The organism is Proteus sp. MB838, from assembly GCF_054767435.1.
On the sequence record NZ_BAABMO010000018.1, the window covers coordinates 1 to 57,671 of the forward strand.

A 57,671-nucleotide genomic window follows, 5' to 3' on the forward strand; every position below is an offset into this window, starting at 1 on the left:
GGGCTAGTGGGATTAATACGGTTGCAGAAGCAAAAATGTTCTTCCAGTCAATGCCTCAGCTTGATTATTCCAGCCCTGAAGCATTACAGAATTCGGTGAAAATAATTGACCAATACACGAAGGCATTTAATTCAAGGAATAACGCCAATCTAGGTGCACCATCAAGCCAGAAATCAAGACAACAAGCCCCTCAAGCAGCGATTCAAGCATTAAAGCAAGATCCATCATTAGCACCTCAATTCAAAGCTAAATACGGATATCTACCATAAGGATAATTGCATGGCTAATTTCTTTGATCAATTTGATGAGCAAAAATTACCTAATGGTATGATTGAGAAAGGTAATATTGATATTCATAATCGGCCAGTGGTGAAAAATGAAGACGGTAGCATAAGTACCGTTAGGAGTTTGTCGGCAAACATTGATGGAATGGAGGTGTTAATACCCACAGTTAGTGATGATGGCAGGATCATGTCTGACGACGAAGCTATTGATAACTACCTAAGAACAGGTAAGCACTTAGGTATGTTTTCAACACCAGAAGACGCTACAGCTTATGCCGAAAGCTTACATAATCAACAAGCAGAAGAATACCTACCGCAAGAAAGGAATTTTTTTGATCAGTTCGACGCATCGGCACAACAAGAACAAGGCCCTCAACCAGCACAGCCAGAAAATAGTTATATCGCCGGCATGAAGCAAATCAACCAGAATCTTTCTCAAGGGTTACAGCAATCGTCTGATGACGCCAAAAGTTTCCGTGAAAACGTAATAGATGCCTTCACTGGTGAAAGCAAGATGACTCCTGAAGTTCAAGGGCTAGAGGGGATCATGTCTTCGCCAGAAATGAATGCATTTAATACTGACGCAATGAAAGCGGCTTGGGTGCAAATGTTCGGCAACGACAACGACTTTGTAAAAGTGATCGGGAATATGGGAGGCAAGGTATCTCAAGATGAAAAGGGGAACCTGTTAGTTGACTTACCATCTGGACGATATGCATTAAATAAGCCTGGTCTATCAGCTGAAGATATCATGCCGTTTATCGCGAACGCGGCCGCATTCACTCCAGCTGGGAGAGCATCAACTGTATTAGGCGCTACCGCAAAATCAGCAGGAACAGACTTGGCATTACAATCATCAGTAAACATGGCTGGCGGTGGTGATATTAACCCACTACAAACAGCATTATCAGCAGGACTTGGAGGTGGATTTAAAGCGGCAGAGAAGCTTGTTAATAGTGGTTATCGGGTAGCAACCGGTAAGCCAACTCAAGAGGCATCTGAGCTGTCGGAATTCGCTAAGCAGAATAATGTTCCTTTATACACAACTGACGTTGTACCTCCGCAATCAAAAACTGGAAGGTTAGCTCAAGGGGCTGCTGAAAACATACCTTTTGCTGGTACGGCAGGTTTGCGTTCAAACCAACAAGAGGCGAGGAGTAAACTTGTTCGTGATTTCGCAGACAGGTTTGGAGAGTACGATCCTAGCCAAGTTGTTGAGAGTTTAAAGCGAAAAACATCAACAATAAAACAGGCGGCTGGTGAAAGGTTAGAGTCAATCCAGAATGAGTTATCTGGTGTGCCTATCACACCTAACCGAGCAATAAATCAGATTGATAGCGAAATAGCTAAATTATCTAAACTTGGGGAGGTTGCTGATACACAGACCATCTCAAAATTGCAGTCTTACAGGAATGAGCTTGCATCTGGTAACGTTGATATTTCTCAATTAAGAGACTTAAGGACTCAATTTAGACAAGGCGTTAAGGGTGAAAGAATGGCTATGCCTAATCGCTCTGACGCTGCGATAAATAGAGTTTATAAAGCCATGTCTGATGACGCTAGTGATGCAATATCATCAAACTTAGGAGCTGATGCTTTACGCAAATATAACCAAGCCAATGCTATCTATGCAGATGAAGCAAATAAAATATTAAATACTCGATTGAAGAACATCTTAACCAAAGGTGATTTAACTCCAGAGGTGGTTAACAATATTTTATTTAGTAAAAACAAATCTGAAATTAGGAGTTTATATAACTCAGTTGACACTCGTGGTCGCGCTCAAATGAGGAATGCCATTATTGGTAAAGCAATTGAGAAAGCGGGAGACTCTCCAGATCAGTTCTTGAGGCAACTAAATATTATGTCAAACCAAACAGGGATAGCATTTAGAGGTCAAGATGCTATTTATATAAATGGCTTGAAAAAGTATTTAGAAGCAACAAAACAAGCCGCAAAAGCCGGTGTCACAACGCCAACTGGTCAGCAAGCAATCCCATTCATACTTGGCCTAGGCGCGGCCATAAAACCATCAACCGCAATTGGTGCTGGAACTTATGGCGTACTAGCTCGCATTTATGAAAGCAAACCAGTTAGAGAGGCGGTGATGAGATTAGCAGGAACTCCGGCAGGAACAAGTAAGTTTGAAAAAGCCGTCTCTACAATATCACAAAGTTTAAGTTCTGGAACGCAGGCTGAAAGCAGGAATTAATCAATTGGGCTATGGACAGCCAACAAAATAACAACACCGCTTAATTGCGGTTTTTTTACGTCCAAAATACGCCAGATTAAAACTGGTGCGATTGCTCACACTTGGAGAAAGCAATGTCTGATATTATCCCTAATGTCGTCGTATCAATGCCATCACAATTATTCACTCTTGCAAAGAAATTCCAAGCGGCGAGTAATGGTAAGATTTTTATTGGCAAGATTGATACAGATCCAACATTACCAGAAAACCAAATTCAGGTTTATTTAGAAAATGAAGATGGTTCTCATATTCCTGTGTCTCAGCCTTTAATTATCAATCAGGCTGGATTCCCCGTTTACAATGGTCAGATATCAAAATTCGTGACAGTTGAAGGTCACAGTATGGCTGTTTATGACAGCCATGGTGCTCAACAACATTATTATCCAAATATTTTGAAGTATGACCCTGACCAACTACGAGGTGACCTACTCAGTGAACATGGTGGCGATAATGTTTTTGTAGGTAACACCTCAATATCATCAATAATTACAAAGACAAAATATACTCGCATTGGTAACTTTATTGATGGATGTACTGTAAATTCTGATTTGGAGTGTGTTAAGTTTGGTGATTTCTATTATGCGGTTAGGAATAGAGATTCATTACCTATTTTTGTTAGCCCCAACTCATCACCAGATGAATCATGGATCTGTGTTGGTGATGCTAATTTTGGTTATGAATCACATAGTATATTTAATTTTGGCGGTGTTGATGATAATGGAATAACTGATAATCGTGAGGCAATACAATTAGCTATTGAATATATGGAGTTTAGTGGATCGTTGCTGTTTACAAACTCTAGCCATGATGACAGATATTTTGGAATTAACTCATTTAATCCAGATGCTGATGGGAAACATTGTTTAATAATACGCAAGTTAAGGAATGTAAATATATTCGGTGGAAGAGATAGAAATTCTAGTATTAGATATACAGGAGGTATTGAGGGAGAATCATTAATAAAAATTGAATGTGGTAGATCTGACTGGGGGGCAAGGATTGAATCTTTAGGGGTTAGTGGTGGTAACAAATTAAACTATGTTTTATTCAGTAATGATTTTTGGTATGCAAATAGTTTATTTATCGGTGGCTGTTTTGAGGATGCTATTTTAGATGGTATACACGTATCAATGTATATGACATCATTTATTAGGGTATTATCTAATAATAATGGTAGAGATGGTTTTTCTTTTGGTGGACCAAATTCTGAAGGTGGGTGGATAAAAGGAACTTCAACTTCATTAAATATGCTAAACTGTTGGGCTAGGGCATGTAAACGATTTGGATATAAAGTATCTAACGAGTTATGGTATTCAAATTGGTCTAGTAATGGTTGTGATGGTGTTGGAGAAAGAACTGAAATTGCGTATTTTTTTGATATTGTTAAAGGGGTTTCTCTAGCATCCAATGGAGCAGAATTTGTTGAGCAATATTTGAAAGTGAATACTTTCAGAGGGTTGAATGTAAGTGGGATTCAAGTAGCAAACCTTAAGTCATCTAAAGCTGTAGATAGGTATTTAATTGAACTATCTTCTGGATTTAACGCGTCTTTTTCTGGATATGCTCCATATAATCAATTTGATGACCAATATGATTATATTGTATATGTTACAAACCCATCAGGAAATGAGTTTGTTTTATTCTTGGATGATAGTATACCATCATATGCTATCGGTCATGCTGTACTAGATTCAGGTAAATATTATAGATATCCTAAGATAATACATTACGCCGTATCTGATACAAGGGATCGTGGATTTGACAGATTTGGTTCATCTCTTTCAGTGCCAAAAGATGTTAATATGGTAAATAGTAGCACTTCTATACCAGATGGATTTATAACGAGAAAAATCAATGTTAGAAATATAAGTATAGAAAAAAATATACTATCAATCTCAGGGGCTAACTGTGAAGTTTTAATTAAAATAATAAGTACTGATTATAATTCAAAACAATCTTCTTCAGAGTATATTCTCACTAAAGTTAATGGGACATCAATTTTTAAAAAGGTAAATTCTTCAGGAAATGATGATTACTTCGTTTTGTCGTACTCGCAAAATAACATTTATTTATCAAGTAGTAGCTCACGTAATTTTTTCATAATAGAGTTTTTATTTTCTAGTCCTGACAATACTGCTTGTATTTTTAATATTTAATATAAAGTGGGGTTAATAACCCCACTTTATTAGCATTTACCAAATTTTATAGCTACGATTTTATCATTATAGTATATAGAGTATTCATTGTTGCATGATATTGGTTTTACGCCATCATTTTTAATTTTGTTAATAAATTCATTATATATTTTATCCTTACCATATGCTGGCTCAACTCGCATAACACCTTTTTGAGTAAGCATAAATGATGCTTGAAAACCAAATGCAGGTGTGACAAACATATCCACAATTTTATGATTATTTATAATCAATGATGTCGCTCTGCTGTAGCTAGGTTTTCCTGTTATTATCACTTTATCATAGTCACTTCCAATTTTATTCAAAATATCATAGTTAATCATATCAAAGAATGAAGATTCATAATCTCTTTGAGATGATACTGCATTAGATATGTAGTAACTCATTGATAATAGTGGAATAATAATAATGAAAATAGAGTATTTAAGATTATTTGTTGATAATATAGGTATTGATATCAACATTAAAAGCACGGGAAATGTAACAATAGTCCTTGCCATTATTGGAGGGTTTTTCAAAAAAATAGCAGGCCCAAGTAACGAAATAAAAAATATTACTATAGAGATAAATATTAGAAATAATAAACCAATGCGATTTTTATATTTATATAAAATAAAAGAATAACAAATAAAAGATAAAGAGAATAATATAATAAAAAATATTTTACTTCCATCATCAATAAAAATTAAGAAAATTAAATCTAGAACATCATTAAAAGTTTTACTTAATATAATTATTGAATCCAGATCGAATTCTATTAAATCACCTCTACTGTTTGATATTAAGAATATATACTTAATTATTATTAAGTATAAAAGGTAGGATACAATGAATATTAAAGATTTTTTGTAAATATTTATAAATGTTTCTTTGGTGCTTTTTTTTGATAAAGCCATGCATAGGATATCAATGGACATCATAGCTAAAAATATATTATAGCAAGGTTGGTAAAGAGAAAGAGACAACACGCCAAATATTATTGAAAATAAAACATATAATGGTAAGCTTTTATTTTTGTATGTATATGAACAAATGGATAACAATATTGCAAATGACATTTGTATAGAATCAAATCTATACATCATATTTTGAATGAAGAATGGATTTAATATAAATATCAAAGATATTATTGATGAGTTTTTTATTTCATATTTATCTAGTATATTTGTTTTTATTAAAAGACATGATATTGATAAAAAAACACATGAGTAAATTATATTTAACGGAAATATATCAATTAAAAAATCTCCACTGGATGTAATTATTCTTGAAAAATAATTAGCTAGTGGTCGCCCTAACACATCCCATCCGTAATAACCTGTCAAGTTTCTATGTAAATCATCTCTATAATAAATACCATTATTTATGATGGGGAAATAAAAAATTAATGATGCCATTATAAACATAAAAAAAATGTTTTTATTTTTACTTATCATTTTTTATTGTCCTTTAACAAGTATTTAGGTCTTTTCTTGCTTTCAACATATATCCTCCCGATATATTCACCAAGAACACCAATACCAATAAGCTGAATACCACCAAGAAATAAAATAGAAACCAGAAGAGACGGGTATCCCGGCACAGGGTTTCCCCAAATCAGCTTATCTATAATCATCCAGCCACCATAAACAAATGAAATGGCGCCAACAAATAAACCAATATAAGTCCACATACGGAGTGGAAAGGTTGAAAAACTGGTGATCCCTTCTAATGCAAGGTTCCAAAGTTTCCAGCCATTAAACTTGGATTCACCAGCGGAACGTTCAGCACGAGAATATTCGACGATATCTACTTTCCCTCCCACCCAAGATAGAACACCTTTCATAAATAAGTTGCGTTCAGGAAGCAATTTAATATTCTCAACTGTTTCACGAGACATTAAACGGAAATCACCCACGTTTTCTTCAATCTTTGGTGTGCTGATTTTATTATGCAGTTTATAAAACCATTCTGCTGTTTTGCGTTTCAACCAACCATCAGTAGATCGGTCAGTTCTTTTTGCTAAAACAACATCAGCACCTTGTTTCCACTTTTCTATTAATTGGGGGATAACTTCTATTGGGTCTTGAAGGTCAACATCAATAGGGATTATTGCTTCACCAGTGGCATGATCTAATCCTGCAAAAAGTGCAGGTTCTTTACCAAAGTTTCTAGTAAAACTTAATGCTACTACTTGCTCATCAGCTAACGACAACGCATTGATGATATTTTCAGTTGAATCTTTACTGCCATCATTAATAAAAATAATTTCAACGTCATATTTTTTTTAGTTCTTCATTTTCATGAACCGTTTTATAAAAAATAGGTATTGCTTCTTCTTCATTGAAAACTGGAACAACTAAAGAAATCTTCATTACTCTATTCCTTTAAAGACAAATAATTTTGAGTAGAAAAATCCAAGAACAAGACTAATTGCTGAGAATGCAACTAAGGTAATTATTGGCATTGCATTGAGTTTATCGGCTATAAATCCAGTCAGATAACTTAACACACCCATGAATACTGTGAATGCAATGTATCTCCTACCAGTTGCTTTCTTCTTAAATGTAAACTTAGCGTTAGCAAAAAAGGAGAAGGTAACAGCAACGATGAATGCGATCAGGTTCGCAGTAGCCTGTGTTGTGGTAACTAAGTAAACAAAAATACCAAACACTACCCAATGCAAGAGAGTGTTAATAATGCCAACAGAGAAGTATCGTGCAAATAACTGGAGCATATTAAATTATCTATAATAAAAATTGATGGGTGAGTTTAGCACTAATGTAAATTTAGGTCAGTAGTGGATATGCATACAACCATTTAGTTTTTGGAGAGTATAGCAGGGTGGGAGAATTTTGGAGTGTGTCATTTTTGTGTCGTACACAACGACACATCAATGACATTGTGAGGTGATTAACGACACGTAACGACACAAAACTAAATGCGAACAAGGATAAATCTAGTTATTTCATGGTGTTAAATGATGCTCTACGTTCTTCTAAGCCGTAGGTCACAGGTTCGAATCCTGTAGGGCGTACCATTTAAAATCAACACCTTATGCGATTTTTAAAAAAATCTGCGAGATATGCGGGTCAAGTAACGGGTCAAATTAGCATTACCATTTTTCACTTCTAACCCACTCTTCATAGACATGCTCTGGCTAATCTAAAAATGTGCCGGCTTTCGTTTTTTGTGGTTTTGGAAACTCCTTTCTCTTTGCATACATTCTCCATGACGTAGTTTTACTTTTCTCTGTCAATTAAATTGGGCTGTGTTGATAACAGTATTGAAACGCCACTCGACGTTAATAAACAGTCACTTATTTGGAACGACTCTGCAGTTATAGAGGACGGTTCTATTCTCGTGAAAATGCGTGAGATAGAAGAAGCACAGAAAGCGGAAAAAATGCAGACGGAAAGAAGAGGAAGAAAGCTAGGATAGCATAAATAACATTCATTCATATTAATATAAAAAGATAATCACAATATAATAAATCTTTATATTGTGATTATCAATTATTCTAAAAATTAGACACCAAAGTTAAAAGTGAGAACAGCCTCCCCGATAAAATCTAAACCATTAGATAAATCTATTCCTTTTTTACTTAATTCATCTTTAGATAAAATAAAGGTGCCATTTGAATTACCATGCCTGAAATTTGATTGGAAAACTTCACCTGGAATTAGAGCCAGGGCGTTTTTATCAACGCCTGATTGTTGTTCTGATGTCCAACCATTAGTTGGCCCTTTGTATAGGACGTTGTTGTAGCTTTTTCCTGTAATTGCAACATCGTTTGCCCGTGAAATAAATGCTGGTTTACCATCGACCGTAGCATCACTCCATATGAAATCAGCCGCTCCAACTGTATTTTCAGGATTTGCTTTATCAACTAAATGAAACCATTCTGACGTATTATTAACACTTAATTCCGTGTCACCATAAGTATCAGACGCAACAAATGTTAAATATGTTTTTGCATCGCATTCAACCGTAACGACATTATGAGCTACAATGCCAGAGTAAGAGTAAATTTTCGATTGAGGGATAAGTGATGGGCTTATTCTTCCATAATCAAAAAGGACATCACTTTGTGTCGCCCCATTAATAGTACAAGTTGGCGGCTTAATATCACCGTTGATTTTTAAGTTAGCTACAGGGGATTTAGCCAACACTGGCGTAGATATTATCGCCAGCATAGTAAGGCTAAGTAATACTTTTTTCATAAAATTATTCCTTTTTAGAGGATAAATAACAAAGCAATATTATATAATACACATTCTGTTTATTTATTTAATGTTAAAAGAATATGTATTTTTAATATGTCTAATTAAGACTTTCTTAAATTGAGTTTATTTTACTATCCGATATTATTTAAAAGAAAGAATTAAAAATAGAGTGTTAACTTAGATGTGGTAAGTGTGGGTTTTATATTGATTAAATAAGACGTGTAATTAGATACTCTTATTTTGATGGTTTTATATTGCCATATAAATATAATTAAATTAACAAAATTTAGAACACTTATCTTTAATAAAATCCTCTTCTTTATTTTTGCTTGCTATAAGCCCTTGTGATGGTTAAATAGAATTGTAAATTTTTGTTTAATTATCATAAGGGCTTTTTGATGAAAAAAATATTTATGGTTGCCGTTATATCTTCCTTATTAGTTGGCTGTAAGGTTGATTTAGAAACGAAAATAAATACAGATAACTTATTGTCTAGTGAGCAAAATATTGTTAAAGGAGATATTAATTTCGAAGTCTCTTCATGTAATGATTTTGAAGACTCAAGGAAAGAGTCTAAGTCATTGATAGAATTAAAAAATAAAGTTCCTGAGATTTTCAGAGATGCGGAATATGTTGAATGTTATAAGCAAAAACTTAATTCATTCGCCCATTTCTCAATACCTGTTGGTGTTGGCAAGGTTGAAGACGGCCAAAATACTGTTGATACGGATCTAATGGTCTTCTCTTACAAAGAGATATTGGCGGGGGTTTATGCTTCAGAAGGGGTAATTAAAAGGATCAAGCAAGCAGAAAAAAATTCACATCAAAAGATGGATTTTAGTATCAGCATTATTCTTATGCCCGGTAACGTGAAAATGGATAAGGTAGTTGCGTTAGGCGTGACATTTACAGGAGATACATCTAAAAATGATCCAGTATTAATAAGCAGAATTAAATTTGGCAATAAACCACTGACTTTTAAATTATCAGATGTGTCAGTAAACCAATTAATGCAATACGGTATGGTTCCATTCTTAGTAACTCCTGAATATTTCACACTATATAAGTAACAGATATATCATCATATTAAAGCCCTTTAACGATGAGTTGGGGCTTAATTATGATGAGTAAATAGTTAGTCATTGACAAGTTGGCATTGGAATTAAAATAGTTTTTGGACACCTTAAAAAACCCATAAAGACGGTCTAAAAAATTGATATACAGAACATCAATAACGCACTGTGCACTGATAACGGGTTATTAGTCGCCAATCAATGAGGTAAAAATCTTCTGATAAATTGCATGTACAAGGCTCTGTTTTTTCAGGTTATAATCTTGAGTCGTCTTTACATTATGCTTAGCAAGCTGTTTAATCGCCGCATAATTGGCTAAATCATCAGGATGTGTTGTTAACCATTGCTTGAATAATAGGTGGCGCCAATGTTCGGGACAATTTTTTCCAAATACATGTAAGTTAACCATCGGATTACTCAGTTTAAGCATACGGTGCTGATACCATGAAGGCTCACGAATAATGAGTTCATAGCCCAATGCCTCTAATTGAGGAATATAAGATGATTCATCTTTAGGATTTTCTATAATTAAATCGATATCGATTATTGGCTTAGCAGCCAATCCTGCAACCGCAGTAGATCCTATGTGCTCAATTGATAATGCTATATCTGACAATGCATTCTGAATTAACGATTTTTGTTCATTAAATTGTATAAGCCAATTAGGATTATGGGGGACAATTTCAATGTGTATTTGGGCAGGTTTCCCTTTAACCCAAGGGTTTTCCGTCGGATCACCTTCTTCAAAAGTACAAATATCCATTTTTTGTTGTGGTGTAAATTGATCTTTAAACATGACAATATCTAATCCCATAAAATATCAAAATTAACATGTTAGGTAATGATGTTACTATTATCACTTTTACCTAAGAGCTGTAAATCGATAGTTTATTAATATTGACATAAAAAGATAATCACAATACAAAAATTAATTTCATTATATTGTGATTATCAATTATTTTTTAGGTTTAGACACCAAAGTTAAAAGTGAGAACAGCCTCGCCGATAAAATCTAATCCGTTAGAAATATCTATGCCTTTTTTATTTAATGAATCTTTAGATAAAATAAATGCAGAAGATGCTTTCCCTGCTGAAATGCTGGTAGAAAAAATCTGACCTGGCATTAAATCTAAACTATTTTTATCTACATTTTCTTGTTGTTTTGTCGTCCAACCATTAGTGACTTCTTTAACTATAACAGTTTTATTATCTGAAAAACCTACCGTTGCATCATTTGCCCGGCTAATAAATGCGGGTTTTCCATCTACAGTCACATTGTACCAAACGAATAGTATTCCCCCCACGGAAGTGTCTACCTGGTCTTTATTAACCAGGTGAAATATCCCACTAGCTTTAGTTTTACTGGTTTGATCAAGATCAAGCTGACTGTTTACATAAGTATCAGTGGCTTTAAATGTAAGATAAGTGTTTGCATCGCATTCAATAGTGACGTTAGTCGAGGTTGTATTATGAGGATATATATAATTTGATGATTTAGGGATCAGCGATGGACTAATTTTACCTAAATCAAAAATAACATCACTTTGTGTTGCGCCATTAATAGTACAAGTTGGTGGTTTGATATCACCATTGATTTTCAAATTAGCGATAGGCGTTTTAGCCAATACTGGCGTTGATATTACAGTCAGCATAACAAGACTGAGTAATGTTTTTTTCATATAATTATTCCTTTTTATAAAGTAGACAACAAACTAATATACATATGATACACCTTTTATTTATTTAATTAATAATGAGTAAGTATATATTTCTAATTTCTCTAATTAAGACTTTCTTAATTTGATGTTATTTTAATAGTAGGTTTTATTTAAATAATTCAAGTTTAACTTTTTATTTTTAATAGGTTGGATGTGGCAGTGAAATTATGATAAATAACGTATCTTATTTTGATTTTTTTATTTGAACTCTATAATCTTCCTATCAATATTTAATTAAATTAATAATTCATTTAAATAGAACTCGATAATAAGTATTTATTATAGGCATAATAGATAGCGAGATTATGCCACAATAATGTATAACTCATATATGATTTGACGTATGTGTTTGATGGGGGTATTTTTAAGCTAAAGATCGTAAAGGGGGATACATGAAACCATTACAACTGTTTAAAATTTTAGGTGATCAAACCAGACTAGATATCGTATTGCTTTTAAAAGCATCTGGTGAGCTATGTGTTTGTGATATCTATACTGCCTTAAATTTATCGCAACCCAAGACATCTCGACACTTAGCTATGCTGAGAGAGTCGGGTCTTTTGCTCGATTCGAAGCAAGGCAAATGGGTTCATTATCGATTATCTCCTGTATTACTACCGTGGGTGAAAAGTATCATTGATATAACTTATACCACAGAGAAAAATAGAGTTGCAGATTTACTCAAGATCCTAGAGAAAAAAGAGTCTGGTCATCGTTGTTCTGTGTAAAAAATTTAACTAAATATATTCGAAAAAACATATATGATTAGGTGTGTGTGAATGCACCTTTTAAACGAGGTTGTTATGTTTGTTGCTGCATTAATTTTTGTTTTAACGATCACCTTGGTTATCTGGCAGCCGAAAGGGTTGGGTATTGGTTGGAGTGCAACGGCCGGCGCTATATTGGCACTCCTTTTTGGTGTGATCAGTTTTCAAGATATTCCGACTGTTTGGAACATTGTGTGGAATGCCACAGCGACATTTGTTGCAGTAATTATTATTAGCCTACTTTTAGATGAAAGTGGCTTTTTTGAATGGGCGGCATTACATGTTGCCAAGTGGGGGGGTGGGAAAGGAAGATTACTATTCAGTTATATCGTGCTACTTGGTGCAATGGTTGCTGCTTTATTTGCTAATGATGGTGCAGCATTGATACTAACACCTATTGTGATTGCGATGTTACTTGCACTTGGTTTCAACAAAGGTACGACATTAGCCTTTGTTATGGCAGCTGGGTTTATCGCAGACACAGCGAGCTTGCCGCTGATTGTTTCGAACCTCGTGAATATCGTTTCTGCGGACTTCTTTAATATTGGATTTACTGAATATGCATCAATTATGGTGCCAGTCGATATTGCGGGAATTGTTGCAACGCTTGTGATGCTACATTGGTTTTTCCGTAAAGATATTCCTAACCAATATGATGTTAAAAAGCTGAGTGAGCCAGCTTTAGCTATTAAGGATATGACTACGTTTAAAGCAGGCTGGCTTGTATTGTTGTTATTGCTCATTGGTTTTTTTATTTTAGAGCCATTAGGCATTCCTGTTAGTGCAATAGCGGCAATTGGCGCTTTAATTCTTTGGGTAATTGCAGCCAAAGGCCGTACGATTAACACTAAAAAAGTGTTGCGTGGCGCACCGTGGCAAATCGTCATTTTCTCTTTAGGTATGTACTTGGTTGTTTATGGTTTAAGAAATGCAGGATTAACTAATTATCTTTCTGAAATACTTAATTACCTTGCTGATAAAGGGTTATGGATAGCAACAATTGGTACGGGATTTATTACCGCCTTTTTATCATCAATAATGAATAATATGCCAACGGTATTAATTGGTGCTCTATCCATAGAAGGAAGTGACGCGACAGGGGTAATTCAACAAGCGATGATTTATGCCAATGTGATTGGTGCTGATTTGGGGCCAAAAATTACACCAATAGGTAGCTTGGCAACATTATTGTGGCTACATGTTTTATCACAAAAAAATATGACGATCACATGGGGATATTATTTCAAAACAGGGATCATCATGACTATCCCTGTGCTCATTGTTACACTCGTTGCTTTAGTGCTTCGGCTTTCACTGTTTAATTAAGAGCAACACAGTGATTATCACCTGTTAAATTGTGACGTTTTGCTCTATCAACTTGTTTTGATTCGTAATTGTGGCGTTGCCAAATGATAAATAATCATCGGTTCAACGCCACTTATTAAATATAGTATTTTTAGATCTCAATTATTTTTGTACCAATCAATGTCGCTTTTCCACCAACTTGAACGCGAGTGACGTTTTTTGCTGTCGAATCAATAAATACGTCAATTAAAGAAGAGCATTGCATTGCTCTACCTTGTTCGAACAAAAATTGCCTTTTGTTTGGCAAAAGGTGATGAACAAGATAACACCCTAAAGCACCGCTCGAGCTACCTGTGGCTGATTCTTCGTTAATGCCATAGCGTGGTGCAAAGTTTCGGCAGTGGGCAGTAATATTTTGATCATGACTAAGTTCAAAGACATGAAAGCCGATAGTATCAAATTTATGGCTTAAAGCAGCGATAGCTTGATAGTCAGGCTGTAAGGCATCTAAATAGCCAAATTGTACGGGAACAAAAATATCGTTTAATCCTGTTGAGACAATCTCTATTGGTAAATCTGTCTTTTCTATCACTTCAGGTAGAATGCCCAGCGCCTTTGCGACATCGTTAACACAAGGCCCCTTACGGGTAATAGGAAGCGTTTGTTCCATCACAATATTATCGTGATTAATGGTAACGGTTAAAATTCCTGCCTTGGTTTTTTGGCTATAATCGCCAGGTTTGAGTAACTTAAGCGATGACAGAGTGAAAAAAACCGCTAATGTTGCATGCCCACAAAAATCAACTTCTCCTTCAGCAGTAAAAAAATCTACTTTAAAATCAGTGTCATCACCCGAATAGACAAATGCCGTTTCAGAAAATCCAACTTGTTGAGCAATGGCGATTTTTTGTTCTGTCGTTAGCTTGGGAGGATTGAGAACGACTCCGGCAGGGTTGCCACCGCAATGATCACGAGTAAATGAGTTTACCAAGTATACCTTGATACTGTTTTTCATTGATTGTGCGACTTGATTTTGCATTTACTCACCGTGTTTGAGGCTAACCGATTGATTTATAGTTGTTAAATAATGGGATAGCAGTACTTAATAGATAATTAATTTTGATGATGGGTAGGGCGTTATTTTTTAAGCAATTTGAATTATATAAATATCTAGTCTGAAAGAACAACACACTATTGAAATAAGCATCAATACGCATCTCTAAAATAGAGGAAAAGATTAACATTATTCCAACGTTATTTATCTGCCTGAATATTCTTTGATCAAAAAGTGCGTTAATAGATGAAATTATATTAACACCGCTATGATAAAAAACGCCATGATAATAGCTTTTTTAGTGAAAAATTTTGTATCAATGGTTATTTTTCTATCAGTTATTATGAACTTGATTTATATAAACCTAATGAAAATATTAAATTTTTTATTAAAAAAATTATTTTAATCCAATAATGCCTTAAATATTAACATCTTGAATCAATTGCTTACATTTTGAATATATTAGCTCATCCATATACTATTCACCAAAAAAATAATCACAACTGGTTTACTATTACGTTACAAATAGAATAAAATGCCGTGATTATATAATGATAATTATTCACTGCATGAAAGGAATTGTTTCGAAATGGCAATAAGTAGAAGAAAATTTATTCTTGGTGGCACAGTGGTTGCTGTTGCTGCAGGCGCTGGGATTTTAACACCTATGTTAACGCGAGAAGGGCGTTTTGTTCCTGGTACGCCGAGACATGGTTTTGTTGAGGGAACTGGCGGTCCATTACCGAAACAAGATGATGTTGTTGTAATTGGTGCGGGTATTTTAGGTATCATGACCGCGATTAACCTTGCTGAGCGTGGCTTATCTGTCACAATCGTTGAAAAAGGAAATATTGCCGGCGAACAATCATCTCGATTCTATGGTCAAGCTATTAGCTATAAAATGCCAGATGAAACCTTCTTATTACATCACCTCGGGAAGCACCGCTGGCGTGAAATGAACGCTAAAGTTGGTATTGATACCACTTATCGTACACAAGGTCGTGTAGAAGTTCCTTTAGATGAAGAAGATTTAGAAAACGTAAGAAAATGGATTGATGCTAAAAGCAAAGATGTTGGCTCAGACATTCCATTTAGAACAAAAATGATTGAAGGCGCTGAGTTAAAACAGCGTTTACGTGGCGCTACCACTGATTGGAAAATTGCTGGTTTCGAAGAAGACTCAGGAAGCTTCGATCCTGAAGTTGCGACTTTTGTGATGGCAGAATATGCCAAAAAAATGGGTATCAAAATTTTCACAAACTGTGCAGCCCGTGGTTTAGAAACGCAAGCTGGTGTTATTTCTGATGTTGTAACAGAAAAAGGACCAATTAAAACCTCTCGTGTTGTTGTCGCCGGTGGTGTTTGGTCACGTTTATTTATGCAGAACCTAAATGTTGATGTACCAACATTACCTGCTTATCAATCACAGCAATTAATTAGCGCAGCACCAAATGCGCCAGGTGGAAACGTTGCTTTACCCGGCGGAATTTTCTTCCGTGAGCAAGCGGATGGAACGTATGCAACTTCTCCTCGTGTCATTGTTGCTCCGGTAGTAAAAGAATCATTTACTTACGGCTATAAATATTTACCTCTGCTGGCTTTACCTGATTTCCCAGTACATATTTCGTTAAATGAGCAGTTGATTAATTCCTTTATGCAATCAACACATTGGGATCTTAATGAAGAGTCGCCATTTGAAAAATATCGTGATATGACCGCTCTGCCTGATCTGCCAGAATTAAATGCCTCACTGGAAAAACTGAAAAAAGAGTTCCCAGCATTTAAAGAATCAACGTTAATTGATCAGTGGAGTGGTGCGATGGCGATTGCACCAGATGAAAACCCAATTATCTCTGATGTTAAAGAGTATCCAGGTCTAGTTATTAATACTGCAACAGGTTGGGGAATGACCGAAAGCCCTGTATCAGCAGAAATTACAGCAGATTTATTATTAGGCAAAAAACCTGTATTAGATGCCAAACCATTTAGTCTGTATCGTTTCTAACTCTTTTTTTTGATAAGAAATGAAAGCCCTCTAATAAACCGCTTTGTTATTAACGGCGGTTTAAAAAGAGGGCTTAGTTATTTAATATTTAGTCAAGGTAAGACAACGGCCAATGTTTAAAGTAAATGTGATTAGCTTGCCAATCTACTTTTTCTACATTGTCACTGAGCAAATATTTAGCTACCGTAAAGGCAAATTCAAAGCTAACACCTAATCCTTTGGCACTGATAAATTTCCCATCAACAACAACATCTTGGTCAAGATAATGACCATCATCATATTTATCAGCAAGTTTATCACCAGTGCTGTAATAACGACCTTCAAGAAGATGATGTGCTGCTAATACTTTTGCACCGGAAGAGCATAGAGCACAAATGTATTTGTCTTGTGCAATATGGCGTTTAATAAAATCAATCACGAGTGAATTTGCACATAGACGATCTGTACCTTTAGGACCACCCGGCATCATTACTGCGTCATAACTGTGTGTGAATTTTTCGGTTAATAGGTAATCAGCACTGATCTTAGTGTTAAAATAGGTGTTTAATACCAGTGTATCCATGCAAGAAAGTACATCTACATGAATATCAAGGCGACGCATGATATCAATAAAAACAACCGCTTCACCTTCTTCAAAACCATCAGCCAATAAAACGGCAACCTGTTTCATTTTGTTTATCCTTTATTCTTAAGTAATGAATGGATATTTTGAATATTGCGAGCAATAGTCTGTTTGTCTTGATTATCAATTGCCTCAGTAGTAGCAATCCAACTGCCACCACATGCGATAACTTGCCCGATAGCGAGGTAATCACTAACATTGTTTAGACTAATTCCTCCAGTAGGCATAAATTGAACTTGAGAGTAAGGTGCCGCCATTGCTTTTAGCATTTTTACTCCACCAGAAGCTTCTGCTGGGAAAAATTTTAGCAAGGTTAAACCCCGCTCAAGAGCAACTTCAATTTGGCTTGGGTTATTTATTCCAGGCACAATATCAATGCCATTATGAAGGCAATAATCGACGGTTTTTGGATTATAACCGGGAGAAATAACAAAGCTTGCACCCGCTTCTTTTGCTATATCAGCTTGTTGCGCTGTTAATACGGTACCCGCACAAAGAATAAGCTCAGGAAAGTGTTCTCTCATCAGCTTTATTGCTTTGGCGGCTGCTGGAGTACGAAAGGTAATTTCAGCAATAGGTAATTGATTTTGGGTTAGTATTTCACCCAGCCAAATTGCATCTTCGGTGCGATTAATTTGGATCACGGGGATCACTTTCAGTACTGAAAGTGTATCAACAATTGACTGTCTCATGGTTATCCTTGATGAGTGAATAGAATGAATCAGTGATGTTATGGGGAATAATGGCGCCATGATGTTGGATAACTAATCCTGCTAATGTATTTCCCCATAAACAACATGTAGGCAAAGGGTAGTTTTGTAGCCATGCAGCAATAAAACCAGCATTAAAAGAATCCCCGGCTGCTGTAGTGTCTATGACATGCTGTATCGGTTTGGGGCAGATATAACCGGTATTTTCACCATCAGACCAGAAAGCCCCTTTTGCTCCTAGTTTAACAATGACGTTTTTATTGCCCCATTGATGAAGGCGTTCGACAATTTTTTGCTCAGTAAGGTTGGGTTGTTGCCAGAGAGCTTGTTCATCATCTCCGGTGACTAAAGCGATATCACTGAGTCGATATAGTTTTTCGAACCACTCTTGCGCATGAGGTATTAGATCCCATAAACGAGGCCGATAGTTTGAATCGACAATTAAGGTGATCCCTCGCTGTTTAAGGCGGATTAATTGCGTGATTAACGCTTCTTTTCCTTTCGGCGTTAAAATGGCCAGTGAAATACCACTAAGATAGATAACACTATCGTCGGGCAAGGTATCTAGATGTGTTGCAAAACGGTTGTCCGTTGCAATATAACGTGCAGCGGCATCACTACGCCAATAATGGAAGCTACGCTCACCATAAGTATCAATTTCAATGGCATATAAACCGGGAAGTTTTTCGGGAATGGTGATCACTGACTGGCAGTTGATCCCCTCTTTTTCCCATGCTTTTTGCATTAAGGCACTGTAATTATCAGTGCCTAAACCTGTTATATATTGCGGATGTAATGTAGGAATGAGGCGCGCTAAATACAGTGCTGTATTTAATGTATCGCCCCCAAAACGCTGTTGTTGTGGCAAAAAAAGGTTGGCCACTTAGCTCTATCATACATTCGCCAATAATGGCGACAGTTCTATTTATTTTCACAGTTTCCCATCACTTTTACAGACGCGAATTTTATCTGCAACCACCGCTTTCATCGCCGCTTTACCTGGCACTAGATAATGGCGAGGATCACTGGCATCAGGATTATCTAAAAAGTACTGCTTAATTGCGTTAGAGAAAGCAATTTTAAGTTCGGTTGCTACGTTAACTTTGCAAATACCTAAGTCGATACAATGACGTACATCAGTATCAGGAATACCTGACGCGCCATGTAGTACTAAAGGGATCTCTGTTTTTTGGCGGATGGCATGTAGACGATCAAAATCAAGATGTGGTTCATGTTTATACATACCATGTGCTGTACCAATCGCCACCGCTAATGAGTCAATTCCCGTGGCTTTGATAAATTGTACTGCTGAATCAGGATCGGTAAATAGCGCATCTTTCGCATCAACGATTAAATCGTCTTCTTGCCCACCAAGACGACCTAATTCAGCTTCTACGGTGCAATCCCAATAATGACAGAAATTGACGACCTCTTTAACCAGGCGAATGTTTTCTTCAAAAGGAAAATGAGAAGCATCGATCATGGCTGATCGCACCCCCGAAATCACTTTATTGCAAATATCAGGAATATTTTCATGATGATCTAAATGTAGTGCTACTGGGATGCGATATTGTTCAGCCGCTTGCTGGCAAATCGAAATTAAATAATCACTACCAGCATAAGCAAACGTGCTAGGTGTGCCTGCTAAGATCACAGGTGATGCCATTTCAGCCGCAGTTTCCATTACCACTTGGATAGTTTCCAAGTTATGAATGTTAAAAGCGGGCACAGCATAGTTTTCATGCTGTGCTTTATTGAGCATATTACGAGTAGAAACCAGATACATGTTTGCCTCTCATCTTTCGTTTAATTACGATTAATAATAAACGAAAGAAATAGAAAGGTAAAAGATCTAAATCACATTTTTATTCCCTTCGCACCGAAAGCAAATGAAAGTAAGTCAGAAGAAATGTGTCATTTTAGAACTGTAACTGGTGACTCCTTTGCGTAATAGGTTGTTTTTAGGGCGTCTTGATTGTCCAATTACAGTTTCTGTGATTTTTTGTACTCGCGTTTGTTTTTCTAAACGGCGAGTTAAAGGTGATTGTTGTTGTGTATAATCCTCTCGAAAAATAACACTGACTTCTTGTGTTGCTTTCACCCCGATAATTGATGCTTGGATAGCGGGTATTTCGAAACGAAAGTCATTTTTTTCGATAGGTAAAGGAAGTGATGGTGCTTGCCATAAATTAATACGATCAGCACAATAAAGAGCGATAATGACAGCCCGTAATGACCAAAAAGAGCTTGCTGGACCACTGTAATTATCAACTAAACGAGCATCATGATTAAATAGCCCTTGAGTGGGAGCGCCATTTTTGAGTGCACCTTGAGAAATAAAATAACGTAAGCTACTTTCAAAAGCCCGTTTAGCCTCTCCAACTTTGACAAAAGGGCATTGTAAATCAACGCCTGCGAGTAATGGCGCAGAAACAGCAAGACGATAACAAGCACTACGACCAAAAAAAGGAATACCTTTTGGGGTGATAAAATAAAGGTAGTGTTGATTAAAATTATTCAGGGATTGAGTAATAAAATCATGATCAAATTGTGGATCAATTTGCGCTAGCCAATAAAGAGAATAATAAAACCCCCACGCATTGTAGTAATCATAATTACCTTTTGCCCCATCACGAAACCATCCATCACCGACATAAAATTCTTTTAATCTTTCATAACGCCAATGGGCAATGGTATCTTTACCTGTCAGTGCTTTAATAACAAATTGGACGGTTAGTGGAAAAAAATGCCAGTTATTATCAACAATTTCGCAGTGATTAACTTGTTCAAACCAGTTAATTATTTGCTGTTTGATCTCCGAAGATAACGTATCCCAAACCCATTCACGGCTGATCCAAAGAGTAAGAGCGAGATCAGATGCCTCACAAATTCGTTGATCGTAATTTTCAAGTTTTCCCCAATAGCCTTTATGAAGAGGATCTGTTCCATGAATAAAGCTTTGTTTTATCATTGAAGGTAAATGGTAAATTTGCTGGTTTAAACCTAGTAATGTGCTTTTTTTGCTATTTACTGTCCATGCGGCAAGTAAAGGAAGTACTCGACTGACCCCTTCTAGCGCATCGGTTCTGACGGTTTGTTGACCAGGACTACCGGGGTAATAGGCATGGGAATAACCCCAAACCTGATAGTGATGAAAAGCTTCTGTAATATACTGAGTAAGTCTTTCACAGAGCGAAAAAAGAGAGTGTGTCTCATCCTTAAAAAAATCAGCAATAGCATTATCATGACGGTGATAAGCCGATTTTCTGACTAATCGCCGGATTATGTTTTCTTTAAATAAGCGTTGATAAATTTTTACATCAGGGTGCTCATAAGGCAGTTTAGGCCGTGGTTTAGATGCAATTTCAATAACCATTTTCGTATCTCAGAAAAAAGACGCATCCTTGCGAAACAAAACGGAAGTTGAGTTTAAGGTTTGGCTGAATCTACTAGTATTTGATAGTGATCTTGCCCCCAAATAACAGGTTTAGGTTTATCTTTGATCCACTGGTAATACGCATTTTTTAGTTCAGCCACTTTTTGTGGATTTTGTTTTGCCAAATCGATTGATTCGCCAGGATCGGTGTTATCGTTAAAAAGCTGTGGTTGATTTTTACCATCATCATAAAAATAGAGCGCCCATTCACCATCACGCACTGCCCAAGCACCTTTAGACAGTTTCTCTAAGTTAGGGTTTACTGGAGGCGTTTGACGTTGATAGGTGATCCATTGATGATAACCATGCCAAAACTCTTGGTTTTCTTCACTATAATGCTTAGTGCCGGGGCCTGCCCAATACAGATAAGCATGAGGCGAACGCGTTGTTTCACCTTTAAGCAATGGCATAATGTTTTTACCTTCTACTTGCAGGCTATCAGGAATTTGAATATCAGCGACTTGTAACGCGGTTGGCAAAATATCAAGTGCGGAGATCATCGCATCGCTTTTTGTTCCCGCGGGAATAGTTCCGGGTTGATAAGCAATAAAAGGTACTCTAACTCCACCATTAAACATCTGGCCCTTAAAGCCTCTATCCATGGCATTCATGGGCATGGGGGATTCATTAACTGCACCATTATCAGATAAGAAAAAAATTAATGTATTTTCTAGCTCACCATTTTCTTTTAATTTCGCAATGATTTGTCCAATACCTTCATCTGCTGCATTTAAGGCGGCAAAATATTTATCTGCCTCCACATTCCCTGTATCAAATTTATCCATATACTTAGCAGGAGATGCTTGCTCTAACGGTATGTGTGGAACGCTATAAGAAAGATTGATAAAAAAAGGTTTATCTTTATGTTCATCAATAAATTTTAGTGTTTCATCCGTTAATAGATGGGTGGTGTAACCCGGAGCAGGAACATTGACACCATTACGCCAAAATGCAGGCGAATTCCATAAGGCAACACCTGATGCATAATAACTAAAGGCGTAATCAAAGCCCCGCTCATGAGGCGCATAACCCGCTTCAGGGGTTGAGATCATATTGTCGTGATAATCACGGGTTTGTTTATTTTCATTTATTTTCGGTTTACGGATAACTTTTGCATTATGCCATTTACCAATGCTAGCAGTGGCATAGCCATTTTCTTGGAAAAGTGAGGGTAACAATTTGATATCTTGGGGTATACCTAAAATGGCATCATCATTGCTGTAAGTACCAAAACTGGCGGGCGAGCGTCCTGTAAAGATACCTGCACGAGAAGGGCCACAAACGGGATGAGCTACAAATGCATTAGTCATTTTTGCACCGTTTTCTGCCATATCACTGACATTAGGCATCGCAATACGTGCGGCTTCTATCATTTTATTGATATCACCTTTATAACGAGGAGGTGTTGGTCGCTGAGCTAACACATCTACATCTAAGGTATCCAGTACAAAATCAAGTTGTCCTGTGCCTAAATCATCCATTACGATTAACAGTACATTCGGTTTTTCAGGTGTGCCACCAGCATGGGCTGATATTGGAAGGCTTAAACATGACGTGGCAATGATCCCCGCGAGTATGCTTTTTTTAATAAAAGGTAAGGTCACAGATTGTCTCCAAAATAAATAAAATGAAATAAAATAAGAGTCACTTGAGATAGTTTTTTTGCATCGCCCCAAGTGCATCACTGGCAAGGCCTCCGCGAGCTATCGCTTGACGCATTAATTGCATGCCGATTGCCGTGTGATGAAATATTTTTTTATAAGAGTGACATAGATAATTGTGGCGATATTTTTCGCCTTCTATCGCAATAATGCGATGTTTAGGACAACCGCCATAACATAAGCTTTGCACTTCACACTGTTTGCAAAGGTTGGTTTGTTTATCGTATTTATTTTGACCAAAGCGTTGCTGTGTTTTTGATGTTGCGAGCTGTGCAAGACTTGTTAGTTGTATGTTGCCTAAATTATTAGCGGGATAAACATAGTGATCACAAGAGTAAACATCACCATTGGCTTCAATAATTAATGCTTGACCACAAGTTTTAGATTGAATACATGTTGATGCAGGATATCCCATCCATGTCCCTAATAAGCTATCAAATAAGCGAATGTATATTTTTCCTACATCACCTTGGCGTATCCATTCATTGAATATATCGGTCATAAATTTTCCGTAACCTTCAGCGGGAACAGAGAAAGCCGCTAATTGTGCGTTAGGACCGGGAGCATAATGTCCGCCATGAGTGTGTGGGAAACGTCTATCCACTTCGACTATGGGAATAAATTGAAAAAAAGTTGAACCTAAATTTTTTAAAGCTTGATAAGTCTCTTTTCCTTTATTCCAGTTTTGATCATTTACAACGGTTAATGTATTAAATTCAACACCATACTCATTTAGTAAATTGATGGCGCGTTTTACGCGTTCAAATGTTGGGCTACCATTGACTGAAATACGATATTTATCGTGAATGGCTTCAATGCCATCAATTGAAACGCCTAATAGAAAGTGGTTATCAGCAAAGAATTGTGCCCATTGGCGATTAATGGCAATCGCATTGGTTTGTACACTATTGGTAATTGTCTTGCCGTTAGCAAATTGCTTTTGGTATTTGACCACTTTTTCAAAGAAGGCTAATCCTGCAAGCGTTGGTTCACCACCTTGCCAAGCAAAATCAACCTGATCGCCACTGTGTGACTGAATATAGTCTTTAATATAACGACGAAGTACACCATCAGGCATCACTGTATGGCCTGTTTCTTTTGTCTCATCTTGAAAAATATTTTCTTTTTCCAGATAAAAGCAATATTCACATTTAATATTACAGTGGTAGCTTGTCGGCTTTGCCATCATATGAAATAAAGCAGGTTGATTTGATGCCATTATTTATTTCCTGAGTTTATTTTTTATCCTGTTACATTACGTAAATTTTTACAAAACAAAAGAGATTAAAATCACAAATATAGAATATCGAAAGTAAATGAAAGTTTATTGATAAGTATATAACACAATAATTTTCAATTTAACGATGTTCTCATGGCGATAATTTCGTGTTCTTTTGATTATTTGAGCGATATGACTCTTTTATTTTTCGAAAATAAATAATTATTTTGAATTTTTAATCTGATTTTTGTGAAATATTTCGCTATTAACTCTATTTCATGGCATTTTATATAGCTATATATGGTGTAATCATAAGAGTGACATTACCTTATATCATTTTATTTATTGGAAACTGATGCCCTCAAGGCTATCATTGACATGACACGAAAATAATCGTAAGCAATCGACAGTGAAATCGAAACTTTGTGAAAGAGATCAAAAGTTTTGTTTTTTTGCGTTGTCGGTTAAATTTGGCGTAGTAAACTACATTCGAAATCAATCGAAAGCAAATCTTTTGGTTTCGTAAGGAGACGAAAGTGAAAGCGGCAGTTGAGAGGCGTATGGAAATCCTCGATATGGTTAACCAACAGGGCAAAACCAGAGTCGAAGATCTCGCTGAATTATTTAAAGTCTCAAGTGTCACTATCCGCAGCGATCTAAGTTTTCTTGAGAAAAATGGCTATATCGTTCGCTCTCATGGCGCAGCAATTCCTAATACAGGCTTTATTGCTGAACTGAGTATCCATGAAAAACGTGGACAAAATGCGGGCATTAAAACATTAATCGGGAAAGCTGCCGCAACGCTGATAAAGGATGGAGACACCGTCATTCTTGACTCGGGGACAACTACACGCGAAATCGCGACACATTTAAAGTCGCGCGAAAATGTAGTCGTCATGACTAACGGTCTGGATGTCGCAATGGAGTTAGCAAATACCACAGGTGTTGAGGTTTTAATGACAGGTGGTGTATTGCGAAAAAGTGCATTGTCTTTTTCTGGCTCACAAGCTGAAAATAGTCTAAGAAATTACCGTTTCGATAAGGTTTTTCTTGGTGTTGACGGATTTGATTTACGTGTTGGTATCACTACTCACAATGAACAGGAAGCCAGTCTTAACCGTTTAATGTGTGATATCTCAGAAACGATTATTGCGGTTGCAGATTCTACGAAATTCGGTAAACGCAGCTGTCATATGATCAGAGAGTTTGGTGATATTGATGTGTTAGTGACGGATTCAGGTATTCCTGATGAGTATGTTCAGGAACTGAAAGATCATAAAATCGACGTTATCATCGTGGACGATAAGACAGCGTAATTTGCTAACTCCATTAGCAACACCGCCGGTGTTGATTATGGAGTTAGTATTTACATGCATCCTTTAGAAAAGATTGTTCAGCAACATAAATCAGGCAAACAGAATGGTATTTATTCTGTTTGTTCTGCCCACCCTTTAGTAATAGAAGCTGCTTTATTACAAGCGCTGGACGATGATTCCTTTCTGCTGATTGAAGCCACCTCTAATCAGGTTGATCAGTTTGGTGGTTATACAGGTATGACTCCCGCTGATTTCTACCAATATGTTATTGAGAAAGCGGAAAATGTCGGTTTTCCTGTCGAAAAGCTTATCCTTGGTGGTGACCATTTAGGGCCTAATCGCTGGCAGCATCTTAATGCTGAAGAAGCGATGGCAAATGCGGATGTACTTATTGCACATTATGTTGCCGCGGGATTTAAAAAAATCCATCTTGATTGCAGTATGTCTTGTGCAGATGATCCTATTCCTTTAACAGATGAAATCGTGGCATCGCGTGCAGCTCGTCTTGCTGTTATTGCAGAAAATACCGCCAAAAAGACATTTGGTTTTAGTGATATTGTTTATGTTGTTGGCACAGAAGTCCCCGTTCCTGGTGGTGCTGCTGAAGAGCTTGATACCGTTGAGGTGACTTCACCTGATGCTGCCCGTAAAACATTAGCGTGCCATCGCCAAGCATTTTATGACGCTGGTGTGGGAGAGTGTTGGACTCGTGTTATAGGTTTAGTTGTACAGCCTGGGGTTGAATTTGATCATACCGGTATTATTGATTATCAATCTGAAAAAGCACAAGCGTTAAGCCAAGTAGTAAATGACTATTCTCATCTGGTTTTTGAAGCTCACTCTACAGATTATCAAACCAATCAAGCTTATCAGCAACTCGTCCATGATCACTTTGCTATTTTAAAAGTTGGGCCGGCGCTAACATTTGCTATGCGTGAAGGTTTATATGCTCTTTGCGCCATTGAAGAAACATTATTTCCTCTTGAAAAGTGCTCTCGATTACGTGAAAAAATGGAACAATTGATGTGCCGTGAGCCTAATTTTTGGCAAAAATATTATCACGGTGATGAACGTCAACTCGCCTTTGCTCGTGTTTATAGTTTTAGTGATCGTATTCGTTATTATTGGCCTGATGCCGAGATTAATACTGCTATTGACACATTAATGGATAATTTATCTGTTAAGCCTATTCCACTTCCCTTACTTAGCCAATATTTGCCTTATCAATTTACCCAGTTTAGAGAGGGGAAAATTGCGGGTACGCCTGAGTCATTTGTTATTGCGAAAATTCGTGATGTGTTGTCGGTTTATGCCGATGCGTGCAATGTCCATTAATTGAGGGAAACCATGGAATATTTAAGCTATCAAACCGCTGAACTTGAGCAGTTAAACGCATTTTGGACAGTGAAAGAAATTGACCAGCAACCAGAGTGCTGGAAAAAAACATGGCTATCAATTCGAGAAAAACGTGCTGATATTGAGTCTTTTTTAGAAAAAGCATTGGAGGCATCAAATAGCAGAATAATTCTTACGGGAGCTGGAACATCCGCGTTTGCCGGTAGAGCGTTAGCACCTATTTTGACGGGAGCTATAAAACGTCGTGTTGATGCTATTGCCACAACGGATTTAGTCGCTGATCCTCAAGAATATTTAGCCGAAGATATCCCTACATTACTGATTTATTTTGCTCGTTCAGGGAATAGCCCCGAAAGTGTGGCTGCGTTAGATATTGCAAAGAAGTGCTTATCGCAATGTTACCACTTAGTTTTAACCTGTAACCCTCAGGGCCAGTTTTATCAATATTGCCAAAATAGTCATAAGGCACTGGCGTTATTAATGCCGGAAGAGTCAAACGATCGCTCATTAGCAATGACATCAAGTTTTTCTTCAATGATGATGGCGGCGGTCACTATCTTTTTAGGCGATAGTGTATTTACTGATGCTATTGCGCCGTTTTTTAGTGATTACAAAGCGCAATTTGACAAAGCAAATAAAATTATCCGCCATCAATACGCAGGAAAATTCAAACGCGTTATTTATCTTGGTAGCGGAGGATTACAAGGGCTAGCACAAGAAGCCGCATTAAAAATGTTAGAGCTGACGGCGGGTAAAGTCGTAGCCAATTTTGATACCCCATTAGGCTTTCGACACGGGCCTAAATCCATCGTAAATAAAGAAACCCTTGTGGTGATGTTTTTCTCTAATGATCCTTATACACGTCAATACGAGACAGATTTATTACGAGAGGTTATTCACGATAATGCATCAGGCAAGGTGATCGCGATCACCGCACGAAATGATAAAACTTTTTCACCAGAGAGTTTTGTTTATATTCCAGCGTTAGAGAACTGTTCAGATGTGGCGCTATTGTTCCCTTATTTGATGTTGGCGCAATCATTTGCATTTCACAGTTCTATTGCACTAGGGAATACGCCTGATAATCCATCTCCAACCGGAGAAATCAATCGAGTTGTACAAGGCGTCACAATTTATCCGTTCTCACTTAAAACAGAAGACACACAGTCTGCTTTAAATTAATAAAATATAATAAGAGAGCTAGTTATGAACACACCTAATATTGTCTGGACCCGCATTGATGAACGTTTACTTCATGGACAAATCCGCATTACATGGGGTAAACATACGGAAGCAAACCTAATTTTAGTCGCTAATGATGATGCTGCTGAAGGTCCCAATGCTGCATTTATGCAGGCGGGAATGAAAGCATCTGCTGGCGGCGAATATGCGGTTCGCTTTTTCTCTATTCAAAAAACTATTGATGTTATTAGCAAAGCATCTCCTCGTCAGAAAATTTTTGTTCTGTGTAATAACCCAACTGATGTAGCCCGTTTAGTTGAAGGTGGCGTGCCTATTACTCATTGTAATGTTGGCAATATGCATTTTCATGAAGGTAAACGTCAAATTGCGAAAACAGTCTCTATCGATGAAAAAGATCTTAGTGCTTTTAAGCGTCTTATCGAAAAAGGGGTTACTTGCACAGTCCAAAACACACCAGATCAAACTCCTGTTGATGTACTAACACTCGCATCAGCCTGATTATTTCCTGATCAAGAAAACCTGCTATAGGCAGGTTTGAGGATAATTTATGATTTTTGAAGCTTCTTTAGTGGCTTTATGGGCCTTCTTTTGCGGTATCGATAAGTACGACGTGGCATTAAATATCCATCGACCATTAATTACAGGGCCCGTTGTCGGTCTGATTATGGGAGATATGCAAGTAGGATTAATTGCAGGTGCTACCTTAGAACTTGCATGGTTAGGGCTTGTACCTAATGCCGGAGCTCAGCCACCAGATGTGACTTTAGGCACCATTGCAGCAGTTGCTTTTGCAGTAATGACAAAACAATCACCGGAAGTTGCAATGGGAATAGGTATGCCTATTGCTGTTTTAATGCAGATGTTGGTGATTGGTTTCTTTGCTATGACTGCATTTACCATGGGTAAAGCGGATCGATATGCAGAAAAGGCTGACGGGGCGGGGATCTCTCGCTTGCTGATTATTACACTTATTGTCCGTTCACTCCTTTATGCTTTAGTCGCTTTTGTTACTGTTTATTTTGGTGAACATGCTGCTCAATGGATTGATGAGAACACGCCAAAAGTCTTATTAGAAGGATTAGGTATTGGGGCGAAAATGGTACCCGCAATTGGTTTTGCAATGCTTCTAAAAATTATGTGGTCAAAAGAAGTGGCCGGTGTGTTCTTTATTGGTTTCGTGATGACAACCTATCTCAAACTCCCAATTATGGCCGTCGCTATTTTAGGCGCATCAGCCGCCGCACTCTACTTCTTCTTTAGTGGTAACAATAAAAATTCAAGTCAGCAGAATGAGGATTTCGAAGATGGTATCTGATAACAGCACCGCATTGAAAACGCAGGATAAACCAGAAACAGGTTCTTTGATTGATGGCATTGATGAGTATCAAGATACTGCTGTCAGAAAAGTTATTACTAAAGGCATACTTTGGAAGTGTGCATTCCGTGGCTTATTTATGGAAGGTAACTTCAACTTTGAACGTATGCAAGGTGGTGGATTTGCTTTCTCAATTATTCCAGCATTGAAGAAAATTCACGGCAATAATAAACGCGATTATGCAACATCGTTGAAAAACCATCTGCAATTTTTTAATGCCAGTCCAAAGCTGTTTACCTTTTTATTAGGAACGGCGGTGGCAATGGAAGAGAACAAAGAAAAGCCATCGACTGTTAATGTGATGAAAGTGGCAGGAATGGGGCCGACAGGGGGCATTGGTGATGCTATCGACCATATGACCTTAATGCCTTTGACCTTAGCATTAGGTGCTTCTATTGCAATGGAAGGCTCGATTGCAGGACCTTTCGTTTTCTTCTTCTTGTATCAAATTGTGCATTTTTTAGTGTATTTCGGGCTGATGTTTATGGGCTATCGCGCAGGTACTGCGGCAATGGTCAATATGAGCGATGCCACTGAAAAATTAGCGAAAGCGGCAAATATTATGGGGATCTTTGTGATTGGTGCGCTCTCGGCGACCTTTATCAAAGTGCAAACCACCGCCTCGCTGGAACTTGGCGGAAAAGTCGTTGAATTACAAACAGCCCTCTTCGACAAAATTATGCCGAATTTACTGCCACTGTGCTTAGTTTTCTTAATGTACAAAATGGTGAAAAGTACCGGTTTTTGGGGTAAGCCTCCGGTATTGATTTTTTCAACCCTAGCATTTGGCGTTATTGGGCATGTATTAGGATTCTTATAAAAAAGAGATGCCCTAATTGTCGACACTGTTAATCGAAATACATTATTAACTTGCTACAAACGGGTAGTAGAGCTATCTGCTACTCGCAAGGAGTTACTCATGATAGGTCTTATTGTCTCAGGACATCTTAATTTTGCTACAGGTATGGCATCCGCTGTAAAGGCGATTGCTGGTGAGCAAGAAAATATCGCGTTTATTGATTTTATTGAGTCAATTTCTCCGGATGAGCTTGAACAAAAAATGCGTGAAGCGATTAACGCTATGTCATGCCAGCAATATCTCTTCTTAACAGATTTACCTGGCGGTACCCCCTGTAATCGCGCAATGGCAATCATGATGCAAAATCCCTCTGTTGAGGTGTTAGCTGGGGTCAATTTACCCATGATTGTTAATGCGGCATTTGAACGGGAAGGGTGTTCAACGACGGAATTGGTGCAAACGCTACGCGAAATTGGTCAAGACAGCATTCAAGATATTCGAGAGCAATTGGCACAAATAGATAGTCATGATGTTGAAGAAGAAGACGGCTTATGAATCAGCGATATGCCATTTTAGCAGATAGAACCTTTACACCTGAAGGTATCCGTTATCTCTGCTATGTCCATGTTAATGGTGAAAATATTGAATCAATCACCACACAAGCACCAACAGATTGCCCAGTTATTCGCTTAAAAGGAAAATCATTATTACCCGGTTTTGTGGATATCCATATTCATGGTCGTGAAGGGGCTGATGTGATGGATGCAACGCAACAAGGGCTACAAACTATAGCCGATGCGCTGGTTAAAACAGGGGTAGTGGCTTGGGTTGCAACGACTGTCACAGCACCGATGGAGGATATCCGTCATGCGCTATTACAAGTCCGTGAGTTTGTATCAAAACCTCAAGCAACAGGTGCGTTGTTACTCGGTAGCTTTTTAGAAGGCCCTTATTTTACAGAACGCCATCGTGGTTCACACCCTGTGAAATATCTCAAAGCGCCGACCATCTGTGAATTAGAAACATTACTCGACAGTGCTGGGGGATCGCTATTGCGTGTTGCTGTTGCACCTGAAGCTGAAGGTGCGATGAATGCGATTGATTGGTTGGTCAGCCGAGGAATTAAACCAAGTGTGGCACATACAGCAGCAACTTATGAACAAGCTTCACGAGCTTTTTCACACGGTGCTGATTGTGGTGTGCATCTGTATAACGGCATGACCGGGCTTCATCACCGTGAGCCGGGATGTTGTGGTGCAGTGTTATATCACAGCGTATTAGCTGAACTTATTGCTGATGGTATCCATGTTCACCCTGTAATGATGCAACTGGCATATCGCATGAAAGGGTATCAACAGATTGCCCTAATTACAGATTGTATGCGGGCGGGAGGTTTAGCTGATGGTGATTACACATTAGGTGCTCAAACGGTCACCGTCACCAATGGACAGGCAAAAACTGCCGATGGGTCGCTAGCTGGCAGCACTTGCAGTCTTGATAGTGCGTTAAGAAACATGGTGCAACTTGCACATATTCCTGAGTGGGAAGCGGTTCAAATGGCATCGGCGATCCCCGCTGAGTATCTCGGCATAGGGGATAAATTGGGTTATATCAAAGCAGGTCAACAAGCCAGCTTTGCCGTGGTGGATGAGTGTTTTCATCTTACCGATACATTCATCAGAGGAAATCATATTTACTCTGTATCCGGGGATCATGCATAACCTTTTCGTTATGCTCCCATCAGTAAAAATGAGGTATTTATAATGGAAATTCGTCAGCCAATTCATAGTGAACATGCTAAAAGGCTTGATACAGAAGGACTTCGTAAAGAGTTCCTGATTGAGAACCTATTCTGTGAAGGGGAAATGAATCTCACTTATAGCCATATAGATCGGATTATTGTTGGGGGAGTTGTCCCAACAACTCAACCTTTAGCATTAATGGCGGGTAAAGCACTTGGTGTTGATTTCTTCTTAGAAAGACGTGAATTAGGTGCTATTAATATTGGTGGTGCGGGTAAAGTTATTATAGACGGTGAGGTATTTGAAATTGGCCCTCGTGAAGCCATTTATATTGGTATGGGAGCCAAATCTGTTGAATTCACCAGTGATTCTGTAGAGACACCGGCGCGTTTTTATATTAACTGTGCACCAGCACATCACACCTATCCTACTCGCAAAATTACTCAACAGCAGGCCTCACCTGAAAAGTTAGGTAATGCAGAAAATTGTAACGTTCGTACGATTTATAAGTTTTTACATCCTTCAGTGTTACCAACATGTCAATTATCCATGGGGATGACAGTGCTTGAGCCGGGTAGCTTGTGGAACACAATGCCATGTCATACTCATGAACGTCGTATGGAAGTATATCTTTATTTCGATATGAAAGATGACAATGTGGTTTTCCATTATATGGGAGAGCCAACTGAAACTCGTCATTTAGTGGTACGCAACGAACAAGCTGTCATTAGTCCTAGTTGGTCAATTCATTCTGGCGTAGGAAGCGCATCTTATACCTTTATTTGGGGAATGGTGGGTGAAAACCAGGTATTCCACGATATGGATCATGTTGCTATGAAAGATCTGAAATAACAGATAATTAATTACATTTTATTCTTTATTCCTACAAAAAAAGTGTGGCAATTATTGCCACACTTCTAGAGGTTTTAATCATGAATTTATTTGATTTAACAGGCAAAGTTGCCATTGTTACTGGGTGTAATACAGGCTTAGGGCAAGGAATGGCAATAGGTTTAGCACAAGCCGGTGCGGATATTGTTGGCGTGGGTATTCAAGATGCTCCTGAAACGCGTCAAAAAGTCGAAGCGTTAGGCCGTCGTTTTCATTACATCACGCAAAATTTAATCCAACAAGATGGATTAGATGCTTTAGTGGATGAGGCTGTTAAGGTGATGGGACGTATTGATATTTTAGTGAATAATGCCGGTATTATTCGCCGTGAAGATCTTTTGCAATTTAGTGAAAAAGATTGGGATGATGTGATTAATATTAACCAAAAGACACTGTTTTTCTTATCGCAAAAAGTGGCTCGCCAGTTTGTCAAACAAGGCGAAGGTGGCAAGATAATCAACATCGCGTCAATGCTTTCTTATCAAGGCGGTATCCGAGTTCCTTCTTATACGGCAAGTAAATCCGCGGTAATGGGATTAACACGGGCATTAGCGACGGAATTATCACAATATAATATTAATGTAAATGCAATTGCCCCAGGCTATATGGCAACCGATAACACCACTGCACTTCGTGCTGATGAAGCGCGTAATGCTGCTATTTTAGAGCGTATTCCTGCGGGGCGTTGGGGAACACCTGAAGATGTCGCAGGTCCTGCCATATTTTTAGCCTCTAAAGCTAGTGATTATATCAATGGATATACCATTGCGGTTGATGGTGGTTGGTTAGCTCGATAATCTTATGGAGAACTAGGATGGAACACGCTAATACAGAGGCTTTACAAAGAGATCTCGTGTTACAAAATATGAAACGGGTTTATCGTTATCAATCGGCTCATCAAGTTCGCAGTGTTCGTCGCCGTAGTGGTAAAACTCGTTTTATTAAAGATACAGATTGGGAACGCGGTGTTTTATGGACCTGTGTAAGTGCGGCATGGCAAGCGACACAAGATAAAGAGTACCTTAATGGTGTGTTAAATTACACCTTACATACTGGATTTAGAACAGGTCCTAATGCACGTTTTGCGGATGATCATGTTTGCGCTCAAGCTTATTTGGCGATAAGTCCTTTGTTTGAACAATCTGAAATTCTTGAACCGACGATTAAAGCGTTTGATATCATGCTAAATGATCCAAAACCAGGGCGTGAAGACTGGTGGTGGTGCGATGCACTTTTTATGGCACCTCCTGGTTTTGCTGCTTTGGCTGAAATTATTAGCGAACGACGTTATTTGGATTATATGCATACCGCTTATTGGGATGCTATTGAACATTTACGTGATGCTGAAACTGGACTTATTTTCCGCGATCACCGCTATATTCCTGATGGTCAGGGAAATGAAATGCGTGAAGCTAATGGTGAAAAAGTATTTTGGAGTCGCGGTATTGGTTGGGTTTTAGCTTCTATTCCTCGCATTCTTCAATATATGCCTGATGATTATCATGAGCGCGATCGTTATATAACACTGTTTAAACAATTAGCGCGTTCTATCCTAGATTACCAACATGAAGATGGTTTTTGGCGCACCAGTTTATTAGATCCTGATAATTTCCCTGCACCTGAAAGTTCAGCTACCGCGCTTTTTTGTTATGGACTTGCATGGGGAATAAATCAGGGTGAATTAAATAAAGAAGAATATTTTCCCGCATTACATAGAGCGTGGTCAGCATTACAATCCTGTATTCATGATAATGGTATGATTGGTTGGGTACAACTTCCGGCATTTAACCCGCGAGAGGTAAAGTTTGAACATAATATGGATTATGGCGCTGGAGCATACTTATTAGCGGGTAGTGAAGTATTAAAAATGACGTTAAATAATTAGCTCTTTATATTAATAATTGGTAATTTAATACCTATTCCTTTTAATTTGTTTCTAACTAATATATTGGCTAAAATAAAAGTCGACTTTTTCATTTCCTCTTGCGCTCCGATAAGAATGGAGGCAGAATCAAACTGTCTGTTTTTGAGTCCGCCTCGGTTAATATACAGTATATTTTCCGGGGCTTTTCTCTTTCTGGTATTGGCATAATGCTTGAACCAGATTGATCCAAGCACCCGGCGCAGAGCATAACAAATTATTAAAATGAGACAACAGATTTATTATCAATAATAAATGAAGATATGATTATTTATTATTTAAATAAAATAATTGATTCGCTAAATTGATTTATAAATAAAAAGAGTCTCGATGTTTTATATCGAGACTCTTTAATTTAAAAGTTACGACTTTTACTTAATTAAATAAACTGTTATTGGTATTGCTTGTATAGTCGTTGTTGTAATTAGCGTATTATTATTTTGATATCTAATATTAACACCTAATTGTGGTGTGGCTAATTTCCAAATCCCTTTTACAGTAACTGTACTACTTATTGGTTGAGGATCGGCTGTAAGCCATTGGCGAGAATAAACACTCACTTCAACCTGGTTACCCTTATTATCAATTTGGTCAGCTTCAATACCCTGATATAAATTTAAATCAGGATTAACAATACTTAGCGTTAATTGTTGTTTTTGTTTTTTTACCATTACCATAGTGGGGGAATCACTTGATAATAATAAAGCTTGAGATGAATTGACTTCGGTGGCATTAAAAAAAGCATATCCCTCTTCTTGCGTGATTTTATCTTTTACTGCATGAAGTTGATTATTATGCTGCAATACGGTGTATTCAGGCGCTTTATTATCTTGTGCTTCTATGGCTATTGCATATTCATAATTTGCATTTTTAGGGGCTTTACCGTGAGAGATAACGGCTGTTGCAAACAATTGTTCTGTTTGCTGTGAATTTCTGTCATCAACAGAGTATTGTTTTTGATAACTAAATTCTACCGTTTGCCCTTTAGCTAATTTATACAAATTACCCGCCGGATCAATTAATGTATCGGCATTATTTAAGGTTAATTGAGTACCGAGTTGGTTCACTTTTTTACCATTAATTATAATTGATTGTAACTTAGGAACAGCAAACTGGAACAGTGTCGTTTCTGTTGTATGTTGTTTATCATTATTTTCAATACCAGAGCCTAATGCGATCACTCTATTATCAAATAAGAAATAGGATTTATTCGCTCTTAGACTTTGTTGTTGATATTTACTGTGACCATGTAATTTCATGGCAAACATACTGTTATTATTTAGTGTATTGGCACCAGAATAACGTTGTGTTGAAAGCAACATTTCTTCTATGCCTGCACTTGGCAATTGGCTTAGTTTTGCTTCTAGTTCATCATAAGGAAGGTGGATCGTAGTCGTTCCTGGATATCGATTCCAATCCCAACCTGCATGACTAAAACCAGATTTAGTTAAATCCGCAGGAATAATTTCAAGTTGCCCATATTGCAAGTAACGACCATAACGGTTGTTATTCTCATAACTTTCATTACCCACTAAATAACGACTAAAACCACGAGCGATAGCAAGCCAGCTTTGCTGTGGCGCTGTTATTGATGCTCTACGCTGGATTGCCATTGAAGCATAATTCATTGCCCATGCACCTACCGGTTCATTTTCTGCTTTAATACCTTCAAAGCTATCTTTGTTTGCTAATTTTGCATAAGCGGCTGCTAATGTAGTATCTGGCTCTTGTTTACCATCGGGCGTACCTGCAAGAGCCATCCATTTGAAGGGATCAATACTTATTTTATGTATTCCCGTAGGATGTCTGCCGCTTAATACCAGAGGAATTTGTGTTTCTTTGGTATAGATACGCATTTTTAATAATACATCTTTTAAGCGTGCATGTGCTGGTGATGAAAGACGAAAAGGGGAATGACTTAAGGCATAAACACTAGGCGCTAAGCCACCAAATGCATCTTTGGCATAAGCTGGATAATGTTGTGAATGGTGAAAAATAGAGCCATCAGATTTAAAGCCACCAGCGACACCTTTAGAACTAAGAATGGTTTTGTTTAGCCAACTTTGCAATTGTGCTAAGGCTTGTTGGCGCTGTTGATAATCTGGCAACATCAATAAACTTTTTATCATCCACTGTAATTGGGTATTGAGAATATCGACATTTGCATCAACGATTTCATTATCTTTTTCAAATATGCGCCCTGTTGCGTTATACCACATCATGGCTTGTTGTGTCGGTGCTAACAGATTATGTTTTGCTAGAATATGGCGACCAATAAACCATGCATCAAAAAGCTCTCTTGTTTGATAACCTACGTGAGTAATAATTTGGTAACCACTCCCCCGTGTGAAACCTTGTTCAAGAACGTAACGAGTGCCTAATAAATAGAGCGTTTCTAATTTTTTTCTATCGATTGCTGATAAGGAGTGACTACGCAAGTAAATCGCTGTTTGAAGAAGCGTTTTGCCTACATCTCTTAGCATGTTGGCATCAAGTAATGCTTTTTGGGTTTCTTCACTAAAGACCCCCTCGACTTTGATAAAATTCTGGCGATTAGGATGATCAAGGGCTTTTGCGGTTATTGAGCCATCAGCATGTTGTTCTAAGGCTAATTTTTTCCATAATGCTAAATTTTTGTCGATCATTTCAGCGGTGATTTTTTTATCACGACTGACACCTTGATAGTATTCAAAACGTTGATAAATAGATGCCACTTCAGGCTGATCATCACGAAACTCAGTCGCAAAATTTAATGTAGGATAATGCGCTGTGAACATTTGATCGTACATCAATAATGCACTCCAATTTTTACTCACCATTGTATTTACTGCATTATTAACATATGGAATTTGATAGTCAGGAATAGGCCAACGATTATCTAAAGGTACGCTCATAATTATTTGATCAAAAAAAAGCGTACCTGCTTGATCTGGTGCAGTAATGACTAATTTATCTAATTTGCCTGTTGCTGAGCCTTTCATATCACGAAAAGGAACTGCAATACCTCGCCAACCCGTGAAATTCAGTTCCGTTTTAAAACTTAATGCTACTTGATTATTTTGTTTAAATTGTAATGTAAGGGGCGTTGACTGTGGTTTTTCATTGTAAATCCACATCATAAAAGTGAGTGGTGTTGCTGTATTTTTATCATCTTGATAATTAACTTCATTATTAAGTGTTAATGTTGATTGGGGTTGATACTGCCATTTGAGTGACTGTACGCCATCTTTAGCATGCTCTTTACTTAGTGATAGCTGATGGTCATTTGAGGTGCTCAAGGTATTTGGCATTTCATCTTCAAAAAGATAAAGATCGCCAAAAGGTTCATGAGAAAGAGAAGGTAATGCTTGTGCGGGTAAGGATAAGCAGAAACTTAGTGTAATCGCATAAGCTAAAGAATTTTTTATTAGCATAATCAGATTTCCTGCAAAATAAAAAAGGAACGCGAATGCGCTCCTTTAAAGGTTTAATCAAGAGAGAGGAGAGAGTTTAATTTCTTGTGGAATGCCAAAGTAACTGGTGAAAATAAGTTCGGTATTATCCCCAGAAACGTTATATTTTACCTCACTGTCTTGAGCTGTGGGTTGCCATTTCCCTTTCACTGTCACATTAATGGTGACGGGGGTTGCCGCTTTTTGGCGAGTCATATTTAAATCAGGTGTTACAGCACTCACCGTCAGTATATTTCCTTCCTGGTGTGTCATAACAATGGACGGCTTATCGACTTTTTTGATCCATTTATCGTCAATGACTGCTGGTTGATAAAATGCATAACCTGTTATTTGACTGAGTTTATCGTAAATAATATGTACATCTTTATCTTTACGAATAACTTGGTATAACCCATTGTTAGCACGGAATTTCTCGGCTAATTGCGCCATTTTTTCCGGTGTTGCATCTAAGAAAACCATGTACTCATAACTATGATCTTTGGGTTGAATACCGTGGTCGATCCATGCGGAGCTAAAATTTCCTTGCGTGGGTTGACGATTTTTATTTTCAGCCGAAGTCTGGTGTTGGCGGCTGACATTCACTTTTTCTGCTTGAGTAATTAAATAACCGTTACCATTACTATCGATTATCCAATCTCCTTGTTTTAGCGTAGTTTGATAAGGAAAACCTTCTATTTTTTGGCCATTAATCCAAATAGTGTTTAACTCAGGCGTAATAGCATGTTGGAATAACGTTGTTTCCACAGGGTGATCTTTATCGCTGCTATTAATATTGCTACCGACAAAAATTAAATGGTTATCCGCCGCTAAGACGGTTTTTTTAGCGGTAAAGTTAGCATCAAAACGCGCAAGATTAGCGGGATAAAGAAGATCAAACGCCATCATGCCATATTTTCCTTCAAGGGCTGATGTGCCGCTAAATCCTCGCTCACCTCGTTGCATCAAGGTGTGTGGGTTAGGGCTATCAAGTTCTTTAAGCGGAAGATGAATGGTTGTGGCGCCAGGCATTCTATTCCAATCCCAGCCTTCTTGCTGATAGCCTTGTGAAAGTTGAGAGCCATTGCGAACGATTTGAGCAACACCATGACTTTGATAACGGCCATAACGGTTATCTTTATTGTAAATTTCAGATGACCATACATTGGTATTATAGGCTTTTAATGTCACCATTTTGTCTTGCCAACGGTGAATACCAAAGGCACCACCGTTAAAGGCATAGAACCCTTGAGGAAGGGATGCTGGCGTTATCTCTTCACCAAAAATAGTGGGAGATTCATTTCGCGATTTACCACTAATTGCTAAATAAATAGATGCTAACTGTTTATCTGGCGCTGGTTGGGTAGACATCGCGAGCCAATAGTAACCTTGTGCTATAGATTGTAGGGAAGGTGAGTTAAAGGGGTGTCTTCCCGCTAAAGGTAAGCCAACTTCAGGATTACTATAGATCCATGCTGAAATCATTGCCTTTTTTAGGTTATTCCAGCCACTTTCACCTACAGCAAAAGGTGTTTCTCGTAATAAATAAATCAGCTGTGAGGCATTTTTAAATGCTGGGAAAGAGTAGCCGGGATAATTACCTTCATGTCGCCATGCCGTACCATCAGGACGCAAACCGTCTTTACTCCCCGGTGGTACTTGAGTTAAGGCACCAGTGATATAATGACTAAAAGAATTGACTAAGTTAATACGTTTTTGATCATCGGGTTCAAGTAATAATAGCGCTAAATGTTGACGAGATAAGGTATTAAAATAGTCTAAATCAGAGCTATTTGCGCCAACTTTCATATCAAAACTACTTTTAAATTCTCGTGAATACCAAAGTAGAGAATCATAGACTTCTGTCTGTAGATTAGCTTCTTTTAGTGCATCAGCCATTAATAATGTAGAGATATACCACCAACGTGAACTATATCCCCAGTGGTGAGTGGTTACTAGGGCACTACCTTTGACAAATCCTTGATCTAATAGATGCTTGGTCATCAAGAGGTACATCTGTTTTAGCTGTTCTTTTTGTGTTGGATCTTTTTCGAGCACATAAGCACGGCTAATATTAAACATTAATGTGGTGTAGTTACCAAGAATGACGTAATTATCAAAAAGTTGCTTGTCTTGAGAATTAAGCTGTTCTGGCTGATAGATGATAGTTTGTTTATCGGTGATAAGATGTCGACCTTGCATTCCTCCATCCGAAAGAGGGCGAATATTCAGTGCTTCAAAATCCGTTTTTAGCTTGCTGATATTCTCTTCTAAAGCAAGATTCGTCTCTTTTTCACCACCAACAAATTCATTGATAAGACGTTGGCGAATAAGATCTATCGCAGCTAAATTTTCTGGTGTTACAGGTAATTGAGGTTGTACGGTGTGAAATTCAATTTCCGGCTCTGATAATCGTGTTTTTATTTGATAATCAGACCATTGGTAACGGGCGTCATCAATAGAAAACATAATACGGTCGATATAGATTTCACCCTGACTGATATTAGAAGGGGCTTTAAAACGAATGCTGTCAACATTCGCACCTAAAGAGCGACCAATACTATCTTGAGTACCATCGGATGATGTATTTGTTGCATTTAAAGTCATCTCACGATTTTCAAGATCGTTATTTAAAGAGATACCAATAGCACGCCAGCCAGTGAAATTTAGTTTTACTTTAAAGCCAGCTTGGGCTTCGCTGGTGGCATTGAGCTTTTCCCCTAAATCAACAGTGAGATAACCATCAATAGGTTTTTCGTTGTAAAGCCAAAATGATAAAACAGGTGTAGAAGCGCGTCCCCATGCTTTAGAGGCTTCTTTATCTGTGGGAACTATAAGCTTTTTATGTAAAGTAAAACTACTGCCACCTTTCCATTGCCATAAAAGGGATTGGTTTCCCATAATGCTACGTTTATCAGATAAAGTTAGTGTTGAATTTTTATCTGATGAAAAATCAGCTAATGGATCACTTTGTGCAAAATGATAAATTTCTGATTGCATAAGATGATTGGGATCAAATGCAGGATTGCTGGTGGCAGCAATAACATGATAGGGGGTTGATAATAACCCCAATGTCATTGCAAGCGCAGTAAAACGAAATATCGGCATTATATTTTCTCCTTAGAAACGCTGGCTAACAGTAAAGCCGATACGCCCTTCATTGAATTTGTCATAACGCTGATATCCCATTGTTGTACCTAAATTTAACGATTGGGTAATATCAAGGTTTGCACCTAATTCAGCACTAATGATGTCACCACCAACGGTATTTCCTTTAATATCGAAGGTGCTTCCTCCAGTATTAAAATAGGTAAGGCTGTGGCGTTGATTAATATCGTTATTACCTGCAATATCTTTGATATAACGAAGGTTAAGAGAAGGGGTTAATTTGCCATAAGAGGTTTGGTAGTCATTCCATAAAGCAACAGAGCCACCTAATTGATTAACTGCGTAGCGTTGGCCATAAGTACGCATAGATAATGTAGAGCCTGTTTCTTCCCAAGAATCAATATTGAGCCATTGATATTGGTAAGTTAGCATCGGTTTAATATGGATAAAATCAAAATCCAAATAGGTGTCAGCGTTAATCTGATAGCCTAATTGCACACCAGAGTAGTCACCTTTTGCTTTGGTATTTCCTTGCCATCCCGTATTACCACCGATATCCCTCTCACTATCGACAGTGTAATAACCAATATTTAAATTACCGTTTAAGAATAATGTATCACTATACCAACCGGCATAAGGCATAAATTCAAAATGGCTAATTTCTTTGCTTGCATTACGTTGTTTAGCATCGGCTTTAGCGTAGTTATATGCTAAAGAAATGCCAATTAGCGCATCTTGATTTATTTCATAATCAGTACCGATTTGAATACCAGTGCGATAAGTATTGTAGCCGTTAATTCCACCTTGTTGACTTTGCGTACCATAACCGTACAGAATATTTGCCCAGCTATTCCAACCTATTTCTCTTTCTTCAATGGGGAGCTGATTATCATAGCGTAAGTAGCGATGAGCAATATTGTTGCGCATATCTTCAACCATGATTAATCCTGCTTGAATATCACTACCATCAGCAACGGGCGCCAGATCATTTGATAGTGCAGCAATATTATTATCATTATTACCAGCGGCGACTAATAAACTTAATGCTTCATCTGAAATCTGGCTACGTGTATTATTAAATTCATTTAATACTGTTGGAATAATAAAATTAGCTGCTGCTAATCCATTCTCTGTGACATTGCCACGTTCAGCTGCGCTAATAAAATTATCCCCCCCTTCGTAGCTAATACCATAACGCGCAATTAATTGATTACCACTGACACCACCGCTAATATTTGGTGGTGTCGTTTCTAACCATGAATCTGTTTTTTCTAATAAAGGTGAAATATCTGGCGCTATGGCATTTGCATCAGTCACTGTAATGCCCGCTTCATCTTTAATTGCCGAGTCTGAAGCAATTAATACAATATCTTTATTAATGATGTTATCAACACTGGTGCCTTTAAAATCAAGTTTTGCTTGGCTACCTTTTTTAAAGGTGACATCGCCGGTAACATGTAAGATAGTTTCATCAGTATTGGTATTATCATCAAGGCGGAAAATAAGCTGGCTATTTTCCTTATTCATGAAGTTACCTTCCCATTGAATGGTTTTATCTTTACCTTGGATAGTTAAATTGCCATGGTTTTCAATTAAAGGAACACCGGTAATTTTATAGCCGTCAAATAATGCATTTTGTGCTCCTCCCTGATAAGCAAAATTGATTTTTGTATCCACATGATTATTCCCTAAAATATCACCGTGGATCTCGCCATTAACATCACTTCTAAAGCCTGTTTTTAAAGTGCTAAAATCAATCGCTGCGGTTTTTCCTCTGATAATAGCGCCATCTCGGATATAAACACCTGTTCCTCGTTTAGGAAAGTTACCTTCAACTAATATTGCTGTACCATTTTCACTAGTAACGTTAGCGCCATTTAAATTAATATTACTACTAAAAGTAGCGCCCTGATTTATTTTAATTGCATTTGCTCCGTTACCAGTAACAGTAATGTTTTTTGTAATTGCTTGAGCTTTATATTCTGTTGATGAGCCATTAAATACTACACCGTCACCTTGTGATACATTAACATCTTTATTTATTTGCGCTGTATCGCCATTATTAATGTTTACGGTTTCACAAATGTTTAAAGTACTATCGCAATCAGCCGCTACGGCTGAGCCATATATAGCTGAAAGGACAGCAGCACTTAAAAATAACAAATTTTTATTTTTCATGAGATATAACCTTATGACTATTATATGGTTTTAATTATTAGAAAGTTGCTCTTACCGATACTTTAAAATAATCTTGAGTTGACTTGCTGCCGTTATTTTTATTCTCAACACGCTCATTATAATATTCTGTCATAACACGCCATTGAGGAGATATTTGGTAAGCCATTTGTAAGGTATAACGAGTCATATCTTTATCGATATATTCACCTTTATTTGTTCTGTCTTCTATTTTTCCAAAAATAGACTTACGCATTGAGGGAGAAATAATAACACCGATAGGTGTCGTCCAGTTTACATACATACGTAATTGCTGGTTGTGATTTGTTTCTTTTGTATCATACTCTTCATGTCTTATTGCTTGTTTTCCACCATCAAAATAAGCCACTGTTGTATTTAGATTCGGAGTGATAAAGTAGCGAATACCGGGTTCAATTTCCCAACCTAAATAATCCGTATTAGTGACGCCATTACTTCGTTTGTCCTCTTTTTTTTGTAATCCAAACAAAACACTACCGGTTAAAACCCAGTCTTTATTAATAGGAAATTGATAATTTGTTTTTGATTCATAAAAGTCGATAGTTAAACGGCTACCATTATCATAGTTAGTTAAATCTTGACGTATTTTTAATCCTGGTTGTATCCAACCATTATTTAATTTAAAACGATAACTACCTTGTAAATCATAACGCTGATAACGATTTTTATTGTCATGTTCACGCTGACGAAAACCGACGTCAAAATACCAGTTCGATTTGTCTGGATTAATATTAAAATCAACACGATAACCAGAATAGTTATTCGATGTATCATAATCAGCAGATTCCCACGAGAACATCGCATTAACTGTTGCTGCGTGAGAATGAAAAGAAGTTAAAGCTAAGCCAAAAAGAGGTAAGAAAAGCACAATACGAAGTTTGTTCATGGTCTATATCCAATTCTTTATTCGCTTTTATTTATATCTATTTTTAGATGTAGGACGTCTTCCTTTTATTTTATTAAAAGGATTTTTATATTAGCGAATTAGGTTTATATATAGCGCCATAAGGTTATGGCGCAGATGTTTTTATTATTTTTCTTCACATATTGATATTTTTTTATTTAATTTATTCGTTGTCGCTGTAATAAACTCAGTCGCTCTCCAAGAATCTCCTGTTTTTTCTAACCAAGGGGTTAATTCTTCTTTAATTAATTTATCAATTAAAGGCATATTATCTTTGGCAATATTTTTCATTTGATATGGATCGTTCACATTGTCATATAAAGTATATTTTAATGGTTGTCCATCTTGCCTATCTATCACTAAAGTATGAGTTTTGGTTCTTACACCTCGTTTACCGAATGAAGGTTCACCATAAGGAATAAAAAGATAAAGCTGAGAGTTTGCTGTGTCGCCTTTGCCTGTGATGACTCTATCTGCAAGATCTGTGCCTTCTACTGAATCAGGGATCCATTCTGATAAACCAAGTAACCCTAAAATAGTTGGGTAAATATCAGGTGCTGACATTAATGCATCATCAAAACCTGGTTTGATTTTACCCGGTAAGCGAAACATCATAGGGACACGCATCGATTCTTCATACGGATTATTTTTTGCTGCTTGTCCATTTGATCCTAAGCAACTGCCATGATCAGAGAAGAAAACGACGAGAGTATTATCTGCAAGGCCCTGTTTTTCTAATTCATCGACAATGCGACCAAATTGCTCATCAACACCGTTGACCATTGCCATATATTCTTTGAAATATTGAGGCCCATAACCTTCTTGATATTCACTGTCCCACTGTACATTAGGGCGTGTATTTAACTCTTTTGATGTTTTACCTTGATAAGCATCGAGGTATTTTTTCGGTACTTGATCATAAGGAGAGTGAGGTGGGTTCATTGAAACCACTAATGCAAATGGTTTTGAATTATCTCTAAATTGATTATTTTCATTTTTGAGGAATTTGATTGCCATATCGGCTTCATGTTCAGGCCCCCATTGATCGATATAAATCGGTTTATCACGAGGTGTATCGTTTGCCCAATACATCGGTTTCAAGTGTAAGTCATAAGTACCATAAGAGTACCAAAAATCAAAACCATGACGCCTATCTGGAGCAGCCCATTCATTCCAATAACGACCTTCCATTGGATTATTGTAACTTTCAATAAAAGGCTCATAGGGAGCATCAAGGTGCCATTTGCCAATATACCCAGTGCTATAATCTAAGGATTTAAGTACGTCAGACCAGCATTTTGCATAAGGAGACAAGTCAATACCTACTTTTCCACCGTAATCATGGGCATTACCTGTGATACCATTACGCACAGGGTACTGACCTGTCATAAACATGCCTCGAAAAGGGGAGCATAGAGGGTAATTTGATGCCATTTGTGTCATTACTTTGGCTTGTTTGGCAAATTTATTAAGATTTGGTGTAATCGATGGATCTTCCCCCATAAACTGTAGAGCATGGGCTCGCATTTCATCAGGAAAAACAATTAATAAGTTAGGTGCATTTTCTGGTCGAGTGTGTTTGCTTGCTGTAAAGTCACCTGAAGTAGCAAGAGCAGGTGTAGAAACAGAGATTGCAGCCCCACTGGCGGCAAGACCTTTGATAAAAGTTCTACGGGAAACAGTCATTGCTTCCTCCTATTTTACGTTTGCTTTCGAATTGGTGGTATTTATCTTATTTATACTTTTATGTAAGATCAAAAAGTAAGTTAACGAAAGATCTAGAATTGAAGGAGAGATCACAGAATGGTGTCAAATTGTAAGCAATTTGATAGAGAAAAGTCGGGTTCAAATATTGTTAATAATTATGAGTTAATTCATGAGATACTAATAAGCTATTGATTTTTAATTAATTTTATATATAAATTGATTTTTGTTATAAATAATACTCATTATCACTGTTCGATATCGTAACTCATTGAAGAATACATATGCGTACTTTTTCTTTCATTTGTTTTCATTATCCACTAATTACCCACCATGCTTTTCCTTGAAATTGAAAATTTTCAACAATATTCATACCTAATTTTTGATGTGCTTTTAGCGAGCGGATGTTTTCACTATTAATAAATGCAATCGGGCGACCACCTTGTAACGCACAAATATATTGGTAAAGATCGGTTAATAGCGATTTTCCGCGGTATGATTTATCAATACATACAGGACCGTAAAACCAATTATTGTATGTAAGGCTAGGAAAACGTCGATTAATTTCTTGAGCAATAGGTGGAAGAGAAAAAGAACTGACCGGAAAGCTGAAAACAATCGCTATAATCTGTTCTTGGTCAGTTGCGACTATGGCATTGGTACTACTTTGGTACATAGCTTCAACTTTATCGTGTGGATAATCACCATATAATCCACCTTGCTGTGACTGTGAGTTTTCTTGTAGTAATGAAGTCACTGCTTTGATATCCGCGAAGGTCATTTTTCGTAATGGATAACTCATGTTGTGTCTCTTTTAGTCATGGAGAATTATGTCATTATAGGAAAAATGTCACTATCACAAAAGGGAATAAAAACAGAAGATAAGCTTATCTTTTTAATAAGTGTTATGCATTTATTTTATTTAGAAAAATATTGTTAAGCAGCAATAAGGATACTACTGCTTAAATAGTAAAAAACGTTCTTATTAAGTGTTGAGGCTAATTAATAAGATCACCAGCCATAAGCTAATCCGCCACCAAAAATAAGCTCTTGTTCACTATTAATTGATGAGTTAAATCGAAATGCTATATCGTTATTTGGCTGATATTGGATACCTCCAGCAAGTGCTATGCCAGTACGATAATTACTAATACCGAGGCCACCACTAAAAGTATGATGAGTAAGATAAGGAATATTGGTCATGGCAATTGAGGAAGCAATACCTGCATAGACTTTTTTTTCTAATGAAATAACTTTTTTATCCAGTGCTTCAATTGCATCGGTAATTGATGCTTGGCGTCTTCGATAATAATCATCAAACTCATGGATGGTTTTTTTGATGGTGTTTAAGTTATTATTAGTTTGATTTCTAAAAACATTTATTTGGCTATCAGTTAACCTTTTATTTTTACTAAGTAGTGCTTTTGTTTGTGCCAGATTGACTGCATCAGTATTATTTTTACCTTCACTGACATTGGTGAGTCGTGCTGTTTGTTTCTCTTCACTATTACCAAATGAAACCGTATTTTCCTCATTGGCTAATGCACCATAACCAATAGCAACCGCACGAGTATTGGTGGCTTGGCTATTGATACCTATAGCTGTGGCACCGCTGCCGGATGTTTGACTATTGTCACCGAGTGAAAAACGGGCAAGATTATCATGGTTGGGAGTTAGTGAATTATCTATATTTGATGTTGGTAAGGTATTAGCGTAAGAGAGTGTAGGGAATAAAAAAGACACTAAAAATATTTTTTTTAATAGCATGTTATTCGTCCTGTAATGGATAACAGAGTTGCCAATAAATGCTAAATGATTCTTTTTCTCATCACAATCTAGAATAAATGAAATCACTCTTAAAATTAATTTTGTTTAATATAGCATGCTATTTAATTTATTTTTATTAATTATTATTTATTCTATTTTTAATAAAACCGCACCTTATATAAGATGCAGTTTTAAATAATATGTTAATGGCTCTTTTTTCTAAAAGCGAATGCAACTGAAAGTGCTTGTAGTAAACATAATGTTGAGGTTTGAGAACGAAACATTTTTATTTGTGCTTCTTTTACAGTTAAACAAACATCACTTAGACTTGCTAATGGGCTTATGGGGCTATCTGTTACAATAATTTGTTTAGCCTCTTTATAAGCTGCAATCTCACACATTTTTTGCATTTCTTCTGAATAAGGGTGGAAATGGATGCCAAACAGCACATCTCTATGTGTAATATTCCTAAGTTGTTCTTTATACATTCCCCCTAGGCAATTAACAAAGACGGTTTCACAAGGGATATGAGAAAGCGCGTGAAAAAAATAGCTCGCAGCACTAAAAGAATGGTGAAAACCACCTATATAGATAGTTTCTGCATACTCAAGTAGTTGTATAGTTTTATTTAACATATCCTTATGGGTTTGATGAGCTAACTGTTGCAAAGCGTGGCTATTGGCTTGTGCAAACTCTTGCAGAATATAATCTGGCTCATTTAAGTTTGGTGGTTCCTTTTTGTATTGCTGCTTATAGGTTAATTTTTCATTATCCATTTCACCCATTAAATGACGTTGAAATAAAAGTTTCATTTCATTAAATCCTTTGAAATGAAATGCATTGGCAAAACGGATTAATGTTGATGGAGGAACATTTGCTTTATCTGCAAGGATCGCGATTGTATCAAATGCTACACTGTTTTTATTATCCAAAAGATAATGTGCAACCTGCTGTAGCCTTTTACTTAATCCATTATAGCGGGAGCGAACTTGTTCCTGTAGTTCATTCAGATTTGTTGCAGTAGACATAGTGCCCTCAATAAAAATACGGCTACAATTGTAGTGTTTTTTCAAGTCAAATTGAATGTTTTTAGTTAATAACTATTAAAATGAAATCATGAGTTAATTTTAATTAAATAAATAACCTAAAGGTAATTATTCAATGTTAAAATCTCTATTCGTGTTAAAAGTAAGATGGTTTATTATCATAATGTGAAACTATTTTTTTGAGTTTAACTTTGGGTGAAATAATTATTTCAAGTCTAAAGTAAAACCCATTATATTATTTTAAGTCTTATGGTGGGCTATTTTTTATTTGTGATTGTATTTTTTAATTCATTTTAAATTTAATTTATTGCCATATTTTAAGTTGTTTTGTTGGTGTTTATTACTAATTTAAAATAGATTAGTGTTTTTGTGCGCAATGGCTAATATTTATAATAGGTTACTTGCCTTATTAGATAATAATAGTAATTTATTGCTATCTTTATTTTAAATTATTTTGAAGGCTTAGATTGTTGTATGGATAGTGAGGATGTTTGGTTTTATTTCTTGATGTGTTATTTTCATGAACACTATTCTGAACTTATTTCAGTTATTTTTATTATTAGCTTTATTGGAATTATTTGGGGTATTATTCATGAAATGCGCTGGCTATCTGTTTTTTTTACACTACCGTTGTTAATTTTTGTGGTTGGACTCATTTTTTCTAATTCTTGAGTTTAGGCGATGTTAAGTAAATCATATATAGCTTTGTAAATTTTTTCGATATTAAAATTAACTGACTCGCCTATTTATTCTCACTTCATTCGCTACTTTTCTTTTATCGTAACAATATTAATACAGTAACAATATTAAGTTAATTTTTTGTTACACCTTCGACTTTACTGTTACATAAATCGCCTATATACTGTTTTTTGTATATATTATAATCAATAATTATATTGATAAATTAATCAATAAGGCAACTAATAAGCGATAATGACTCATTGATTATTATTGAAAAAGATAAACAAATAATTTGTTGAATTTTAGACTAACATTTTATATTTAATCTACTAATATAGTTAACGGCTTGTTAATAAAATATCGATTGAGGATCATTATGCAGTGGCGGAATACATCTACTCGCTATGGGCACTTGTCGCTTCTTTTACATTGGGGGACAGCATTAACCGTCTATGGCATGTTTGCCCTAGGATTGTGGATGGTAAATTTAGGCTATTACGATAGCTGGTATCATTCAGCCCCTGAAATACATAAAAGTATAGGGATAATTCTATTTATTGTTCTTCTTTTCCGAGCAATTTGGCGTTGGATTTCTCCTCCACCAACAGCATTATCCAGCTATAGCCGACTTACTCGCATTAGTGCCCATGTGGCTCATATGCTGTTATATCTAATTTTATTTGCCATCATTATAAGTGGCTATTTAATTTCTACTGCTGATGGTCAGCCAATATCTGTATTCGATTGGTTCTCAGTACCTGCTGTTTTCACAGGGGAAGGGGAACAAGCTGATTTAGCCGGTGATGTACATCTTTATTTAGCCTGGGCGGTTGTTGTGTTATCGCTATTACATGCCGCGGGTGCATTAAAACATCACTTTATAGATAAAGATATTACATTGAAACGTATGCTTGGCATAAAAACACAATAATTAAATTTATATTACCCTGTTAATAACAATATTATGGAGAGAACAATGTTTAAGAAGGCGTTATTGAGTTTAACTGCAGGTGCATTATTATTTAATGCTAGTTCAGCATTAGCGGCTGATTATCAAATTGATAAACAAGGGCAACATGCTTTTGTGCAATTTCGTATCCAACACTTAGGTTATAGCTGGTTATACGGCACATTTAAAGATTTTGATGGAAGCTTCACTTACGATAAAGAAGATCCTTCAAAAGATAAAGTCGATGTTGTGATTAAAACGGGTAGTTTAGATACTAATCACGCTGAACGTGACAAACACTTACGTAGTGCTGATTTCTTTAACGTCAGTAAATATCCTGAAGCTAAGTTTGTCTCAACCAAAGTGACTCGTGATGGTGAAAATTATACGGTGACGGGTGATTTAACACTTAATGGCGTTACAAAACCAATTTCACTAAATGCAAAATTAATTGGTGAAGGTACTGATCCGTGGAAAGGGTATCGCGCTGGTTTTGAAGCAACAGGTAAAGTTAATCTGAAAGAGTTTAACTTTAAATCAGATTTAGGACCAAAATCGCAAGAAGCAGAATTAATCATCTCTGTTGAAGGTGTGAAAAAAAATTAAACGTAGCGAATATTGGTAAGCAATAATTTGCGATATCACCTAATAGATTAAAAACTGATGCTTTTAGCATCAGTTTTTTTTACTTAAGATACGTAACTTGTCTTATACTTACTTAAGAAAATTTCTGTAAGATAGATAAATCGTTATTAATTATTAGAGAGTTTATTTTTTATAAGTGATAAGAAAGTGGTCAAAATGAGGAAAATAAGATTAAGCTTATCTAATAATTTAAAGGTGAAAAATTATGCTAAAAAAATTACGACATGCTTTATTAAGTACATTAATTATTTCAGGTACCTTTTTAAGTAGTATAACTACGGCGCAAGCTTGTACCCGAGTTGTTTATTTAGGTGAAAATAACCAAATAATTACTGCTCGTTCTATGGACTGGAAATACGAAATTGGTACTAATTTATGGATATTCCCTCAAGGAATGCAACGTTCTGGTGAGGCTGGTGATAATTCAGTTCAATGGCAATCAAAATATGGTAGTGTGATTGCATCAGGTTATGATATTTCTACTACTGATGGTATTAATGAAAAAGGATTAGTGGCTAATTTATTATGGCTTGCTGAATCAGATTACCCAAGTTATTCCAAAGATAAGCCTGCAATGGCTATTTCTGCATGGGCACAATATGTATTAGATAATTTTGCTACTGTTGAAGAGGCGGTAACTGCTTTAAAAGATGAGCCTTTTATTGTCTTAACTGACAAAGTACCCGGACAGGATAGAGTCGCAACGTTACATTTATCATTGTCTGACAGTTCTGGTGATAGCGCAATTATTGAATATATTGATGGTAAACAGGTGATCCACCATAGCCGAAAATATCAAGTGATGACTAACTCCCCTATATTTTCTGAACAGTTAGCATTAAATAGCTATTGGCAGCAGATTGGTGGTACGGTAATGTTACCGGGTACTAATAGAGCATCGGATCGTTTTGCAAGAGCCTCTTTTTATATTAATGCTATTCCTAAATCGCAATCGAGCAAAAAATCACTTGCCAGTGTATTTGGGGTGATCCGCAATGTTTCGGTGCCTTATGGATTAAGTACCGTAGAATCTCCAGAAATATCATCGACTCGTTGGAGAACTGTCGCTGATCATAAAAATCAGCTCTACTTTTTTGAATCTGCATTATCACCAAATACTTTTTGGGTTGATTTGAAACAAATTGATTTTTCAAAAGAAACAGGAAAAGTGATGATGTTAGCGTTAGGCCAAGAGCAGTCAACGATTTATTCAGGAGATGCAAGCTCTCAGTTTAAGCCAGCGAAACCTTTTAAATTTAAAGGGTTAGAAAATATACCAATACAAAATTAATAGAAATTAGATAAAAATGAAGTTATCGGCAGTCGTTAATTTTATAGAGACATCGTCTTTTAGCAGAAAGATGATGTCTTTCTTATTGATCTTGAATAGTCTTTTTATTATTTACTCGATATTACTTTCTCGTGGTGTTTATCTTGATTGGGAAATACACGGTTTTGCTGACTGGCTAAAATCGTTAGGTATATTGAAATTACTTGATATTCCTAAAGTGATGTTAGCGAGTGCACTTATTTTGCTCTCTTTCTTTATGTATATGGGGGCGCGGATTGCGTGGTGCGTTTCATTAATATTATTAGTGACGATCGTTTTTTTAGATGTCGCGGTTTATCACCAAGCTGGTACTCAAGCCTATACTTCATTAGTATTAGCCATTGTATTGGTTATCAGCCGGCGTGCTTTTCCTTATCATAGCTTAACCAGTGCCGGTTTTGTTGCTTTTATCTGTACGATTTCGCTACTGTGTTTCTCTATGTTAGGCAGCCTCTATATTGGTGATGAATTTAAACCACATATCACAACGTTAATGGATGCTTTCTACTTTTCCATTGTCTGTATGACAACACTTGGTTTTGGCGATATCGTTCCTATCTCAAGTAATGCGAGAATGTTTACCCTAACAGTGGTTATTTTGGGGATCACTGTTTTTACGACTTCTATTGTTTATGTGATGGGATTTTTGGCTCGTGGTACTCGCGATATTGTGAAGAAAAGGATCGCTAAAATGCATGATCATTTTATTATTATTGGCTCTTCAATGTTGGCAGCACAATTAGAGAAAGGGCTTAGAGAGCAAGGTAAACCGGTTATTGCGATTTGTTCGGATAAAAAGCAAGCCATGTATGATAAAGAAGCCAATATTATTGAAGGTGATCCAACCAATGTAAAAACATTACAAACGGTAAATATTCGCCAAGCGAGTTGGGTGGCGACGTTATCTGAAAGTGATGCGGAAAATACCTTTATTTTATTAACTATTCAAGAGTGTCCAGACCTTCAAGCGAAATTAATCACTATCATTAATAAAGATGAGAATAGAGAAAAAATAAGTCGATTACGTCCAGATATGCTGTTGTCTTTAGCTTCGTTAGGCAAAGAAATTATGATGAAAGTCCTTTGTGGTGAATCTATTAATTCGTCTGATGTTACTGATTTATTAATCAATAAATATTTAAAATAATGTATGTCAAAAATCCCCCTTTACCTAAGAGAGTGATTGCAATAAGATGTATTTAAAATGCATCTTAAGAGAGGTTGAATTATGGAACTTGTTACGTATAAAACGCTACCTGAATGGCACTTAACAGCGATCCCTTTAGCATTATTAGAGCGTCATAACACAAAAGAAGGCACTTATGCGCAAATGCGGATATTACAAGGGAGTATGACATTTGTGCTATTTAAGGATGATGGAGAACAAGTGTTCTTAGAGTGTGATAGCGAAAATCAGCCTCCGCTTATTCAACCTCAGCAATGGCATAAAATCGATAAAGCGAGTGATGATGTACTTTGCCAGCTCTCTTTTTTATGCACTCCCGAAGATAAATTTTTTAAAGAAAATGATTTGTCATTACCTCATTCAGAAGTGCGTTATATGGCAACATTGACTACCCCATGTAAAGTGCTTGATTTAGGCGCAGGACGTGGTCGTAATAGCTTCTATTTAGCATTACAAGGTTATGATGTGACCGCATTAGATATTAATGCCGCTCATATTGATGCGATTGAAGCCGTCAAAGCTAAAACCGGTTTAGCGATCAAAAGCGGCTTATATGATATAAATGAAGCAGCATTAAATGAGAAATACGATATTATTATTTCTACTGTGGTTTTGATGTTTTGCCAGCGTCAACGTATCGCAGATATTATTAAAAATATGCAGGAGTGTACAAATCCAGAGGGGATTAATGTCATTGTTTGCCCTGTTGAAACAGCAAATAGTGGGTCTGCTGAAGTTCCTTTCAAAACCTTCTTGCGCCAAGGTGAGTTAGCGGATTATTACCAAGGCTGGGATATTATTAAATATAATGAAAATTCAGGGCATCTACATAAAACTGATGCTAATGGTAATCGTATTCAACTTAATTTTGCGACATTAATTGCGCGTAAAAAATAATAAATAGATGGTGAGAAAAATACCCTCGTTAGATCACAGCGAGGGTATTTTAGTATTTGAAAACTATAGGGGCTCTTTGGTAGCCTCTGTTTTTTCTTTGGCTTCTGAGCGTTGTAGTATTCTTTCGAGTAGAACCGTATAAATAGGTCGCCCGCCTAATAATTGCGCCAGCATGGTTGCGCCAAGACAGGTAATTATCATCGGCAAAATAAGTTGATAGTTATCGGTCATTTCTAGAACTAACACAATCCCAGTTAGTGGCGCTCTCACCGTTGCGGCAAATAAAGCACCCATTCCAGCAATAGCAAAAGTGCCAATTTGAATTTGATAATCAGGGAAAAGATAGGTTGCCATTAATCCAAAAGCGCTACCAAAGAGTGTGCCTAAGGCTAATGTGGGGGCAAAAATTCCTCCTGGTGCACCGGAGGAGAAGCTGATAATGGTGGTGATGGTACGTAACACAAAAAATAGTAGCAGTGCAGTTAACGAATATCCTCCGGCACTTAATGCAGGAATAATACTAAAACCGCCTCCGGTTATTTCAGGAATAATCAATGCAAGTAAACCACATGCACCACCAATCACGCCACCGGCTAAAACAAAACGTGAGGTTTTATCTTGATAAAAATGTTGGAATTGTGTTTGAACATAAAACAGTAATTTACTAAAAATAACCCCAACAACACCAAATAACATTCCTAACACTAAATAGAGCCACAGTGTATTCATCGGCGCTGAAGAAAATTTACCTATCTGTATGACGCCTCCTTCACCATTAATTAGGCGAAATACAATACAAGACATGATCACGCCAATGAAGACGGATTTAATAGAGATTAAATTATATTTAAATTGTGGTCTCATCTCTTCAATAATAAATAGAATGCCTGCCAAGGGAGCATTAAAGGCAGCCGTTAAACCGGCAGCAGCACCTGTGGCTAATAGTGTTTGGCGTGTTCCTTTATCTTTAACGCGAGAGACATCATTAACGAGTTGACCAATATTAGCCCCTAGTTGCACGGTGGGGCCTTCACGACCAAGTACCATACCTGAGCCTAAAGTACCGATACTGGCTATAAATTTTACTGGCAATACCCGCCACCAACGAACTGGCCGAATATCTATCATTGCCCCTTCAATTTCCGGTATACCTGAACCACCAGATTCTGGTGAAAACTTCTTCACTAAGTAGTAGCCACTCATGGCTAAAAGAGAGGAAACAAGTAACGTGCCAATAGCCAAAAGATAAGGGTTGGTTAATACCTCGGCTAATTTATCTTGTCTTAAATGAATGACCCAGCCAACGGCTTTTTCAAATAGTACCCCAATTAATCCGGCTAACGTACCGATAATGGCGGAAAGAATAAGCGTTTTCACCGGGGCAAGGTTAGTTTCTTTCGCTTTTCTAAACCAATTAAAGCGTTGTTGATTTTGCGATTTTTTGATCGAGTTTCGCTGATACATAATTTATGTTTTATATATAAATAACAATGTATCTAATAATAGCGTAATTTAATCATCAAGTGATATTTCTCACATAATGTAATCAATTTCATAATTAGTCGGTTTTTTTTCTAGCATATTTCCTTTTTTTCATCTTTAGTGTATCTGATAACAAAAAATATATATTTACATAACATTTGGATAAAAAGGGTAACGTATGGATTTCATCACAAATATATTAAGCGCTATTAATGGCGTGGTGTGGGGAGTACCGATGTTAGTCGGTATTCTAGGCATCGGTCTATTTATGCAGTTTAGACTCTCTTTTCTGCCAATTAGAAAATTAGGTACAGGATTTAAACTTTTATTTGAGAAAAATGATAAAAGAGGTGAGGGACAAATCTCACCTTTTAATGCATTAATGACGGCGCTTTCTGCCACTATCGGTACGGGCAATATTGCTGGAGTCGCTACAGCGGTTGTATTAGGTGGACCGGGAGCGCTATTTTGGATGTGGATGACTGCTTTAGTCGGTATGGCGACTAAATATTCAGAAGCTGTGTTAGCGGTACGTTTTCGTGAGGTTGATAAATACGGCAACTACGTAGGCGGACCGATGTATTATATTAAAAACGGTTTAGGTAAAAAATGGCTTTGGTTAGGAACGCTATTTGCTATTTTTGGTAGTTTTGCCGGCTTCGGTATAGGTAATACGGTACAGGCAAACTCAGTGGCGGATGTTTTGCAAAGTAATTTTGGTATTTCTACCACAGTGACAGCAATTGCATTAGTTATTTTAGTCGGTGCTGTATTAATTGGTGGAATTAAGCGTATTGCTGATGTTGCCGGTAAATTAGTGCCCATTATGACAGTAGGGTATTTTGGGGCAGGGATTGTCGTACTTGCGCTGAATATTACTGCTATTCCTGATGCATTTATGTTGATTGTAAAATCTGCTTTCACACCGGTTGCTGCGCAAGGTGGGTTTGCTGGTGCGGCTGTTTGGGCGGCAATACGTTTTGGTGTTGCACGAGGTGTATTCTCCAATGAAGCAGGATTAGGTAGTGCACCCATTGCTCATGCGACAGCCAAAACACAAAACCCGATCCGTCAAGGCTTAATTGCCATGTTGGGGACTTTCATTGATACCATTATTGCCTGTTCTGTCACCGGATTAACGATTGTGATCACCGGACAGTGGCTGACAGGGCAAAGTGGGGCAACACTTACTGCAAGTTCGTTCTCTATGGCTATCCCTGGA

The 57,671-nt window shown here is 37.0% G+C and carries 46 protein-coding genes and 2 pseudogenes (1 of these 48 running past the window's edge); 25 read left to right on the plus strand and 23 right to left on the minus strand.

The window, feature by feature from the left end:
* The 3 genes and pseudogenes from ACYUCW_RS09570 to ACYUCW_RS09580 form a co-directional block, all read left to right on the plus strand.
* Positions 1–269, plus strand: a pseudogene (locus tag ACYUCW_RS09570) (hypothetical protein); the annotation flags it as partial.
* 10 nt (positions 270–279) lie between these two features.
* Entirely contained in the window at positions 280–2,496 is a 2,217-nt protein-coding gene (locus tag ACYUCW_RS09575; RefSeq protein ID WP_460408470.1) for a lytic transglycosylase domain-containing protein, read from the plus strand.
* Positions 2,497–2,609: 113 nt separating this feature from the next.
* Positions 2,610–4,691: a phage head-binding domain-containing protein gene (locus tag ACYUCW_RS09580; protein WP_460408472.1), complete on the plus strand. Its 2,082-nt coding sequence runs from the start codon at positions 2,610–2,612 to the stop codon at positions 4,689–4,691.
* Between the two features lie 29 nt (positions 4,692–4,720).
* On the opposite strand, the gene ACYUCW_RS09585 is transcribed toward ACYUCW_RS09580, so the two are convergent.
* The 3 genes and pseudogenes from ACYUCW_RS09585 to ACYUCW_RS09595 form a co-directional block, all read right to left on the minus strand.
* A complete protein-coding gene (locus ACYUCW_RS09585; protein ID WP_460408474.1) occupies positions 4,721–6,166 on the minus strand; it encodes a glucosyltransferase domain-containing protein in 1,446 nt (481 codons plus the stop codon).
* Positions 6,163–7,084: pseudogene (locus tag ACYUCW_RS09590) on the minus strand (glycosyltransferase family 2 protein). Before ACYUCW_RS09590 ends, ACYUCW_RS09585 begins: the two are co-directional and overlap by 4 nt.
* Positions 7,084–7,446: a GtrA family protein gene (locus tag ACYUCW_RS09595; protein ID WP_460408475.1), complete on the minus strand. Its 363-nt coding sequence runs from the start codon at positions 7,444–7,446 to the stop codon at positions 7,084–7,086. Before ACYUCW_RS09595 ends, ACYUCW_RS09590 begins: the two are co-directional and overlap by 1 nt.
* A 527-nt stretch (positions 7,447–7,973) precedes the next feature.
* Between ACYUCW_RS09595 and ACYUCW_RS09600 the strand changes: the two genes are divergently transcribed.
* A complete protein-coding gene (locus ACYUCW_RS09600; RefSeq protein ID WP_441339154.1) occupies positions 7,974–8,150 on the plus strand; it encodes a phage tail fiber protein in 177 nt (58 codons plus the stop codon).
* 86 nt (positions 8,151–8,236) lie between these two features.
* Here ACYUCW_RS09600 and ACYUCW_RS09605 read toward each other — a convergent pair whose 3' ends face one another.
* Positions 8,237–8,932: a type 1 fimbrial protein gene (locus tag ACYUCW_RS09605; protein ID WP_017627900.1), complete on the minus strand. Its 696-nt coding sequence runs from the start codon at positions 8,930–8,932 to the stop codon at positions 8,237–8,239.
* 401 nt (positions 8,933–9,333) lie between these two features.
* Between ACYUCW_RS09605 and ACYUCW_RS09610 the strand changes: the two genes are divergently transcribed.
* Positions 9,334–10,005 carry a DUF7424 family protein gene (locus ACYUCW_RS09610; RefSeq protein ID WP_004244239.1) on the plus strand — a complete coding sequence of 224 codons (672 nt, stop codon included), beginning with the start codon at positions 9,334–9,336 and terminating at the stop codon, positions 10,003–10,005.
* A gap of 190 nt (positions 10,006–10,195) precedes the next feature.
* Here the strand turns inward: ACYUCW_RS09610 and ACYUCW_RS09615 are convergent, their stop codons facing one another.
* Together ACYUCW_RS09615 and ACYUCW_RS09620 are read right to left on the minus strand one after the other, a co-directional pair.
* Positions 10,196–10,822, minus strand: a complete 627-nt coding sequence (locus tag ACYUCW_RS09615) for a GrpB family protein (RefSeq protein WP_049203217.1) — start codon at positions 10,820–10,822, stop codon at positions 10,196–10,198.
* Positions 10,823–10,976: 154 nt separating this feature from the next.
* Entirely contained in the window at positions 10,977–11,687 is a 711-nt protein-coding gene (locus ACYUCW_RS09620) for a fimbrial protein (protein ID WP_004244233.1), read from the minus strand.
* A 431-nt stretch (positions 11,688–12,118) separates the two neighbouring features.
* On the opposite strand from ACYUCW_RS09620, the gene ACYUCW_RS09625 reads away from it, so the two are divergent.
* Positions 12,119–12,454, plus strand: coding sequence for a metalloregulator ArsR/SmtB family transcription factor (locus ACYUCW_RS09625; RefSeq protein ID WP_004244232.1), 336 nt, complete (start codon positions 12,119–12,121; stop codon positions 12,452–12,454).
* A 75-nt stretch (positions 12,455–12,529) separates the two neighbouring features.
* Complete coding sequence (locus tag ACYUCW_RS09630; protein ID WP_012368266.1) at positions 12,530–13,819, plus strand: arsenic transporter; 1,290 nt, start codon at positions 12,530–12,532, stop codon at positions 13,817–13,819.
* 130 nt (positions 13,820–13,949) lie between these two features.
* On the opposite strand, the gene ACYUCW_RS09635 is transcribed toward ACYUCW_RS09630, so the two are convergent.
* Positions 13,950–14,837, minus strand: coding sequence for a PhzF family phenazine biosynthesis protein (locus ACYUCW_RS09635; protein WP_004248622.1), 888 nt, complete (start codon positions 14,835–14,837; stop codon positions 13,950–13,952).
* Between the two features lie 604 nt (positions 14,838–15,441).
* On the opposite strand from ACYUCW_RS09635, the gene ACYUCW_RS09640 reads away from it, so the two are divergent.
* Positions 15,442–16,857 (plus strand): NAD(P)/FAD-dependent oxidoreductase, encoded by a 1,416-nt coding sequence (locus tag ACYUCW_RS09640; protein ID WP_004248621.1) that lies wholly within the window; start codon positions 15,442–15,444, stop codon positions 16,855–16,857.
* An 88-nt stretch (positions 16,858–16,945) separates the two neighbouring features.
* On the opposite strand, the gene ACYUCW_RS09645 is transcribed toward ACYUCW_RS09640, so the two are convergent.
* The 7 genes from ACYUCW_RS09645 to ACYUCW_RS09675 all read right to left on the minus strand — a co-directional run bounded on the left by ACYUCW_RS09645 (position 16,946) and on the right by ACYUCW_RS09675 (position 24,505).
* Complete coding sequence (locus ACYUCW_RS09645) at positions 16,946–17,527, minus strand: DJ-1/PfpI family protein (protein ID WP_004244223.1); 582 nt, start codon at positions 17,525–17,527, stop codon at positions 16,946–16,948.
* A gap of 5 nt (positions 17,528–17,532) precedes the next feature.
* Positions 17,533–18,171 carry a bifunctional 4-hydroxy-2-oxoglutarate aldolase/2-dehydro-3-deoxy-phosphogluconate aldolase gene (locus ACYUCW_RS09650; RefSeq protein WP_460408478.1) on the minus strand — a complete coding sequence of 213 codons (639 nt, stop codon included), beginning with the start codon at positions 18,169–18,171 and terminating at the stop codon, positions 17,533–17,535.
* Positions 18,152–19,072, minus strand: a complete 921-nt coding sequence (locus tag ACYUCW_RS09655) for a sugar kinase (RefSeq protein ID WP_460408479.1) — start codon at positions 19,070–19,072, stop codon at positions 18,152–18,154. The genes ACYUCW_RS09650 and ACYUCW_RS09655 overlap by 20 nt, the downstream gene beginning before the upstream one ends.
* Before the next feature lie 48 nt (positions 19,073–19,120).
* On the minus strand, positions 19,121–19,975 hold the full coding sequence (locus ACYUCW_RS09660; RefSeq protein ID WP_004248618.1) for a tagatose bisphosphate family class II aldolase: 855 nt from the start codon (positions 19,973–19,975) through the stop codon (positions 19,121–19,123).
* A 114-nt stretch (positions 19,976–20,089) separates the two neighbouring features.
* The gene (locus ACYUCW_RS09665; RefSeq protein WP_004244217.1) at positions 20,090–21,565 is read right to left on the minus strand and encodes a DUF2264 domain-containing protein; all 1,476 of its coding nucleotides are present in this window, start codon (positions 21,563–21,565) and stop codon (positions 20,090–20,092) included.
* Positions 21,566–21,618: 53 nt separating this feature from the next.
* A complete protein-coding gene (locus ACYUCW_RS09670) occupies positions 21,619–23,229 on the minus strand; it encodes a sulfatase family protein (protein WP_163748555.1) in 1,611 nt (536 codons plus the stop codon).
* 40 nt (positions 23,230–23,269) lie between these two features.
* Positions 23,270–24,505 (minus strand): anaerobic sulfatase maturase, encoded by a 1,236-nt coding sequence (locus ACYUCW_RS09675; protein ID WP_460408481.1) that lies wholly within the window; start codon positions 24,503–24,505, stop codon positions 23,270–23,272.
* Between the two features lie 536 nt (positions 24,506–25,041).
* On the opposite strand from ACYUCW_RS09675, the gene agaR reads away from it, so the two are divergent.
* The 11 genes from agaR (at position 25,042) to ACYUCW_RS09730 (ending at position 35,072) form a co-directional block, all read left to right on the plus strand.
* On the plus strand, positions 25,042–25,821 hold the full coding sequence (gene agaR, locus ACYUCW_RS09680; protein WP_004244214.1) for a transcriptional repressor AgaR: 780 nt from the start codon (positions 25,042–25,044) through the stop codon (positions 25,819–25,821).
* A 54-nt stretch (positions 25,822–25,875) separates the two neighbouring features.
* Entirely contained in the window at positions 25,876–27,156 is a 1,281-nt protein-coding gene (gene kbaZ / locus ACYUCW_RS09685) for a tagatose-bisphosphate aldolase subunit KbaZ (RefSeq protein ID WP_004248615.1), read from the plus strand.
* Positions 27,157–27,168: 12 nt separating this feature from the next.
* On the plus strand, positions 27,169–28,359 hold the full coding sequence (locus tag ACYUCW_RS09690; RefSeq protein ID WP_460408483.1) for an SIS domain-containing protein: 1,191 nt from the start codon (positions 27,169–27,171) through the stop codon (positions 28,357–28,359).
* A 24-nt stretch (positions 28,360–28,383) separates the two neighbouring features.
* A complete protein-coding gene (gene agaV / locus ACYUCW_RS09695; RefSeq protein ID WP_004244211.1) occupies positions 28,384–28,878 on the plus strand; it encodes a PTS N-acetylgalactosamine transporter subunit IIB in 495 nt (164 codons plus the stop codon).
* Between the two features lie 49 nt (positions 28,879–28,927).
* Positions 28,928–29,695, plus strand: a complete 768-nt coding sequence (gene agaW, locus ACYUCW_RS09700; RefSeq protein ID WP_004244210.1) for a PTS N-acetylgalactosamine transporter subunit IIC — start codon at positions 28,928–28,930, stop codon at positions 29,693–29,695.
* Complete coding sequence (locus ACYUCW_RS09705; RefSeq protein ID WP_004244207.1) at positions 29,685–30,575, plus strand: PTS system mannose/fructose/sorbose family transporter subunit IID; 891 nt, start codon at positions 29,685–29,687, stop codon at positions 30,573–30,575. The genes agaW and ACYUCW_RS09705 overlap by 11 nt, the downstream gene beginning before the upstream one ends.
* A gap of 99 nt (positions 30,576–30,674) precedes the next feature.
* Entirely contained in the window at positions 30,675–31,109 is a 435-nt protein-coding gene (gene agaF / locus ACYUCW_RS09710) for a PTS galactosamine/N-acetylgalactosamine transporter subunit IIA (RefSeq protein WP_004244205.1), read from the plus strand.
* A complete protein-coding gene (gene nagA / locus ACYUCW_RS09715) occupies positions 31,106–32,275 on the plus strand; it encodes an N-acetylglucosamine-6-phosphate deacetylase (protein ID WP_071425357.1) in 1,170 nt (389 codons plus the stop codon). The genes agaF and nagA overlap by 4 nt, the downstream gene beginning before the upstream one ends.
* Before the next feature lie 42 nt (positions 32,276–32,317).
* Positions 32,318–33,148 carry a 5-dehydro-4-deoxy-D-glucuronate isomerase gene (gene kduI / locus ACYUCW_RS09720; RefSeq protein ID WP_004244203.1) on the plus strand — a complete coding sequence of 277 codons (831 nt, stop codon included), beginning with the start codon at positions 32,318–32,320 and terminating at the stop codon, positions 33,146–33,148.
* Positions 33,149–33,228: 80 nt separating this feature from the next.
* On the plus strand, positions 33,229–33,984 hold the full coding sequence (gene kduD / locus ACYUCW_RS09725) for a 2-dehydro-3-deoxy-D-gluconate 5-dehydrogenase KduD (RefSeq protein ID WP_049257428.1): 756 nt from the start codon (positions 33,229–33,231) through the stop codon (positions 33,982–33,984).
* Between the two features lie 17 nt (positions 33,985–34,001).
* Positions 34,002–35,072, plus strand: a complete 1,071-nt coding sequence (locus tag ACYUCW_RS09730) for a glycoside hydrolase family 88/105 protein (protein ID WP_004244200.1) — start codon at positions 34,002–34,004, stop codon at positions 35,070–35,072.
* A 407-nt stretch (positions 35,073–35,479) separates the two neighbouring features.
* Here the strand turns inward: ACYUCW_RS09730 and ACYUCW_RS09735 are convergent, their stop codons facing one another.
* The 8 genes from ACYUCW_RS09735 to ACYUCW_RS09770 all read right to left on the minus strand — a co-directional run bounded on the left by ACYUCW_RS09735 (position 35,480) and on the right by ACYUCW_RS09770 (position 49,261).
* Positions 35,480–38,521, minus strand: coding sequence for a chondroitinase family polysaccharide lyase (locus ACYUCW_RS09735; protein WP_460408486.1), 3,042 nt, complete (start codon positions 38,519–38,521; stop codon positions 35,480–35,482).
* Positions 38,522–38,578: 57 nt separating this feature from the next.
* Positions 38,579–41,644, minus strand: a complete 3,066-nt coding sequence (locus ACYUCW_RS09740) for a chondroitinase family polysaccharide lyase (RefSeq protein WP_460408488.1) — start codon at positions 41,642–41,644, stop codon at positions 38,579–38,581.
* A gap of 12 nt (positions 41,645–41,656) precedes the next feature.
* Complete coding sequence (locus ACYUCW_RS09745) at positions 41,657–43,822, minus strand: autotransporter family protein (protein WP_460408490.1); 2,166 nt, start codon at positions 43,820–43,822, stop codon at positions 41,657–41,659.
* A 37-nt stretch (positions 43,823–43,859) separates the two neighbouring features.
* On the minus strand, positions 43,860–44,744 hold the full coding sequence (locus ACYUCW_RS09750; RefSeq protein ID WP_004244192.1) for an OmpG porin family protein: 885 nt from the start codon (positions 44,742–44,744) through the stop codon (positions 43,860–43,862).
* A gap of 144 nt (positions 44,745–44,888) precedes the next feature.
* Positions 44,889–46,448 carry a sulfatase-like hydrolase/transferase gene (locus ACYUCW_RS09755; protein ID WP_460408491.1) on the minus strand — a complete coding sequence of 520 codons (1,560 nt, stop codon included), beginning with the start codon at positions 46,446–46,448 and terminating at the stop codon, positions 44,889–44,891.
* 331 nt (positions 46,449–46,779) lie between these two features.
* Entirely contained in the window at positions 46,780–47,268 is a 489-nt protein-coding gene (locus ACYUCW_RS09760; protein ID WP_049203031.1) for a GNAT family protein, read from the minus strand.
* A 209-nt stretch (positions 47,269–47,477) separates the two neighbouring features.
* The gene (gene aipA / locus ACYUCW_RS09765) at positions 47,478–48,233 is read right to left on the minus strand and encodes a trimeric autotransporter adhesin AipA (protein ID WP_163748559.1); all 756 of its coding nucleotides are present in this window, start codon (positions 48,231–48,233) and stop codon (positions 47,478–47,480) included.
* Between the two features lie 203 nt (positions 48,234–48,436).
* The gene (locus ACYUCW_RS09770; RefSeq protein ID WP_004244186.1) at positions 48,437–49,261 is read right to left on the minus strand and encodes a MurR/RpiR family transcriptional regulator; all 825 of its coding nucleotides are present in this window, start codon (positions 49,259–49,261) and stop codon (positions 48,437–48,439) included.
* A gap of 1,075 nt (positions 49,262–50,336) precedes the next feature.
* On the opposite strand from ACYUCW_RS09770, the gene ACYUCW_RS09775 reads away from it, so the two are divergent.
* The 5 genes from ACYUCW_RS09775 to tehB all read left to right on the plus strand — a co-directional run bounded on the left by ACYUCW_RS09775 (position 50,337) and on the right by tehB (position 54,967).
* Positions 50,337–50,891 carry a cytochrome b gene (locus tag ACYUCW_RS09775; RefSeq protein WP_004244184.1) on the plus strand — a complete coding sequence of 185 codons (555 nt, stop codon included), beginning with the start codon at positions 50,337–50,339 and terminating at the stop codon, positions 50,889–50,891.
* Positions 50,892–50,936: 45 nt separating this feature from the next.
* Positions 50,937–51,515: a YceI family protein gene (locus ACYUCW_RS09780; RefSeq protein WP_004248606.1), complete on the plus strand. Its 579-nt coding sequence runs from the start codon at positions 50,937–50,939 to the stop codon at positions 51,513–51,515.
* A 244-nt stretch (positions 51,516–51,759) separates the two neighbouring features.
* On the plus strand, positions 51,760–52,845 hold the full coding sequence (locus ACYUCW_RS09785) for a linear amide C-N hydrolase (protein ID WP_460408493.1): 1,086 nt from the start codon (positions 51,760–51,762) through the stop codon (positions 52,843–52,845).
* Positions 52,846–52,918: 73 nt separating this feature from the next.
* Positions 52,919–54,031, plus strand: a complete 1,113-nt coding sequence (locus tag ACYUCW_RS09790) for an NAD-binding protein (RefSeq protein ID WP_460408495.1) — start codon at positions 52,919–52,921, stop codon at positions 54,029–54,031.
* Positions 54,032–54,112: 81 nt separating this feature from the next.
* Positions 54,113–54,967: an SAM-dependent methyltransferase TehB gene (tehB, locus tag ACYUCW_RS09795; protein WP_004250324.1), complete on the plus strand. Its 855-nt coding sequence runs from the start codon at positions 54,113–54,115 to the stop codon at positions 54,965–54,967.
* A 63-nt stretch (positions 54,968–55,030) separates the two neighbouring features.
* Here the strand turns inward: tehB and clcA are convergent, their stop codons facing one another.
* On the minus strand, positions 55,031–56,431 hold the full coding sequence (clcA, locus tag ACYUCW_RS09800; RefSeq protein WP_163748633.1) for a H(+)/Cl(-) exchange transporter ClcA: 1,401 nt from the start codon (positions 56,429–56,431) through the stop codon (positions 55,031–55,033).
* A gap of 196 nt (positions 56,432–56,627) precedes the next feature.
* Between clcA and ACYUCW_RS09805 the strand changes: the two genes are divergently transcribed.
* A protein-coding gene (locus ACYUCW_RS09805) for an alanine/glycine:cation symporter family protein (protein WP_460408497.1) crosses the window boundary here: on the plus strand, positions 56,628–57,671 show its 5' portion. Its footprint extends 357 nt past the window's final position; the window shows 1,044 of its 1,401 coding nt (coding positions 1–1,044); its start codon is at positions 56,628–56,630; its stop codon lies beyond the right edge, outside the window.

What these genes read in the sequence shown, in the direction of transcription:
- ACYUCW_RS09575 (WP_460408470.1), top strand. Translation starts at nt 280, where the DNA reads ATGGCTAATTTCTTTGATCAATTTGATGAGCAAAAATTACCTAATGGT.
- ACYUCW_RS09580 (WP_460408472.1), top strand. Translation starts at nt 2,610, where the DNA reads ATGTCTGATATTATCCCTAATGTCGTCGTATCAATGCCATCACAATTA.
- ACYUCW_RS09585 (WP_460408474.1), bottom strand. Translation starts at nt 6,166, where the DNA reads ATGATAAGTAAAAATAAAAACATTTTTTTTATGTTTATAATGGCATCA.
- ACYUCW_RS09595 (WP_460408475.1), bottom strand. Translation starts at nt 7,446, where the DNA reads ATGCTCCAGTTATTTGCACGATACTTCTCTGTTGGCATTATTAACACT.
- ACYUCW_RS09605 (WP_017627900.1), bottom strand. Translation starts at nt 8,932, where the DNA reads ATGAAAAAAGTATTACTTAGCCTTACTATGCTGGCGATAATATCTACG.
- ACYUCW_RS09610 (WP_004244239.1), top strand. Translation starts at nt 9,334, where the DNA reads ATGAAAAAAATATTTATGGTTGCCGTTATATCTTCCTTATTAGTTGGC.
- ACYUCW_RS09615 (WP_049203217.1), bottom strand. Translation starts at nt 10,822, where the DNA reads ATGGGATTAGATATTGTCATGTTTAAAGATCAATTTACACCACAACAA.
- ACYUCW_RS09620 (WP_004244233.1), bottom strand. Translation starts at nt 11,687, where the DNA reads ATGAAAAAAACATTACTCAGTCTTGTTATGCTGACTGTAATATCAACG.
- ACYUCW_RS09625 (WP_004244232.1), top strand. Translation starts at nt 12,119, where the DNA reads ATGAAACCATTACAACTGTTTAAAATTTTAGGTGATCAAACCAGACTA.
- ACYUCW_RS09630 (WP_012368266.1), top strand. Translation starts at nt 12,530, where the DNA reads ATGTTTGTTGCTGCATTAATTTTTGTTTTAACGATCACCTTGGTTATC.
- ACYUCW_RS09635 (WP_004248622.1), bottom strand. Translation starts at nt 14,837, where the DNA reads ATGCAAAATCAAGTCGCACAATCAATGAAAAACAGTATCAAGGTATAC.
- ACYUCW_RS09640 (WP_004248621.1), top strand. Translation starts at nt 15,442, where the DNA reads ATGGCAATAAGTAGAAGAAAATTTATTCTTGGTGGCACAGTGGTTGCT.
- ACYUCW_RS09645 (WP_004244223.1), bottom strand. Translation starts at nt 17,527, where the DNA reads ATGAAACAGGTTGCCGTTTTATTGGCTGATGGTTTTGAAGAAGGTGAA.
- ACYUCW_RS09650 (WP_460408478.1), bottom strand. Translation starts at nt 18,171, where the DNA reads ATGAGACAGTCAATTGTTGATACACTTTCAGTACTGAAAGTGATCCCC.
- ACYUCW_RS09660 (WP_004248618.1), bottom strand. Translation starts at nt 19,975, where the DNA reads ATGTATCTGGTTTCTACTCGTAATATGCTCAATAAAGCACAGCATGAA.
- ACYUCW_RS09665 (WP_004244217.1), bottom strand. Translation starts at nt 21,565, where the DNA reads ATGGTTATTGAAATTGCATCTAAACCACGGCCTAAACTGCCTTATGAG.
- ACYUCW_RS09675 (WP_460408481.1), bottom strand. Translation starts at nt 24,505, where the DNA reads ATGGCATCAAATCAACCTGCTTTATTTCATATGATGGCAAAGCCGACA.
- kbaZ (WP_004248615.1), top strand. Translation starts at nt 25,876, where the DNA reads ATGCATCCTTTAGAAAAGATTGTTCAGCAACATAAATCAGGCAAACAG.
- ACYUCW_RS09690 (WP_460408483.1), top strand. Translation starts at nt 27,169, where the DNA reads ATGGAATATTTAAGCTATCAAACCGCTGAACTTGAGCAGTTAAACGCA.
- agaV (WP_004244211.1), top strand. Translation starts at nt 28,384, where the DNA reads ATGAACACACCTAATATTGTCTGGACCCGCATTGATGAACGTTTACTT.
- agaW (WP_004244210.1), top strand. Translation starts at nt 28,928, where the DNA reads ATGATTTTTGAAGCTTCTTTAGTGGCTTTATGGGCCTTCTTTTGCGGT.
- ACYUCW_RS09705 (WP_004244207.1), top strand. Translation starts at nt 29,685, where the DNA reads ATGGTATCTGATAACAGCACCGCATTGAAAACGCAGGATAAACCAGAA.
- agaF (WP_004244205.1), top strand. Translation starts at nt 30,675, where the DNA reads ATGATAGGTCTTATTGTCTCAGGACATCTTAATTTTGCTACAGGTATG.
- nagA (WP_071425357.1), top strand. Translation starts at nt 31,106, where the DNA reads ATGAATCAGCGATATGCCATTTTAGCAGATAGAACCTTTACACCTGAA.
- kduI (WP_004244203.1), top strand. Translation starts at nt 32,318, where the DNA reads ATGGAAATTCGTCAGCCAATTCATAGTGAACATGCTAAAAGGCTTGAT.
- kduD (WP_049257428.1), top strand. Translation starts at nt 33,229, where the DNA reads ATGAATTTATTTGATTTAACAGGCAAAGTTGCCATTGTTACTGGGTGT.
- ACYUCW_RS09730 (WP_004244200.1), top strand. Translation starts at nt 34,002, where the DNA reads ATGGAACACGCTAATACAGAGGCTTTACAAAGAGATCTCGTGTTACAA.
- ACYUCW_RS09735 (WP_460408486.1), bottom strand. Translation starts at nt 38,521, where the DNA reads ATGCTAATAAAAAATTCTTTAGCTTATGCGATTACACTAAGTTTCTGC.
- ACYUCW_RS09740 (WP_460408488.1), bottom strand. Translation starts at nt 41,644, where the DNA reads ATGCCGATATTTCGTTTTACTGCGCTTGCAATGACATTGGGGTTATTA.
- ACYUCW_RS09745 (WP_460408490.1), bottom strand. Translation starts at nt 43,822, where the DNA reads ATGAAAAATAAAAATTTGTTATTTTTAAGTGCTGCTGTCCTTTCAGCT.
- ACYUCW_RS09750 (WP_004244192.1), bottom strand. Translation starts at nt 44,744, where the DNA reads ATGAACAAACTTCGTATTGTGCTTTTCTTACCTCTTTTTGGCTTAGCT.
- ACYUCW_RS09755 (WP_460408491.1), bottom strand. Translation starts at nt 46,448, where the DNA reads ATGACTGTTTCCCGTAGAACTTTTATCAAAGGTCTTGCCGCCAGTGGG.
- ACYUCW_RS09760 (WP_049203031.1), bottom strand. Translation starts at nt 47,268, where the DNA reads ATGAGTTATCCATTACGAAAAATGACCTTCGCGGATATCAAAGCAGTG.
- aipA (WP_163748559.1), bottom strand. Translation starts at nt 48,233, where the DNA reads ATGCTATTAAAAAAAATATTTTTAGTGTCTTTTTTATTCCCTACACTC.
- ACYUCW_RS09770 (WP_004244186.1), bottom strand. Translation starts at nt 49,261, where the DNA reads ATGTCTACTGCAACAAATCTGAATGAACTACAGGAACAAGTTCGCTCC.
- ACYUCW_RS09775 (WP_004244184.1), top strand. Translation starts at nt 50,337, where the DNA reads ATGCAGTGGCGGAATACATCTACTCGCTATGGGCACTTGTCGCTTCTT.
- ACYUCW_RS09780 (WP_004248606.1), top strand. Translation starts at nt 50,937, where the DNA reads ATGTTTAAGAAGGCGTTATTGAGTTTAACTGCAGGTGCATTATTATTT.
- ACYUCW_RS09785 (WP_460408493.1), top strand. Translation starts at nt 51,760, where the DNA reads ATGCTAAAAAAATTACGACATGCTTTATTAAGTACATTAATTATTTCA.
- ACYUCW_RS09790 (WP_460408495.1), top strand. Translation starts at nt 52,919, where the DNA reads ATGTCTTTCTTATTGATCTTGAATAGTCTTTTTATTATTTACTCGATA.
- tehB (WP_004250324.1), top strand. Translation starts at nt 54,113, where the DNA reads ATGGAACTTGTTACGTATAAAACGCTACCTGAATGGCACTTAACAGCG.
- clcA (WP_163748633.1), bottom strand. Translation starts at nt 56,431, where the DNA reads ATGTATCAGCGAAACTCGATCAAAAAATCGCAAAATCAACAACGCTTT.